This window comes from Serratia sp. SA088, assembly GCF_049065515.1.
GTDB classification, from domain to species: Bacteria; Pseudomonadota; Gammaproteobacteria; order Enterobacterales; family Enterobacteriaceae; genus Serratia; species Serratia nematodiphila.
The window spans coordinates 114,603-170,742 of record NZ_JBAKGW010000010.1 but is presented as its reverse complement, the minus strand read 5'-3'; the positions used below and the strand labels follow the sequence as shown (position 1 = coordinate 170,742).

Genomic DNA, 56,140 nt, shown 5'->3' with positions numbered 1-56,140 from the left:
GATGCTGGCGACCAAGCGGGTGGCGCGGCAGCTGGACCGCGCGTTCGACGACGTCGGCCGCTGCGGCATGGTGTTCGAGGGCTACGGCGTCGACCATGTGCACGCCAAACTGATCCCGCTGCACGGCACCGCGTCGCTGGAGCAGTGGCGGCCGATCGAATCGACCTCGCCGAAGTTTTTCACGCGTTACGAGGGCTATATCTCCTCCCACGACGCCGCGCGCGCCGACGACGAGCAGCTGGCGGCGCTGGCCGCCCGCATCCGCCAAAGCGCCATTTAAGGCACGAACGATCAACGCCGGGCATTGATTTTCCTGCTGTCTGGCTCCATGTTAGAGATTCATACGCATTTTAAGGCTCGCCCGTGCGGCGTGCCCAACGCTAATCAGGACTGCCCTATGACAAATCCGTTGCTGACCCCGTTTTCCCTGCCGCCTTTCTCGGCGATCCGCCCTGAAGATATCGTGCCAGCGGTGCAATCCGCGCTGGCGGACTGCCGCGCCGCGGTAGAGCGCGTGGTCGCGCAGCCGGGCCCGTTCACCTGGGACAATCTGTGTCAGCCGTTGGCGGAGTCGGACGATCGCCTGTCGCGCATCTGGTCGCCGATCGGGCACCTGAACTCGGTGAAAAACAGCCCGGAGCTGCGCGCCGCCTATGAGCAGGCGTTGCCGCTGCTGTCCGAGTACGGCACCTGGGTCGGCCAGCACGAAGGGCTGTACCAGGCCTACCGCAGCCTGAAAGAGGGCGCGGCGTTCGAGGCGCTGAGCGTGCCGCAGCGCAAGGCGGTGGATAATGCGCTGCGCGATTTCGAACTGTCGGGCATCGGCCTGTCGGCGGATAAACAGCAGCGCTACGGCGAGATCGTCGCGCGCCTGTCCGAACTGGGTTCCACCTACAGCAATAACGTGCTCGACGCCACCATGGGCTGGAGCAAACTGATTACCGACGAAGCGGAACTGAGCGGCCTGCCGGAAAGCGCTCTGGCACAGGCGCAGGCGATGGCGCAGGCCAAAGAGCAAGACGGCTGGTTGCTGACGCTGGACATGCCGAGCTACCTGCCGGTGCTGACCTACGCCGACAACCGCGCGCTGCGTGAAGAGATGTACCGCGCCTTCGCTACCCGCGCCTCCGATCAGGGGCCGAACGCCGGCAAATGGGACAACAGCGAAGTGATGGCGGAAACGCTGGCGCTGCGCCATGAGCTGGCTCAGCTGCTGGGCTTCGCCACCTACGCCGACAAGTCGCTGGCGACCAAGATGGCGGAAAGTCCGGAGCAGGTGATCGGCTTCCTGAGCGATCTGGCCAAGCGCGCCCGCCCGCAGGCCGAGCAGGAGCTGGCGCAGCTGCGCGCCTTCGCCAAACAGCACTATGGCGTGGACGAGCTCGAAGCCTGGGACATCACCTATTACGGCGAAAAACAGAAACAGCACCTGTTCTCCATCAGCGACGAGCAACTGCGCCCGTACTTCCCGGAACAGCGGGTGGTGGAAGGGCTGTTCGAAGTGGTGAAACGCATCTACGGCATCACCGCCAAAGAGCGTAAAGACGTCGAGACCTGGCATCCGGACGTGCGCTTCTTCGATCTGTTCGACGCTAACGGCGAGCTGCGCGGCAGTTTCTACCTCGATCTGTACGCCCGCGAAAACAAACGCGGCGGCGCCTGGATGGACGACTGCGTCGGCAGCCTGCGCAAGGCCGACGGCACGTTGCAAAAACCGGTCGCTTACCTGACCTGCAACTTCAACCGCCCGCTGGGCGACCAGCCGGCGCTGTTCACCCATAACGAAGTGACCACGCTGTTCCACGAGTTCGGCCACGGTCTGCACCACATGCTGACGCAGATCGATACCGCCGGCGTCTCCGGCATCAACGGGGTGCCGTGGGATGCGGTCGAGCTGCCGAGCCAGTTTATGGAAAACTGGTGCTGGGAGCCGGAAGCGCTGGCGTTTATCTCCGGCCACTACCAGAGCGGCGAGCCGCTGCCGAAGGAAATGCTCGACAAGCTGCTGGCGGCCAAGAATTACCAGGCGGCGCTGTTCATTCTGCGCCAGCTGGAGTTCGGTCTGTTCGATTTCCGCATGCACTTCGAATACAGTCCGGAGAAAGGGGCGCAGATCCTGCCGACGCTGGCGGAAGTGAAGAAAATGGTGGCGGTGGTGCCTTCGCCGAGCTGGGGCCGCTTCCCGCACGCCTTCAGCCACATCTTCGCCGGCGGCTACGCGGCGGGTTACTACAGCTACCTGTGGGCGGAAGTGCTGTCGGCCGACGCCTACTCGCGCTTCGAAGAAGAGGGGATTTTCAACGCCGAGACCGGCAAATCCTTCCTCGACAACATCCTGTCGCGCGGCGGTTCGGAAGAGCCGATGGCGCTGTTCAAACGCTTCCGTGGCCGCGAGCCGCAGCTGGATGCTATGCTGCGCCATTACGGCATTAAAGGATAACCCGACACGTGAGCGTGTGTTTATTGTGTGAAGCAGGCGCCGATCCCGGCGCCTTGTCTGTTTTGGCGCAGCGCTGGCGGCTGGCGTCCGACGACGACGCGCCGATGGCGCTGGTATTGACCCCAGAGCGGCTGGAGCTGCGCAAGCGCGACGAGCCGAAGCTTGGCGGGATCTACGTCGATTTCGTCTCCGGCGCCATGGCGCACCGGCGCCGCTTCGGCGGCGGCCGCGGCGAGGCGGTGGCCAAGGCGGTCGGCATCAAGGGCAGCTACCTGCCGGACGTGGTGGACGCCACCGCCGGGCTGGGGCGCGACGCCTTCGTGCTGGCGGCGTTGGGCTGCCGGGTGCGGATGCTGGAACGCAATCCGGTGGTGGCGGCATTGCTGGATGATGGCCTGCAGCGCGGCTATCAGGATGCGGAAATCGGCCCGTGGCTGCGCGAGCGCCTGACGCTGTTGCACGCCTCCAGCCTGACGGCGCTGGCGGATCTCAGCCCGCGCCCCGAGGTGGTGTATCTCGATCCGATGTTCCCGCACAAGCAGAAAAGCGCGCTGGTGAAGAAAGAGATGCGGGTGTTTCAATCGCTGGTGGGCAGCGACGATGACGCCGACGGCCTGCTGGAACCGGCGCGCCGTTTGGCCACCAAGCGCGTGGTGGTGAAACGCCCGGACTACGCGCCGCCGCTGGCCGACGTGCCGGCGCACGCCGCCACGCTGACCAAAAGCCACCGCTTCGATATCTACATGCCGCTGTAATGTCTGCCGGGCCCGCCGTATCGGGCCCTCAGTTTTCCTCTCGCAAACTTTTCCCCACGCCGCCGCCCGGATGCACCGCCAGCAAGGCGCTCTTGTCGTAACCGCTGCGCGCCATCAGGCAGGCGCAGGCGGCGTCGAAAATCGCCAACACCAACACAATTGAGGTGGTGGCCAGCATGTTCAGCGGATCTATCTCCTTCTGCACCCCGGTAGCGATCGTCAGCTGCGCCGCCTGCGCGATGGCGGAATGCGGGTTTTCCGTCACCGCGATCAGCGTCACCCCCTTGGCCTGCAGCGTCGGCAGCAGGCGGGTCAGCTCGTCGGAATTGCCGCCGCGCGAGATCAGGATCAGCAGATCGTCGGCGCGCAGGAAGCCCAGATCGCCGTGCGCCGCGCCGGTGGCGTCGAGATAGACCGCCGGCCGCTCCACGCAGGCCAGCATATGGGCTATCTTGCGCGCCGCAATCCCCGAGGTGCCGACGCCGGTGACGGCGATTTTACCGCGGCAGTCGGCCAGCAGCGCCAGCAGCCGCTGCCAGGTGTGCGCGTCGAGGCGTTCGCCCAGCTGCGCCAGCTCCTGGCTGTAGGTTTGCCAGCCCTGCACGGCCTGCCGCCACTCTTGCTGCATCACGCCTCCTCCTGCATCAACCGGCGGTATTTCATGTGGTCGTTGTACAGCTCGTGGAACACCCGGTATTTGCGATCGTAGTAGCTTTTTATCTGGTTGGTCTGCGGCGTCACCGTCTTGCCGATGCGGCTCATGGCGCTCATCGCCTCCGGCAAGGTGTCGAACACGCCGGCCGCCACGGTGCCCATCATCGCGCCGCCCAGCAGCATCGCTTCGCTCTCCTCCGGCAGCAGCATGGCGCAACCGGTGGCGTTGGCGTGCTCCTGCACGAAGATCGGGTTCTTGGTGCCGCCGCCGCTGGCCATGATGGTGTCGATGCTGTAGCCGCTGTGGTTCATGGTTTCGATGATGTGGCGGGTGCCGAGCGCGATGGCCTGAATGGTGGCCAGGTAGTGCAGCGCCATGTCTTCCGGCGTGCGCGACAGCTTCAGCCCGGTCAGGATGCCGGTCAGCGTCGGGTTGGCGCGCGGCGAGCGGTTGCCGTGGAAGTACGGCAGCATGTGAATGTCCTGCGTCAGGAAAGCGATGTTCTCCGGCTCGCCGGCCATGCGGCGCAGAATGGCGTTCAGCACCTCATAGATGGTCTGGCCCTGGGCTTTCGCCTGCGCCAGCAGCTCCTGATAGCACGGGTGCGACTGGATGACGTGGTCGATCAGCGCGCCGGTAGCGGACTGGCCGCCCTCGTTCAGCCAGTATTCCGGCAGGATCGCCGAGTAATACGGCCCCCAGACGCCGCCGATAAAGCGCGCGGTGCGCGACATCGCCATATGGCCGGTGGAGGTGCCGCCGATCAGCGCGACGCGGCGATTGAAGTCGGCCACCTCGCCGGAGACGCCGGTGGCGCCCAGCGTGCCGAGGGTGCCGGCGTGCGCGTCGATGATCGATACGCTCACTGCCGTGCCGGCGATCAGCCCCATCTCGCTGGCGGCACGCTGGGTCAGACCGTGACCCAGCGGCTCACCCATCATTTTAACGTCGCTGCCGATCTTGGCCGCGTCATGTTCCAGCACGTCTTCCAGCCCGATCTGCTGGAAGTAGCTCTTGTCCCAACGCTGCTCGTGGCCGAGATAGGTCCACTTGCACACCGTCGAGCACAGCGAGCGGGTGGCGTCCTGGGTGGCGCGCCAGGTGAGGAAGTCCGGCAGATCGAACAGGTAGCCGGCGTTGGCCCAGGTGGTGGGCATGTGCTGTTTCAGCCACAGCAGTTTCGGCGTCTGCATCTCCGGCGAAATGATGCCGCCGACGAAGTCCAGCACCCGGTGTTTGGTGGCGTTGATGCGCTCGGCCTGGGCGATCGCCCGGTGATCCATCCACACGATGATGTTCTGTTCGGTACGACCGGAGGGGCTGACGGTCAGCGGCTTGCCCTCTTTATCCAGCACCACCAGCGAACAGGTGGCGTCGAAGCCCAACCCCTTGACCTGGATCGGGTTGATGTCGGCCTGGTTGACCGCGTCGCGCACCGCATTGCACACCGCCTGCCAGATGTTATCCGACGACTGCTCGACGAAATCCGCTTTCGGCCGGTACAGATCGATGGCCCGGCTGGCCTGGCCGACCATGCGCCCATTGAGATCGAATACGCCTGCGCGCGCGCTTCCGGTGCCCACATCTACGCCAATAAAATAGCTCGCCATTATCTGTTTTCTCCTAAGCTTTTCGATTCTGTAACGCGATAAACAGGATCAGCACGCCGCCCCACAGGGCCATGGTCAGGTAGCTGCTGACCCCCAGCAAATTGAGGCCGCTTTCCAACATTTGCAGCACGATCAGCGCCAGCACCAGCCCCAGAATGCGGCCGAAACCGCCGTCCGGGTTGATGCCGCCCAGCACCGAGGCCAGAATGGTCACCAGCAGATAAGATTCGCCGTAGCCGGCCTTGGCCGAGTTGAACTTGGCCATCATCAGCAGCGCGGCGCCCCAGCCGAGCAGCGCCGACAGGATGTACACCGCGATCTGCACCCGCGCGGTGTTCACGCCGCTAAAGCGGGTGGCCTGCTCGTTGGAGCCGATCAGGTACAGGCTGCGCCCCAGCGTGGTGTGCTCCAGCAGCAGCCACAGACCGACCGCCACCAGCAGGAACAGGATCAGCGCCACCGGTACGCCGAGCACGGCGCCGTTGCCGAGAAATTGAATCGCCGCCGGGAAGCCGGAGATCACCGCGCCGTTGGACAGCAGGATGTTCAGGCCGGTGATCAGCGTCATGGTGCCGAGCGAGGCGAGGATCGGCGAAACGCCGATCCAGGCTACCAGCGCGCCGTTGAGCGCGCCGATCGCCACCGCCACCAACAGGCCGGCCAACAGCGCCAGCGCCAGGAACAGCGGCTGGTCGGGATGGCTGACGATGATCGCCGCCATCACCAGCGAACAGGCGTTGGCGCCGGCGATGATCGACAGGTTGATGCCGCCGGTCAGCATGGTGATGCCCATGCCGAGCGCCAGCAGGCCGAGGATCGGCAGCTGCGAGGCGATCGACTGGAAGTTGCCGAGGCTGAAGAAGCGCGATCCGAGCAGCCCGGCGAACAGCAGCGCCACCGCGATGATGATCGCGCCCTGCAGGCGAATGATCCGATCGTTTGGGATCAACCGAGTTAACTGCGTCATGTCAGATCTCCTTGAGCAGCTTGCGTTTTTCGTTCCAGGCGGTGGTGCTGATGCTGATCAAAATGATCGCGCCGCTGAATACCTGGTGCCAATAGGCCGAGACGCTGAGCAGCGTCAGCCCGTTTTGCAGGAAGGCCAGCAGCACCACGCCGAGCAGGGTGCCGGTCAACGATCCGCGGCCGCCGCTCATGCTGGTGCCGCCCAGCACCACCGCCGCCAATACCGTCAGCTCGAAGCCGAGCAGCGAGTTGGGCGCCACCGACTGGGTGATTTGCGCCTGCACCACCGCCGCGACGCCGGCCAGAATGCCCATATAGCCGTAGACGCAAAAATGCAGCCGCAGCAGATTCAACCCCAGGCGCGACGCCGCGTCGCGATTGCCGCCCATGGCGTAGATCTGGCGCCCCAGCCGGGTGCGGTTCATCAGCACGCCGGTGACGACGATGGTCGCCAGCAGGCACAGCAGCGGCAGCGTCAGGCCGTAGTCGTAGCCGTCGGCGCCCTGGAACGAGAACCAGTTGATGCCGTTCATGAACCAGTCAGGGAAGCCGTACAACCAGGTGCCGTTGGTGGCGTATACCAGCAGGCCGTAGAACAGGTTAAGGGTGGCGATGGTGATGATGATCGCCGGCACCTTGAGCCAATACACCAGGAAACCGTTCACCAACCCGAGCAGCAGGCCGACGCCAATCGCCAGGGCGAACGCCAGCGGGAAGCTGCCGCCGTGCTGGATCACCCAGCTGGCCATCACGTATTGGGCGATGGCGGTGATCGCCGGGAACGAAATGTCGATGCCGCCGGCGATCAGCACCACGAACAGCCCGCAGGCCAGGATGCCGAGAATGGCGTAGCTGGTGGCGACGTCGGTCAGGTTGCCGAGCGTCAGAAACTCGTCGGTGCCGGCGCTCAGGCCGATCGCCAGCAGCAGCACCAGCAGGCCGAGATAAAACTCGTGCCGCCCGGCCAGGCGGGCCAATAATGACTTATCCATTCACCACCTCGGCGATCTGTTGTTCGGTACTCTGGTGCGGCGCGAATTCGGCGATCAGCTCGCCCTTGCGCATCACCATCACCCGATGGCTGTTGTAATAGGCTTCCGGGATCTCGTCGCAGATCATCAGCACCGCCATGCCCAGCTGCGCCAGATCGCGGGCGATCTGGTAGATCCCCTCTTTGTTGGCGATGTCCACGCCGACGGTGGGCGAGTCGAGGATCAGGATCTTCGGCTGGGTCGCCACCCATTTAGCGATGGCGATACGCTGGGCGTTGCCGCCGGACAGGGTCTTCACCGGCAATGCGCTGTCGGACACCTTGATGTTCAAATCGCGGATCAGCCGGTTGACCAGCTCGGTCGCCTTGGCGTGATCCAGCAGCCCGAGCGAGGTATGCAGCCGATCGAAGACGGTGACGATGGTGTTGTCGTAGATCGATTGCTCCATGATCAATCCCTGCGTCAGACGATCCTCCGACACATAGCCGATGCCGTGGCGCACCGCTTCGCGGTTGTTGTGCAGCTGCACCGCTTGGCCCTCGATGCGGATCTCGCCGCTGTCCGGCCGCGTCATGCCGAACAGGCTGAGGCACAGTTCGGTGCGGCCGGCGCCGAGCAGGCCGACGATCGAGACGATCTCGCCGCCGCGCAGCGCCAGATTGACATTGCGGTATTTCTCGCCGCGGCTGAGGTTGCGCACCTCGAGCATCGGCGCCTGTTCGGCCGGCGGCAGCGGCGGCAGCGGGCTGTAGTGGAAGCGTTGGCCGGTCATCAGGAACGCCAGTTCATGGCTGTCCAGTTCGCTGGCCGGCCAGGTGCCCACCAGCTTGCCGTCGCGCATCACGCTGATGCGATCGGCGACTTCCATCACTTCGTCCAATCGGTGGCTGACGAACACCACGCAGATGCCGGCCGCCTTCAGCTCGTTGACCACCCGCAGCAGGCCGTCGACCTCCTGGCGGGTCAGCGAGGCGGTCGGTTCGTCCATGATAACCAACCGCGCCTCGGCGGCGATGGCGCGGCAAATCGCCACCAGCTGCCGATCGGCGATCGACAGTTTTTCCACCTTTTTATCGGGATCGATGCGCACGCCGACCCGCGCCATGGCGTCCAGCGCCGTCTGGCGCATCACCCGCTTGCGCACCCAGAAGCGGCCGCCGGGCAGGTAACGGTGGATGGCGATGTTTTCCGCCACCGTCAGGTTAGGGAACAGCGACAGGTCCTGGTAGATCACCTGTATGCCGTAATAACCGGACAGCTGCGGCGTCAGGGCGTGGAAGAGTTTGCCTTCCAGCGAAATGTTGGCGCCTTTTTCCGGCTGATAGACGCCGGAGATGATTTTAATAATGGTGCTTTTGCCGCAGCCGTTTTGCCCGGCCAGGCAGTGCACTTCGCCTTTATTCAGCGTCAGGTTGATCTGGTCTAATGCCAGCACGCCTGGGAATCGCTTGCTGATATTCTCCAGGGTGATAAATGCGGGGGAGGCTGTCATAACGTTAACCTGTGCTTGCGTAGCGGCCGAAGCCCTGGGCGCAGCAAAGCTGCGCCCCTACGAGGGTTTAACTACTTTCCCGGTGTAGCGAAATTACGCGAAAAATCAGAATCCAAGCGATTTGGCGTTGTCTTTGGTGACTTCCAGAATCTTATTAAACCGAATCACTTTGTGCTCCATATCGACGTCGGCCTTACCCAACCCCTCGATCGACAGGTCTTTGTTCACGTCCTTGCCCTGCAGCAGCTGATCGGCCACCGTCACCAGCGCATAACCGGCGTCTTTCGGATCCCACAGCAGCGCTTTCTTGATGTCGCCGCGCATCAGGTAAGGGGCGGCCTGCGCCGGCATGGCGATGCCCACCACCGCGATTTTGTCCTTGGCGCGCTTCTTGGCCACCGCCTGGCCGGCGCCGATCGGGCCGAGCGAACCAAAGCCGATGATGCCCTTCATCTGCGGATAGGTTTTCATCAGATCCAGCGTGGTGGCGTAGGATTTGTCGATGCTTTCCGCCACCGGCAAGCGCGAGGTGACTTCAAACATGTCCGGGTATTTTTCTTTCTGGTACTTGATGGCGGAATCGGCCCAGGCGTTGTGCAGCGGCACGGTCAGCGAGCCGACGTAGATCGCGTAGCCGCCTTTGCCGCCCATGTCTTTCGCCAGTTCATCGACGTTGGCCTGCGCGTATTTCTCGCTGTCGATGGTCTCGATGTCCCACTGGCCGATCTGTTGGTCCGGGGATTCATGGGTCAGCACCACGATGCCTTTGTCGCGCGCTTTTTTCAGCACCGGCTCCAGCACCTTGGCGTCGTTCGGCACCACGATGATGGCGTTGACGTTCTTGGCGATCAGATCCTCAATCACCTTGACCTGTGCGGCCGGATCCGGCGTAGAAGGGCCGGTCTGGTAGGCGTTGACGTCGAGTTTTTTCGCCGCTTCGTTGACGCCCACTTCCATGCGGTTGAACCACGGAATGCCGGTCACTTTGGCGACCACGGCAATCTCATATTTATCAGCGGCGAACACAGGTGTTGTCGATAACATGCACGCAGAAACCACACATGCATTTAATAATGCGAGGTTAAATTTCATTAGCTGTACCTTTTTTTATCTGTAGGGGTGGCGGTTTTTCCACCGCTGCAGATTACAAAGGAATGGAAGAGGGGGCGTAGCCGAAGTTAACGAAATGTGATCTGCGCACATTTAAGTAAAATATTGGCGTATTTAGTGTTAAATAAATGTTTAATTATTTGGCAGTGGTAAATTTACTACCAACTAAACGGCTGTAAATAACTTTTTATTAACTTTTAATTAACGTATGAGCATCATTTTGATGGCTTGGACGCGGAAAAAATGCCGGCGCAGAGGCCGGCATTGAAGCATTTAACCGATGTGTGAACAAGATCACCTTTGCGCCCGATTACAGCACGCCCTGAGCCAGCATCGCCTCTGCAACCTTGACGAAACCGGCGATATTCGCGCCGTGCACATAGTGGGTTTGCTTGCCCTCGCCGCCGTATTCCACGCAGGCATGGTGAATATCCGCCATGATATGTTGTAAACGTACATCCACTTTTTCCGCCCGCCAGCCGATGCGCGCGGCGTTTTGCGCCATCTCCAGCCCCGAGGTGGCCACGCCGCCGGCGTTGGCCGCCTTGCCGGGCGCGAACAGCACCCCGGCGTCAAGGAAGGCGTCGGTGGCCTGGATGGTGGTCGGCATGTTGGCGCCTTCCGCCACCGCTTTCACCCCGTTGCGGATCAGCGTCTGCGCCGCCTCGAGATCCAGCTCGTTCTGGGTGGCGCACGGCAGGGCGATATCCACCGGCACGTTCCACGGCTGCTGGCCCGCCAGATAGGTCAGACCGCGCTCACGGGCATAGTCCGCCACCCGGCCGTAACGCTGGTTCTTGATCTCCGCCAGGTGCGCCAGCTTCTCGGTGGTGAAACCGTCTTCGTCCACCAGGGTGCCGCCGGAATCCGATACGGTGATCACGCGCGCGTCCAGCTCCAGCGCTTTCTCGATGGTGTACTGCGCCACGTTGCCGGAACCGGATACCGCCACCCGCATGCCCTCAAAGCCCAGGCCGTGGCGCTGCAGCATGGCGTCGGTAAAGTACACCAGGCCGTAGCCGGTCGCCTCGGGGCGGATCAGACTGCCGCCGAAGGAGAGGCCCTTGCCGGTAAACACGCAGGCGGTGTTGTTGGACAGTTTTTTCATCATGCCGGCCATAAAGCCGACTTCACGGCCGCCGACGCCGATGTCGCCGGCCGGCACGTCGGTGTCCGGGCCCAAGTGGCGATACAGCTCGGTCATCAGCGCCTGGCAGAAGCGCATGATCTCGCCCTGGCTTTTGCCCTTCGGATCGAAATCGGAGCCGCCTTTGCCGCCGCCCATCGGCAGGGTGGTCAGCGCATTCTTGAAGGTCTGCTCAAAGCCGAGGAACTTCAGGATCGACAGGTTTACCGACGGGTGGAAGCGCATGCCGCCCTTGTAGGGGCCGATGGCCGAGTTGAACTGCACGCGGAAGGCGCGGTTGACCTGCACCTGGCCGCGATCGTCCACCCAGCTGACGCGGAACTGAATGACGCGCTCGGGCTCCACCAGGCGCTCCAGCAGCGCCTGTTCGCGATAGCGCGGGTTGCGCTCGATAAACGGCCACAGCGAGGTGAACACTTCGCGCACCGCCTGCAGATATTCCGGCTGGTGGGGGTTATGGCGTTGTAACGAGGACAGGAAAGACTCTACCGATACGGCATATTCCATGGATAACTCCTTTTCGCATTAAATTTCCCCCGCTATTTCTTATAGATTTGGGTATAGGCGATGCTCGGGGGAGGATGTTGTGTCTTTAGCGACTATATCATCGGAGGGCGGTTGATTATCAAGCGATTAATCGGCGTGGCGGCATGAAAAACGCCCGTAGGGCGCGGGCGTTGGTCAGTTAAGTTAGCAAGCGCTTACTTTATTCGTCTTCTTCATCGCGCAGCGGCACGATCAGCATATCGATGTGCACGGTATTGATCAGCTGGCGCGCGGAAGACATCAACTTGCTCCAGAAGTCCTGATGGTGGCCGCACAGCACCAGGTCCATATCGTATTTCTTGATGGCGTCCACCAGCACCTGCGCCAGATCGCCGCTGCCGCTCAGGGTCTCGGTGATCGGGTAGCCGGCGTTTTGCGACAGCTCGGTCAGCGCCTGATGGGTTTCTTCAGAGATGCGTTTTTGCATGTCGCCGAGATTGACGTCGATAAGGCCGGTATAGAGGTCGGAATAGTTGACATCGACGTGGATCAGAGAAACTTTGGCGTTATACGGCCGCGCCATAGAGACGGCTTTTTCTACCAGGATCTTGCTTTCCGGGGATAGGTCTACCGCGATCAATATGTGTTTGTAAGCCATAAGAATACTCCTTCCATAAACATGCCGATTAAAAAGGGTTAGCAGGCGTTCCGTGTACCCGCCTGGCGCTGTTGGTTCCATAGTATCATTCGGATAACGCAATGATATGTTGGGGCGATCACACTGCGCCGCATCGAAAATCTCTGCGCACGATACCTTTCGTTGTACACCCGCGCGGCGTAAAAGCCTATGGGTTATGCGGGTTTTAACGGTCTGACCGCTTGAATTATAAGCGTTATTAAACAAAGTATAGCGCTAAATGTGCAATCAGCGCTCCAGATGCGGCTGCAGCAGGCTTTCAAACCACTCATGAAACACCGCCAGGCGCCTTGAGCGCTGGCGGCGATGGGGGTAGATCAGGGCGATCGGCATGGAGGCGGCGCGGTAACCGGGTAGGACTTCCACCAGTTCACCGACGTCGAGCAGGTGTTGTACGTCGTAGCGCGGGATTTGCATCAGCCCCAGCCCGGCGCGGCAGCAGGCGATATAGCTTTCGGCGTTGTTGACCACCACCCGGCTGGGCAGTTCGAGCCGTTGCGTAGGGCCGTCGCCGGTCAGGTATTCCCAGGGGGATTCGCGGCCGGTCCTGGGCGAGGCGTAGCCGATGCTCCAGTGCCCCTCGGCAAGATCGCCGGGGTGGAGCGGATGACCGAATTCGCTCAGGTAGGCGGGGCTGGCGCAGTTGATCAGCGCGATATGGCCGAGCGGGCGCATCACCAGGCTGCTGTCGTGCAGATCGCCGACGCGCACCGCGCAGTCGACCCCCTCCTGCACCAGATCGATGGCGCGATCGGCGGAGCCGAGCACCAGCTGCAGGTGGGGATGCCGCCGCAGCAAGCCGGGCAGCGCCGGCGCGATCAGCCGGCGGGCGATGCGGCTCGGCACGTCGACGCTGAGCCGTCCGGAGGCCTGCCGTTGGCTGGCCTGAAATGACTGATCGATGTCTTCCACTTCGGCCAGCAGCGGGCGCAGCCGCTCGAGCAGCTGTTCGCCGTCGGCGGTCAGCCGCACCTGCCGCGTGGTGCGGTGCAGCAGGCGCACGCCCAGCTGCGTTTCCAATTGCTGCACGGCGGCGGAGACCGAGGCGCGCGGCACCTCCAGCGCATGGGCCGCCCGGATAAAGCTGCCCATTTCCGCCACCTGTACGAATACGCGGTATTGATTGAATCTGTCCATCTCGCTGATCTGCTGTTCCTTGGCGCCGTTTCTGACAGTAGAGTGTAGCCGCATGGCGCGGTTGCGCGCGAGCAGGTGCGGGGGCGATAGGTGCCCCCGCCGGGTTCATTTGGTGGTGTAGCCACCGTTGATCAGGATGGTTTGGCCGGTTACCCACCAGCCGTCGCTGACCAGATGGCGGATGAACGGCACCACGTCTTCGATATCGGTCAGGCCGGTTTTGCTGAACGGCGACAGCGCCGCCGCCGTCTTGTGGTAGGCCACGGCGTCCGCACCCTCTGCCGGGTAGAAGAACGGGGTGTCCATCGGGCCGGGGCCGACCGCCGTCACGGAGATGCCGCGCTCGCCGAACTCCTTGGCGGCGGCGCGGGTGAAGTGCTCCACCGGCGCTTTGGTGCCGGCATAAGCGGCGTAGAACGGCGTGAAGGCGCCGAGCAGCGAGGTGACCAGCGTGCAGATTTTACCGTTGTCGTTAAGGTGCTTGCCCGCCTCTTTCAGGAAGAAGAACGCGGTTTTGGCGTTGACCGCCGTCATCTCGTCGTACTCGGCTTCGCTGATGTCGATCATCGGCTTTTTCAACACCTTGCCGACGGTATTGATGGCGATATCCGGCTTGCCGACGGCGGCGACCGCATCGGCGAACAGCTTCTCGACCGCGCCTGCGGTGGTCAGATCGGCCTGCAGCGCGACACCTTGCGCCCCGGCGGCCTGAATGGCGGCGACGGTTTTCTCCGCTTCGGCTTTGGAAGCGGCGCTGTTGTAGTGGATCACCACCGCTTTGGCGCCTTGTTCAGCCAAATCGCGCGCGATCAGCCCGCCGAGGTTTTTGGCGCCGCCGGCGATGAGGACGGTTTTTCCCTTGATTGAATGGTTTGCCATAACAGTTTCCTTGGATGAGCGTAACGGAAACCTGAGTCTAGCCAGCGTGGGGGGAAAGATCAGCGGCGTGGCGCGGGATAGACTATCCAGAAAAGCGACATAATCGAAACGGACGGTTATCGCTTATAACGCCCCGGCAGGTGACTTTTCGCTACAGGGCGGTAAATTTTATCCACTGCTCAGGCCAGTTTGCGTTTCATTAACCTACAATGATGGATATGGGCCTCATCATTTCTCCTCTGAGTAGAACCATGCCGTGCAAATCTCATCGTGCGGTGCGGCAACGTCTTCGGAGGCGGTGGGTTATGGGCGTGGTCCGTGCAGGCAAAAAAGGGGATGAGAGCGGTAAGCTCCAGCAGAGTATCGGGTAATGAGGTAGGGCGGTTGGACCCGGCGGATGGCCGCGGATAACAACGCCTTGAGGGGGCAATCATGATCAGTACCGTCGCGCTGTTTTGGGCCTTGTGTGTGGTGTGTGTGGTAAACATGGTGCGGTATTACTCTTCTTTGCGCGCGCTGCTGGTGGTATTGCGCGGCTGTGACCCGTTGCTGTACCAATACGTCGACGGCGGCGGCTTCTTCACCGCCCACGGCCAACCCAGCAAGCAGCTGAGGCTGGTGCGCTATATCTTTGCGCAGCGCTATGTCGAACACCACGATCCGGAGTTTATTCGCCGCTGTGAGCGGGTGCGCGGGCAGTTTATGCTGACCTCGGCCCTGTGCGGCCTGGTGGTCATCTGCCTGATAGCGATGATGATTTGGTATTAATGCCTTTCTGTTTCCCTTGATGCAGGCAAAAAAAAGGCGGCCCTGCGGCCGCCTTCCTCATGATGCTTATCGCTTAGATCAGCTTCAACGCAATCCAATACAGCGCACCGGAAAGCAGAATCGAGATTGGCAGGGTCAGTACCCAGGCCAACAGGATGTTCTTCACGGTTTTGCTCTGCACGCCGCCGCCGTCCACGATCATCGTCCCGGCAACCGCCGAAGAGAGGACGTGGGTGGTGGAGACCGGCATGCCGGTATAGCTCGCCACGCCGATCGACAGCGCCGCGGTCATCTGGGCCGATACGCCCTGGGCGTAGGTCATGCCTTTCTTGCCGATCTTCTCGCCGATGGTGGTGGCCACGCGTTTCCAGCCCACCATGGTACCGAGCGACAGCGCCAGCGCGACGGCGACGATGATCCACATCGGCGCGTACTCGACGGTCTGCAGCAGATCCTGACGCAGGTTCTTCAGGAAGCGCTGGTCGGCGGATGAGGTTTCCGGCAGCTTGGCGACTTTATCCGCCGTGTCGGTCACGCACATCAGCAGGCGGCGCAGGTGGCTGCGCTGGTCAACCGTCAGCTGATCGTAGCTTTGCAGGTTGGTCAACATGCCCTGAGCCAGCTCGATCGCCGGCATGGCGCGCGAACTGTCACAGTGGAACTCGGCCGGTTTGCCAGACGCAGCTTCGTCATCCGGGCTTGGCACCAGCGGCGTCAGCGACACCGCATGCGACAGCGCGTCGCCGTGCTGCTGGTAATATTGCTGCAGGTGGGTCACGGCGTCACGCGTACGGGTGATGTCATAACCGGTTGCATTCATATTGACCACGAAGCCGGCCGGCGCAACGCCGATCAACACCAGCATGATAAGGCCGATGCCTTTCTGGCCGTCGTTGGCGCCGTGCGAGAAGCTGACGCCAATCGCCGACAGGATCAGCGCGATACGGGTCCAGAACGGCGGCTTGCGTTTGCCGTCGACCTTTTCACGTTCCGCAGGGGTCATGTGGATACGCTGGCGTTTCTTGGTGCCACTCCAATAGCGGCGCAAGGCGAACACCATCACTCCCGCCACCATCATGCCGACCAGCGGCGAGAACAGCAGAGAAAGGAAAATGCCAATCATTTTCGGGACGTTAAGCGCATCCACCACCGAAGTGTGGGTCATCAGGGCGTTGGTTAAACCGACACCGATGATTGCGCCTATCAGCGTATGGGAACTGGAGGCCGGCAGACCGAAATACCAGGTGCCGAGGTTCCAGATGATTGCCGCCAACAGCATGGAGAAGACCATGGCTAATCCGTGTGCTGAACTGACGTTCAACAACAGATCGGTAGGCAGCAAGTGGACGATGGCGTAAGCAACACTCAAACCGCCGAGCATTACGCCAAGAAAGTTGAACAAACCTGCCATCACGACCGCAAGTTGCGAGCGCATGGCGCGGGTATAAATAACTGTAGCGACCGCATTGGCCGTATCATGAAAACCGTTGATGGCTTCATAAAACAACACGAACAACAATGCGAGAATTAACATCAGGCCGGTATGGAAATCCAGGCCAGCGAACAAATGCAGCATAAGCGTTACGCCAGTTTGTGGACATGAACGCCGCGCATTATCAGTGACAACCGGGGCCGGGGAAAAGGAAAATATGACGTTTTTTTGATTTGGACATGACGAAACGATGACGCGCCTATAACAAAAATATTGAATATCAACGCGTTATTCTCCTCTGACCTCTGTAATATTTTCTTACTGTGGCGTTGGCGGCGCCGGGGCTTTACAATCTGCCGCCGTGAATTTGGCGGTGACCGGCGGCGAAACGGCGTAATATGGCGCTCTTTTGTCGCGATTGTGGTTTTGATAAGTGAGGCTCAGGTGGAACAGTTTGATGTCGTAGTGATTGGGGCGGGTGCCGCCGGCATGTTTTGCGCCGCGCAGGCGGGGCAACTCGGTTGCCGCGTGTTGCTGCTCGACAACGGCAAAAAACCGGGCCGCAAGATCCTGATGTCCGGCGGCGGGCGCTGCAACTTTACCAACATGTACGCCGAACCGGCGGCCTATCTGTCGAACAACCCGCACTTCTGCAAGTCGGCGCTGGCGCGCTACACCCAGTGGGACTTCATCGATCTGATCAACCGCTACGGCATCGCCTACCATGAAAAAACGCTGGGGCAGCTGTTCTGCGACGATTCGGCGCAGCAGGTGGTGGATCTGCTGGTCAAAGAGTGCGAGCTGGGCCAGGTGACGATGCGCCTGCGCAGCGAAGTGCTGGGCGTGGAGAAAACCGAGAACGGCTACCAGCTGGCGCTCAATGGCGAAAAAGTAAGTGCCCGCTCACTTGTGGTGGCCAGCGGCGGATTATCCATGCCGGGGTTGGGCGCCTCGCCGTTCGGTTACAAACTGGCGGAGCAGTTCGGCCTCAGGGTGCTGCCGACGCGCGCCGGGCTGGTGCCTTTTACCCTGCATAAGCCGCTGCTGGAGCATGTGCAGACGCTGTCCGGCGTGTCGGTGCCGGCGGTGATCACCGCCGAGAACGGCGTCAGCTTCCGTGAAAGCATCCTGTTTACCCATCGCGGTCTCTCCGGCCCGGCGGTATTGCAGCTGTCCAGCTACTGGCAACCGGGTGAGTATGTGAGCGTTAACTTACTTCCTGAGCTGGATCTGGCGGGCTTCCTGGATAACCAACGCCAAGAGCACCCGAACCAAAGCCTGAAAAACACCCTGGCGCTGCATTTGCCGAAGCGGCTGGTGGAGTGCTTGCAGACCCTGGGACAACTGCCGGAGGCGACGCTGAAGCAGCTGAATGCGCCGCAACAAGCGGCGCTGGTGGATCTGTTGCAGAACTGGCGCGTGCAGCCGAACGGCACCGAAGGCTACCGCACGGCGGAAGTGACGCTCGGCGGCGTCGACACCAACGAACTTTCTTCCAAGACGATGGAGGCCCACAAGGTGGCGGGGCTCTATTTCATCGGCGAAGTGGTGGACGTGACCGGGTGGTTGGGTGGCTACAACTTCCAGTGGGCCTGGAGTTCGGCCTGGGCCTGCGCCCAGGCGCTGGCGGCGCAGGGGCGTTAAAACCCGCTCAGCCTTGACACGTGCCGGGTCACATTGGCCCGGCCTTGAGCTGATTCATTAATTTCATTTTAGTGTTGCCGTCGAGAAAACTCGCCTCCAGCGCCTGTCGGTTGCTGCGGTTAAAATCGTCATCCTGCCAGCCGAAGGCGTCATGCAACAGCTGGTACTCCTTGTTCAGCGTGGTGTCGGCGACGGTGCGCGCATCGGTATTCACGTTCAGCCGCACTCCCATCCTTTTCAGCCGATCTATCGGATGATCGTCGATGCTGTCGAACAGATTGCAGACGAGATTGCAGCTGGGGCAGATCTCGAGCAGGACGCCGGTGGCTATCAGACGCTCGATAAGGGCAGCATCCTCGATGCTCCTGACGCCGTGGCCGATGCGCGACACCTGTAGCTGCTCCAGCGTTTCCCGTACGCTGTCGGCGCCCTTCGCCTCGCCGGCGTGGGCGATGACGTTGCCGCCGGCTTCGCGCACCGCCCGAAAGGCCGCTACGTGATTGGCCAGCGGGTAACGCGCTTCATCGGCGGCCAAATCCAGCGCCACCACGCCGCTTCCCTGATAATCGATAACCAGTTTCGCCGTTTGCAGGCTGGCGGCCGCGTCGAAATGTCGCAGCGTACACAGGATCAGCCCGGCGGCGATGCCGTAAGCCCGTGATGCGTGATGCATGGCCGCCAGCACCGTCTCGACCACCGCTTCGCCGGTTAATCCCAGCCGGGTATGCAGCAGCGGCGCGAAGCGCAGCTCGGCATAGATGACATTATCCGCCGCCAACTGCGCGAATAAGTCCTCGACGGCCAGCGTTATCGCCTGGCGTGTCTGTAATAGATCTATTTGCGGCGCTATCTTGCTTAAAAAGTTCCCCAGATCGGCGCATCGCTTCGGCGCGATAAATTGCCGATTAAATGCCGCTCTGGTTATTTGCGGGTCGACCTTTTTGACATAGTGGTAGCTTAAACAGGTATCCAAATGGACGTGTAATTCCACTTTCTTCAATTTTCTTGGATCGAATTTCATACGGGCCACTTATTTCATTAACGGCTGAGATAACAACGAGAACAGCTTTTCTTTAAACAGGCCGGGTTTGATGCGGGTGATCACGCGCGCATTGGCCGGTTCGCCGGTCAGGTGGGTGGAATCGATGACGTAATGGCCGTAAGAGCTTTCACTTTTATATTCAACCCAGGAATACGCCTCCAGACTGGTTTCGACGATGTCCGGGTAGAGCGCCACCGCCATGGTGGTCGGATCGGGCAAATCAAAGCCTTTACGTTCGGTGCGCATGGCGTTGAACGCCATCAGCGTGCGATTGCAGCGCACGGCAAAGCGCCCCAGTTCGCCGAGATTATTCAATCGCTCTATATCGCGTTCGTTGATAAATGCTTCCCCCATGCCGATCTCCCAGCCAACGAGGGTGAGCGGCAGCCCGGCAGTGAGCACCAGATGCGCGGCCTCGGCATCGGCGTAAAAATTAAATTCGGCCAGCGGGGTGATATTGCCGGGCATCAGCCCGGAACCGCCCATCACATAAACCCTCTTCACTTTTTCGGCCAGCGTGGGCGCTTTCAGCACCGCCATCGCGAGATTGGTCAACGGCCCGAGGGTGACGATTTCCAGCTCGCCATTGAGCCGTGCGGCGCAGTCGATGATGGCGTCCACGGCATGAACGGGTTCGGCGCTCTGGCGCGGATCGGGCAAGGCCATGTCGCCCATGCCGTCTTCGCCGTGAATATGGTGCGAATGATAACGCGTTCGCAAAAGCGGTTTCGCCATGCCGGCATAAACCGGGGGCGCATAGGTTCCCGCTTTTTCCACGCAGATAAGTGCATTTTTGACGCACTGTTCAAGCGGGCAGTTTCCCGCGACGGTGGTGATCGCTTCCACCTTCACGTCGGGTGCGCGCAACGCCATCAGCAGCGCGACGGCATCGTCGGAAGCAGTATCGGTATCTATCAAAATATGTCGCATGGCCATCTCCTCGGGTGGGCTATGCGGAGAAAGTACCCAGACGACCTAAGGCAAAAAAGGTCAGATGTCCTTTTTCGTTCTGAAGCGCGTCGGCTATGCTGAACGCAGTCGAAAGCGAGGATGTAAGACGGTTAAGGATGAGCCCTGGGAGTGAATCGCCTTGAAAACGGTCGGTGACAGCAAGCTAAAAGAAGCTTTTATCGACGCTCACGATCTGCGAACGGCGCTTTCGCCCACGCTGCTCGCCGCACTGCGCCTGGTCAGCGTCGAAGCCGGCGAATACCTGGTGACGCAAAGCGATCGTTTGACCCACCTGTTTTTTCTCGTGCAGGGAAAATTGCAGGTTGAGAATTTTGATGTGAATGGCGCGCACATTGTCTTTTCCTTCGAAACGGATTTCTCGGTGATTGGCGATCTGGAGCTGTTCTCCCAGGCGCAGCGCACGCTGTTCAGCACCGTGCAGGCGGTGACCGACGCGCTGCTCCTCGCGGCACCGATAGAGGCCATCAACAATCACGCCCTGAGCGACCCGGCGTTCCTCACCTTTATCTGCCGGCAATTGAGCAATAAGCTGCTGAATGCCTCTTTGCTGCATGCGAACGGCGTTTTTACGGCGGAGTATAAATTGCGAAAATTTTTATTATTCAAGATAAAGAACGAAGGGGAATTGATTGAGCTGGAAAACCGGGAGGCGCTGGCGGCGAGATTGGGCATCTCCGTCAGACAGCTGAGCCGCGCGCTGGCGCAGCTCGCGGCGGACGGCATCATTCAATTTAAAAACAAATCACTGCGGGTGACGGATCGCCAGCGGCTGTCCGACATCAACGGGAGCGCCAGGATCTAGCCGATCGCCGGCCCCTTCAATTCCACGCGATTGCCGTCCGGATCGCTGAAATAAATGGACGGGCCGTCGCCTTCAGCGCCATAGCGCGATTCGGCGGGATCAACGCCGATCCCTTGCGATCGCAGATAGGCCAACAGCTCGTCCTCGTTGAAAGGATCGATGCGCAGGCAGATGTGATCGACATTTTGCCGGTGAGGATCGGGCGCCGTGCCGCCTTTTTTCCCCAACACGCCGTTAATATCCACCAGATCGATCATGGCCGCTCCGGCGCGCAGGTGCATCAGCCCCAAATCCGGCCGCTGTTTGGCGATATCACAGCCGACGATCCGGGTATAAAAATGCAGGCTTTTCTGCATATCGCGCACGCGCAGCACCACATGGTCGATAGTCTTCAGGCTGAAAGGGCGCACGGCCATCTCCTCAAACGGAAGTCTCCTTTACAGCATAAACGGCGCTGGCGGATTTATCCTGCTCCAGAGCTAAAGCAAAAAAATGGCCGATGGTTTTCACCATCGGCCGTAAGCGTGAGGAGTGTTCACGCATTAACGCGGGAAGTTGCCGCTCAGCGCATGCAGGCCATCCTGGTAGATGCCATGGAACAGGGCGACGGCTTCGTCGTCGCTGATATTGACCGGCGTGAAGCTGCCCGACCATTCCACGCGCGCCACGTTGGCGTCGTCGGTGGCGTGTACCGACAGGGTGGACAGGTAATTCACCACCGGGAACGGCGCCTGCATGATGGAGTAGCTGTAGCTGCGTTGACGGTTGTCGAACGCTTCCAGCCGCTCGATAACGGTGCCGCCGTCAGAGGTCGTCAAAGTGCGCACGCGGCCGCCTTCAGAAACGACGCTTTTCGGAATGAACGGCAGCCAGTCAGGCAGGGCGTCGAAGCCGCCGATCAGTTGCCATACGGTGTCGGCGGATGCCGGGATGTTCATAGATACGGATGTAGTAGCCATTTTCTTTCTCTCTTGATATCGGTTTAGGGTACGGAATTACATTGCCAGGGTGTCGACGACGCCGCCGTCGACGCGCAGCGCCGCGCCGGTAGTGGCCGAAGACAGCGGAGACGCAAGGTAAACGGCCAGGTTGGCCACTTCATCGACGTCCGCCGCGCGTTGAATGATGGAGCTTGGGCGTTCGGTTTTAACGAACTCGTCGGCCTGATCGCGCGCGCTGCGCCCGGATTTGGCCGCCGCTTCCGCCAGCATCTCCTGCAGGCCTTCGGTAAAGGTTGGCCCTGGCAGGATGGCGTTGACCGTCACGCCGGTGCCGGCGAGGCGCTTCGCCAGGCCGTGAGATACCGCCAGGTTGGCGCTTTTGGTCACGCCGTAGTTGATCATATCCGCCGGGATGGCGACGCCGGATTCGGACGACACGAAAATAATGCGTCCCCAGCCCTGTTCGGTCATGCTCTGCGCGTAGTGGCGCGCCAGACGCACGCCCGAGAGGACGTTGACGTTATAGAAGTGCATCCACTCGCTGTCGGGCACGGTAAAGAAGTCTTTATCGTTGAAAATACCGAGGTTGTTGACCAGCACGTCGGCTTTAGGCTCCGCGGCGAACAGGGTTGCAGCCCCTTGTTCGGTGCCGAGATCGGCGACCACGCCGCGTACCTGCGCGCCGGGCACGTTGGCGCTGATGTCGGCGATGGCGTTATCGACCCCGGCTTTCTGACGGCCGACGATCACCACGGTGGCGCCCGTTTTGGCAAGCCCGCGCGCGATGCCGAGACCGATGCCGGAGGTGGAGCCGCTGACGACGGCGACTTTGCCTGAAAGATCCAGTTTCATCATGTATATCACTCTGTCATGTGGGTAATGGGGCCGGGGGCCGGCCCCATAAAACTTAACGAATCGGCAGCGGCGCGTTGTCGGCCACCAGTTTCTGACGGCGCATCTCCGCCCAGAACTCAGCCGGGATCACTGCATCCAGCGCAGCCAGATCTTCGGCCATGCGGCCAGGACGGCTCGAACCGGGGATCACGGCGGCGACGGCCGGGTTAGCCAGCGCGAATTGCAGCGCAGCGGCTTTGACGTCTACCTGGAAGCGAGCGGCGATCTCTTTGATTTTCGCGACTTGCTGGCGAATAGCCGGGGACGCTTTCTGATATTCGAAATGTTCGCCGCCGGCCAGCACGCCGGAGCTGTATGGGCCGCCGACGACGATATCGACATTCTGTTCCAGCGCTTCCGGCATCAGGCGTTGCAGGGCGCGTTCGTGATCCAGCAGGCTGTAGCGGCCGGCCAGCAGGAAGGCATCCGGTTTCGGCTCATCAAGCGCCAGCGTCAGTTCGCAAGGCTCGACGCGGTTGACCCCGAGGCCCCAGGCTTTGATCACGCCTTCGTCACGCAGGCGGGACAGTGCGCGGAAGGCGCCGGTACGGGCGATATTGAACTGTTCCAGCCAGCTGTCGCCGTAGAAATCCTGAGCGACGTCGTGGATCCAGACGATATCCAGACGATCGGTTTTAAGACGCTTCAGGCTGTGTTCAATGGAGCGAAGCGTGCCGTCTTCCGAGTAGTCGTTCAGGATCTTGTTTTTCAAACCGTGTTCGAACAGGCCGCCTTTCTCACCCAGATCGCGAGCGGCGGGATCTTCCATTTCGTCCAGCATGATGCGGCCCACTTTGGTGCTCAGCACGAACTCATCGCGTGGATACTGAGAGAGCGCTTCGCCCATGCGAATTTCCGACAGGCCGGAACCGTAAAGCGGTGCGGTGTCGAAGTAGCGGATGCCCAAGTCCCAGGCGCTGGTTACGGTAGCCAGCGCTTCTTCTTCTGGAATGGCGCGGAACATATTGCCGAGCGGCGCGCCGCCCAAACCGATCTTGCCGGGTAAAATATTTTTGATGCTCATGGTGAATCCTCAATTCGTTATCTTTTCAGGGAAACTAGTGGGGCTCATACAGCGTCTGCCCCGTCACGAGGCTAAAGATAACTTGGCAAGTTGTGACTTGATAGGACATAATTTGTCTAAGTTAAGTCCTTTGAGGTCTCACATGATCGATTTACGTCAGTTGAAATACTTTGTGGCGGTGGCGGAAGAAGAGCACGTCGGCCGCGCCGCCGAACGGCTGCACATTTCCCAGTCACCGCTGAGCCGGCAGATTTCCCAACTTGAGGAACGTCTGGGTTTGATGCTGTTCGAGCGCAATCAGCAGCGCATCCGCCTGACCGCCGACGGCCAGACGTTTCTGGCAGAAACCCGCGCGCTGTTGACGCACGCCACCCGGCTCGAGTCGCTTGGGCGCCGTCTGGGGCGCGGGGAAGACGGCGGGCTGTGCATTGGCTATATCGAAAATGCGATGCACTCCGGCGTCTTGTCGAACGCCTTGCGGTCGCTGCGGGTGTCCCGGCCGGATGTGCACATCGTGCTTTACAGCCAGCCTTCTTTCATACAGCTGGAAGGGCTGCGGCAGCGCAGCCTGGACGTGGCGCTGGTCAATACGGTGCCGGATCGCGCGGATCCGGATTTTGAATATACGCAGGTGCTGGACGATCGCATGCTGTTGGCCTTGCCGCAGGCCCATCCGCTGGCGGAGCGAGAGACGCTGCTGCCGGCGGATCTCACCGATCAGGCCTGGATTTCGGTGCTGCACAAGGAGGATGCCCATTCGCGCGACGACTTCGTGGCGGCCTGCGTGAAGGCCGGGTTCGATCCGGATATCCGGCTGGAGGCGGGCGAGCCGCTGACCGCGCTGGGGCTGGTCGCCGCCGGGTTGGGGATGACGTTGATCCAGCACAGCCTGCGGCATAACGCGCCGCAAGGCGTAGTGCTGCGCGAACTGCCCTGGATGCAATACACCACGCAGCTGTGGGCCGTGTGGCACAAGGCCAACCTGCGCCCGCTGGTCACCCATTTCCGCGAAGTGATGTCGGCCGGGCCGGCCTGCCACTGACTGCGCGGCGGTGTCCGGCCCGGATGGCGTCCGCTATGACACCGCGCGCAGGGCGGCGACGATCGCCGCCAGTGCGGCGCGTTGCTCGTCTGCCAGCGCGGGCTGCGCCTGCGCGGCATTTTCCGCCAGCAGGGTCTGCAGGCCGATCAGCCAGTCATAGATATAAAATGCGGTATTTTTGGTTGGCGTCGGTGCCAGCCGGGTGAGCCGCTGCTGGCCGCTCCAGTCCACCGCTGGCTGCGGCGGCGGGGTAAAGATCGGTTGGCCGGGATTGACGCGGCTCTCGGGGCGCGTTGCCGCATCGCGCCGCTGGAAGCCGAGCCAGGCGACGAAGTCGCCCAACAGCGCTAACGCCTGGCTGATCTGCCGATCTTCCCCCTGTTCCGGCAGGCCGCCGGCGCACAGCGCGCGCTCCAGCTCATCATCGAGCCGCTGGCGGCAGGCGGCGCCGATCAACGCATCAACCAGCAGTTCGAGATGCGGTTTGTCGACGCCGAGCAGATCCAGCAACCGGCGGCTGTCCGGCAGGCTGCGCAGATGGTTGATCCAATCCGCGAATATCCGCGTGGCAAAGGGTGACGTGGGGGGCTCGCCGGGCGCCGGGGTTTCCGGTGCGCCGAACAGATCGATGTCGAGCCCGAACGGCGCAGGCGTCGCCGGGGTCGGCGCGGCGTGCTGCTGTTGCTGGTAAAGTTGGCGCAGCGTATCGCGCTGGGGCAACAATCGTTCCAGCAGTTCGCCGTGGCGGCCGGCCTGCGCCTGCAGCGCGCGCAGCAGCTGTTGGGCGCGTTGCTGGGTCGCGTGCGGATCGGCGGCGGTGAGCCAGTTGCCGAGCAGGCTTTCCGTCAGCTCGCGCTGCAACTCTTCGCGCAGCTCGAGCAGGCGCGCTTGCTTGTGGGCCGGGCGCGCCTGTGCGGCCAGGTAGTTCACCATGCGGCGGCAATCCTGCTCATCCAGCGCCAGCAGTGTGGCCCAGCTGTCACCGGGTTCGCCGACCTGGCGCTGAACGGCGTCGTCAGGGCGCGGTTTGCCTTCCTGGCGTGGGTCGAACGGCGTGATCGCCCAGATTAAACCGGGTTTGCGGCGCTGGCGCAGCGCCGGGGTTTCCCCCTGGGTGTGGTCGACCCAACCGGCGAGCGCTTGGCCGATGCGCGCGGCGTCCTGCGGCGTGGCGGCGGCATCGGCCACCAGCAGCAGGTTGGCGTGCAGGCCGTCCGCGCAGCGGGCCAGCAAATGGGCGCGTTTCGCCTGTTGCAGCCGCTGCGTCGGTTCCGCCTGCGGGCGGGCGCAGCTGCCGGGCAGGTCGATCAGCGCCACGTCGGCGGGCAGGCCCGCCTGCGCCGTCTGCGGCAGAACGGTGGTGACTTCGGCGGTCAACCAGACCAGATCGCTCAGCGCGATCTCCCGTTCACCGTCGTGTTCGGCCATCACGACGATTGTCGTGTTTTCCGGTGCGGCGCTCGCGGTCAGCAGCGTCAAGGCGCGGCGCGGGGCATGAACCTGCCGGCTGTCACCGAGGGCATGCAGCGTGTGTGCCAGCTGGCGATAATGCGTCGTCAGCGTCGGTTCCTCTCCCCACAGCGGCGCAAACAGGCGCGCGCGATCGTCGATGCTAAGCTGCGGCGCCAGCGCCACGGCCTGCGGCCAGAAATGCCTGTCCAGCGTCTGTTGCCCCTTGTCGCCGTGGCGGCGTTGGCTATCCCACAGCGCCAGCACATCGCCGTCGCTGAGGCCGTCGGGGGCGATGGCTTGGCGGTGGCGCGCCAACGTTTGCAGATGGCCGGCGATCGCGCGGGCGTCCCAGTCCAGCCGGAAGCCGCCCATCGCGGCGGCATCGAGCGTGATGGCCAGCCACTGCGCTTCATTGAGCAGGGCGAGGGCGATCGGATACTCGGCGGGCCCCGCCTCGGCCGCCGTGCAGTAGCGCACCGCGAGCGAAAGGTCCGCGTTGAAGCGCTTTGCGCCAGGCGCCAGCGCCGCCAGCAGATGGGCCTTGGCGGCGGCGTTGTGGCCATACAAACCGATGGCGACCTGCGCAGGGCATGTGTTTTCCAACCGTGCGGCGCGGTTATGGCAACGGCGCAGGCGCAGCGTCAGGCGATCGGCCTCCCGCTCCAGGCGAGGGGATTGGCGGCGCGCGGCGTCCACCCAGTCGATCGCCTGCAATATGCCGGCGCTGAGCGCGTTATTCGGGGCCGCTGGGGCGAAGGTTTGCGTGTTCATCGTGGGTAAATGCTCCCGCTGTCTATCCAGTAGTGGGTCGCGCCGGAGGCGCTGGCAGCCAGGGTATTGAGTTTCAGTTGTAGGTGGTGCGCCGGGACGGGGCTGCCGTCGGCCAGCAGCGCCTGCGCGATCTTGACGCTCTCGGCGCCCTGCTCGGCGCTGGCGGTGATGGCCAGCCGCAGGCTGATCACCGCGTCGCCGGCCAGCTTGCGCGCCAGCTGGGCGTCATTGATGGTCAGCGTATAGAGCGGCGAGGCCGGCCAGCGTTCGTTGTCCAGCTGGCGGAATCCCAGGCGCAGCGGACCGCGCAGCTGGAAGCTGCCGGCGGGATCGAGCGCGAAATCGGCGCGATCCAGATCGATGTCGCGGTAATAGACGTTATCGTCCGCCAGCATGTTGTTACCGTCCAGCATGCCCAGATAACGAATGGTGGAGTAGGGCTGGAAATCCCCGACGTTGAAGTAAAAGCTCTCCAGCCGCAGGTCGATCGCCAGCAGGCACAGCATGGCGCCCACGGCGGCGGTGGATTTCGGGTTGTCGATGCGGCCGCGTTTGTTGAACGGGTACCAGCTGCGGGTGTGATACCCCTCGAGCGGCAGAATGCGGCTGGCGGGCAGCGGCTGCAGATGGCGCAGCAGCGCCTGCACGCCGGGGAAACGCGCCGGGCGGCCGGTCAGCAGCAGTACGTCGCAGGTATACAGCGCCACCACCTCGGCCAGCAGGCGCAGACAGCGGCCGATGCCGATGCGATCGGACAAGAAAGCGGCGTGCAGATCGGCCAGGCGGATCACCAGCGGGGTGTGCAGGATATCGAAGGCGTTGCTGTCGGCTTCGCGCTGCACTTCGCCGTTGATAAACGCCAGTACCTGCGGCGTCGGCGGCTGCGGCAGCAGATCGCCCAGGCTGGCGGCGATTTCCGCCCGGTTGTCCAGCGGGTCGTATTCTTCATAGGCGCCGAGCAGCGCGCGTCCGGCGGGCATGAAGATCTGCAGAGCGGCCTGCTGACGCAGGGTGGAAAGCCCGTCCATGCGCCCTTCGTTGCCGAACAGCCTGTCCATCAGCGCCGGGGCGGCGCTCACGCCGGCGGCTTCGAATGCCTGCTGCACGGCGGGCAGGATAAACTGCTGGATGGCGTCCAGCAGGATATCGTCGCCGGCGACTTTAAAACCCTCGCGGAACAGCAGGCGCGGGTTGATTTTGATGTTGTTGCCCACGCCGTCGTCGAGCGAATAGTGCGTGATCGCCAGATCCGTGGTGCCCCCGCCGATGTCGATGGAGGCGATGCGCAGCGTTTTTCCCGCCTGCTCACCTGGCGCCAACGGCCGGTCGAGCCGGGCCATGGCGGCGAAAAAGGCGTCGGTGCGGCCGGCGAAGTTCACCTGGGTTTCGTTGTACAGATAGACCATCTGACCGCAGGTGGCCTCGTCCCACTCCATCTGCACCTGCGGCGCCGGGAAGCGGGCGTGCGCGCCGTCGAACGGCGCATCCTGCGGGTGCCAGCCGAGGGCCTTCCACACCAGCCCGATCGCCTCCTGCATGCGGCGGCGGAAAATCTCGCGCTCCGGTTTCGGCATCGCCGAAGGCAGCGTCAGAATGATGGCGCGCAAACGGCGCGGCGCGGCGGCGTTCGGCATGCGGCTGCGCTGGGCGATGCTGTTGATCTGCATCAGCGCCTGCGCCAGCAGCTCGCTCAGCATCAGGCTCATCACTGCGCTGCGGCTGTAATGGGCGGCGAACACCGGCAGCCGTTGCGCCGTCGGCAGGGCGGACAGCGGCACGCCTTCGTCGTTGATCAGGGTGGTCAACGGCGCGGCGGCGGCCATCGGCTCGTGCCGCTCGTTGAAGCGCCAGCCGGGCGCATAGCGCTCCTCGTCCCACAGGTAGCGGCGCGGGCTGGAAATGCCGGTGGTGCCTTCATGGCCCGTTCGCCGCTGCGCCAGCTGTGCGGCTTCACGGCCGACGCGGGTGATGGACGGCCACTGAAAGGCGTCGTCGCGCCCGCTCTGGAACGACAGATGCGGCTTGCCGAAGCTGGCCTGAGAAAACTCCACCCGGCTCTCGAACAGTTCGTTGTAGACGCGGTGCGGTTCGGACAGCGAACGCAGCTGCAGCTCGTAGGTTTGCTTCAGGCCGTTGCTCTCTTCCGGGTGGTCTTCGACCAGCACGCCACAGGTGTGCGAGTTACCGACGTCCAGCACCAGATCGACGTCGATCGCCGGTTGCTGCAGCGTTGCAGCCGCCATTTTTATCTGCGGCACCGCCAACTGATGGCCGAGCATGTGCAGCAGGTTGAGGTAGTGCGCCTGATACTCGAAGGTTTTCAGCCCGGCGTTGATCTCCACTTCGGCGCGCTGTTCCCGCTCGGCGGCGCGCTGGCTGAACGCCTCGCGCAGCCAGCCGTCCACCCAGGTCAGATCGAGGAACTCGCCCAGCTCGTGGTTGCGGTGCGCCAGCGCGAAGCTCAGATCGGCGCCGAGATCGCTTTCGCCCGGCGCCAGCGCCTCCTGGCCGGGCGCGGCGGCGCGAGTGTCGAAGGCCAGCACCACGCGCAGCAGGTTGCCGTCCTGATCCGGTTCATCCAGCTGCACCACCTGCAGGCGCGCCCAGTTGTCCGGGCCCGACAAAAACAGGCCCGCCGGGGTGTGGCGCAAGAAGGGCAGCGGCAGCCAGAGCTTATCCAGCAGGCGCAGCGACTGCTGCAGCGGATAGCTGAACTCCGGCCGCACCACTTCGGCGGCCTGGTCGCCCACGGCCGGCAACTGGTATTTGCCGCTCTCGGCCTCCCATTGCAGGCGCAGCAGCGGGCCGCTGGCGGTCTTGCGCACGAATTTGCCGGGAAACTCGGCGTCCAGCAGCGGGGTCAGGGCAAAGTCCAGAAACTGAATGCCGCTGTCCTGGATCAGCGTAATGCCGTGTTTGTAGTCCGTAAGGGGTGCCAGCATCATTTACTCTCGCGCTTGAACGTCATGGGATAGGTGGTGTCCGCATCGTAGCGGCCGGTGCACTCTGCCGCGCCGGTTTCGCCCTGGCGGCAGACGATCTCCGGGATCTGGTAGCGGCTGCCGTCGCTGCAGCGCGCCTTGGTGCGGCTGTTGATCACCAGATTGCCGGACTGCATCAGCCCGGCTTCGACCGCCACCCGGCAGCTGACGCCGTCGCCGTAGGCGATGACAGCGCTGCCCTTGCCACCGTTCAGACGGTATTGCAGACCGGGGCGCTTGCCGGTAATCGGGTCTTTCAGCGCCACCGTGGCGCGCCATTTGCCGTTAAGGAAACGGGTGGAACCGGCCTTCACCGCCTCGGGCGGCAGCACCAGCGCATTTTTGTCCAGCGGTTGCGGGATGGCCGGCGCCGGGGGCGGCGGCATCAGCGTGGCGTGCGCCAGCGGCAAGCGCAGCTTGGGCAACGGCGCGGCGGTTTTTTTCGGCGGCGCCGGATGGCGCACCTCAGCCGGCATCGCCGGTTGCGGCGGCGGCGGTGAGCTGTGCAGCCAGGCGGCCAGCGCCGCGCTGCCTAGCAGCAGTACCGGCAACAGCCACAGCGCGTGGCGCCGATGTGGGCGAACAACGGCGGGGGATTCGACGGGCGCCGCCGGGGCGGGCGCCGGTTCGGGCTCGGCGGCCGGGGCCGGCTTTACCGGTTCGACAACGGCCGGTTTACGCGGAGCGGCGGCGATCGGCGCCGGTTTTTCCACTTCGACTTTCATCTCTGCTTCGATCGGGCGCAGGCAGGCCAACGGATCGTTCGGGCTCTGCGCCTGCGGCTTGATAAAGCCCCAGAAGGTCAGCACCGGTCGATCGTCCACCAGGTAAACGTGGTTGGGGTCGGGTATGTGTATCGCTTTGGCCAGCAGCGCGCCGAACAGGCGATGGCTGGGGTGATCGGTCGCCAGGGCCTGTTCCGTCAGGCTGCGGAAGGTCGTCAGGCAGTGTTCCAGGTGCCGTACCGCCTGCGCGCGCTGGGCATCGCTCGCCGCCAGCCAGGAGGTGACTTTGCCGGGGAAGGGCGCATACCAGTCGATGCGGGTGCCGCTTTCGTTCGGCTGGGGGATCGCCAGACAGTCGGCGGCCTGCTGCTGTCGGCGAAGGCGCAGGGTTTCCCGCAGCTGCTGCGCGCAGGCGTAGACCGGTTGCCCGTTCTCGCCTAAAGCCAGCACGTCATCCAAACTGCCACTGCGTAAGAAGGGTTTCACCACGGCGCCGCACCTTGTCCTGTTCTACAAAAACGCATAAAAGTCCATGATACCCCGCAGGCAGGGCCGCCAAACGGCCAAGGACAGCCCGAAAAACGCCCTTCTTTGGCGTTAGCGGCGCGCTTTGCTAACCGGCACAGTGAAAATTTCACTATCTGGACCTGTCTGTGAACCGCTTTATCTGAAAAATAGAACGCAGCCCCGGCAAACGACGCCGGGCAACGATGTTCTCTTTCACTATGACATCGCCTCGCGGGTTGCCGATTTCGGTATGCCTCAGGCGTGCGGAGCGTTCACATGACGGACAGTCAGTCTGCAAAAACTCTCGTTGTTACCCCTGCACATCCCGCCGCCGGGCATTCGGCCCAGGGCTGGATGAACGGTTTTCTTGGCATGATGATCTTCAGCGGCTCGTTGCCCGCGACCCGGGTGGCGGTGCTGGAGCTCGATCCGCTGTTTCTGACGGCGGTCAGGGCGGCGATCGCCGCTTTGCTGGCCCTGTGTGCGCTGCTGATCACCCGGCAGGCGCGGCCGACGCGGGCGGATTTGCCGCCGCTGCTGTTTGTGGCGCTTGGCGTAGTCATCGGTTTTCCGCTGCTGACGGCGCTGGCGCTGCAGCACACCACGTCGGCGCATTCGCTGGTGTATATCGGCCTGCTGCCGCTGGCGACCGCCGGTTTTGGCGTTTTGCGCGGCGGAGAGCGGCCCAAGCCCGCTTTTTGGGCTTTTTCAGGCGTCGGCGCCGTGTTGGTGGGCGCTTTCGCGTTGAGCCAGGGGAGCGGCGGCGCCTGGCAAGGGGATGCGCTGATGGTCGGGGCGGTGTTGCTGTGCGGCCTGGGTTATGCCGAAGGGGCGGTGCTGTCGCGCCGGATCGGCGGCTGGCAGGCGATCTCCTGGGCGCTGGTGGTCGCCTTGCCGTTGACGCTGGCGGCCACCTGGCTGGCGGCACCGGCCGCCTGGCCCGTGGTCAGCGGCGCTGCCTGGCTGTCGCTGGTTTACGTCTCGGTGTTCAGCATGTGGATTGGGTTTATTTTCTGGTATCGCGGCCTGGCGCAGGGCGGCATCGCCGCCGTCGGGCAGCTGCAGCTGCTGCAGCCGTTCTTCGGCCTGGCGCTGGCGGGCTGGCTGCTGCATGAGACCGTCCAGCCGATGATGATCGCCGTGATGGCCGGCGTGGTGGTTTGCGTGTTCGGCGCCAAACGTTTTTCCCGCTAGGCGCCGCTGCCGGCGCAGGCCAGGATCACCCGTCCGAGCCGTTCCACCGCCTGTTGCACCTGGCGGTCGGCGTAACCGCCCAACCCCAGCACCAGGCCCGGCTCACCGTGGCCGGGCGCATACATCGGCGACACCGCCCGCAGCGCCAACCCGGCTTCGTTGGCCTGCAGGGCGACCCGCACGTCGTCGAGATCTTTTCTCAACCACAGCACCATGTGCATGCCCTGATCGCAGGGCTGCACCACCGCCAGCTCGGCCGGGATGTACGCGTTGATCGCCTCGATCAGCACCCGACGCTTCTCGGCGTAGACGCCGCGCATTTTGCGGATATGCCGGTCGAGATACCCTTCGGCAATAAAGGCGGCCAGCACGTATTGATCCGCGCTGGGTGGATGGCGATCCATCAGGATCCTGGCGCCGCAAAAGGCGTCGACCAGCGGCGGCGGCACGATGGCGTAACCCAACCGCAGCGAAGGGAACAGCACCTTGCTGAAGGTGCCGAGATAGAGCGTCCGCTCGGGCGCCAGCCCCTGCAGCGAAGGGAACGGGTGGCCGGCGTAGCGCATCTCGCTGTCGTAATCGTCTTCCACGATCCAGGCCTGCCGCTCTCTGGCCCAGGCCAGCAGGGCGCTTCTTTTCGCCATGCTCATCGGCATGCCCAGCGGATACTGATGCGACGGCGTGACAAAGGCGGCGCGGGCATTGGCGGCCAGACGCACGCCGGCGGCGACGTCGATGCCGTCGTCGGCGACGGGCACCCTAATCATGCGCCGATCGCGGAACAGGCTATCGAAAATGGCGGTAATGCCGGCGTAGGCAGGATCTTCGACCCAGGCGCTGTCGCCGGCGTCCAACAGGATCTGCGCGGCCAGATACAGTCCCTGTTGGGTGCCGGAGGTAATGAGGATTTGCTGCGGCGTGCAGTTTACCGAACGGGAACGGCGCACATAGTCGCAGATGGCTTCGCGCAGCGGCAGTGCGCCCAGCGGATCGCCGTAGCCCGACGGCGCGCCGGGGCCGCGGGCGCGGATGCGGTTGCCGAGCCGCCGCCAGATATCGTCGGGCGCGGTATCGCCGATTGGCACTGACACAGTGAACGGCACCGGCGGCAGCGCCCGCGCCTGCGTGGCAAAGCGCGCCAGATGCTGCGCCTGTGAAGAAAGCGGAACCGCTACCGCCGAACTCGCCTGCGCCGTGGCGTGCGGCGTGCGGCGCGGCGCCTGATAGTGGGCGACCCGGGTGCCGGAGCCGGGCTGCGGTTCGAGAAAGCCTTCCGCCGTCAGCTGAGCAAAGGCTTCCAACACCGTGCCGCGCGCCAGATCCAGCGCCGCCGACAGCCGGCGCGTCGAGGGCAGCAGATCGCCCGCTTTCAGATCGCCCCGGTGAATGGCCCGGCGCAGGGCCTGCGCCAGCTGGTGGCTCAGCTGCCCCGCCTGGCGGTCAATCTCGCCGAGGGCGGGGACGTCAACGACTTGGGCTGTTCGGGGCATGGATTCCGGCTCGCTTTGCAGTGCGAAAATGAGTATTCAGAGTAAACCACTCTTTCGGCACTCGCGAGTCCGTTGTCAGTCAACTCAGCCCGCGCTGATTCAGCAGCACCTTATTCAGCTCGCTGTTTTTTCGCACGTTCAGCTTGCGCATCGCCGAGCGTTTATGGGCGCTGATGGTTTTCTGGCTGCGCTGCAGCAGGCCGGCGATGCTGCAGGCGGACATGCCGCTGCTCATCAACCCCAACACTTTTTTTTCGCAGTGGCTGAGCGCGGCGATGCGGCAGGCCTGGCATTTCCACATGCCGGCGGCGTGCAGCGCCATCCACGGATGCTGGATAAATTTCTCCAGCGCCATCTGCAGCTTGAGGCGGATGGCGTAGGCCGAATCGCGCCGATGGATGCTGAACAGCGGCGGCAGGTTTTTCACCTGTTGCTGAGTCGTGTCGTCGAGGATCAGCAGAGTCAGCTGCCGCTGGCGCGGGATGCCGTAGGGGCTCTGGTAACAGCAGGCGCAGCCCCAGCGCTCTTCCGGCGTGCGGAGCACGATTTCGATGTTATCCAACGCCTGCAGTGCCAGCGGCGAGAACTGCGGGTACCGGCGCTGGCATTCGTTCAGGGAGTGCAGATAATCCTGCAGCAGCAGACGCAGCCCCTGCTGGTAGAAGTTATCGCTGTCGAACAGCGTGAAGCGAATATCTGGCATGGGTGCCTCCTTAAAAGGCCGCGCCGGAGCGAACGGTGACGGCCCATTGCCGGCGATTGCGCGCCGGGCGTTTTCCTGATTTCCCTGGGGCGGTGCGGGGCTTATTGGTACGCCAGCACAAAATTGGCGACGGACGTGAATTCGCCTTCGGTAATGCTTTGGTTTTGAATCGCGCTCGGCCGCCCTTGTACGTAGGCGGTGAAGTTCAGGTTGTTGGGGCCGTTTTGCAGCGCGACGGCGCTGGTGGCCTTATTCAGAGAGATGTCCGCACCCTGATGATCGAACAGGGCGATGGCGGCGCCGTTCGCGCCGTTGTTGATCGCCAGCTTGCCCGGCAGCTCTCCGTCTTCGGCGCCGCTGAAGGTCACGCTGACGGATTTGAACACCGTGGTCTTGCAGTCGGTCAGCTTGATGCTGAACGGCACCGGCGTGGTATGTCCGTAGCGGTACAGGGTTTTGACGATCACCGTGCCCATCTCCACCAGCTGATCGGCGGACTGCGGTTCGATATTGCACGGGCGGCTCACCACGGTGCCGTGGAACTGCACCGGCGCGCCGATAAGCTCGGTGTTCGCCGCCGCCGGCATGGCGGCAAACCACCAGGGCGCGCAGCTCAGCAGCGCTAAAGCGCGTAGACGCATTTTCCGTTCCTCCCTCGGTTACTGGAATGCCGCCACGATGGTGGCCGATGCGTTGAATTCCCCTTCGCCGATCTCTGCGCCGCCGTTGGCGAACGGCGCCGCCACCAGGTTCCAGGAGCCGCCGTTGCCGATGTTCGGCACCGGGTAAAACTCATTCGGGATAACCAGCTGGCCGTTATGCGTCAGCCGGATGCCGAGATCGTTCTTGTCGGTTTTGAATACCTCGTTGCTGAAGGAGGCCGCCGTGCCCGACACCGCCAGCTTGATATTCAGCGTGCCGTCCTCGAAGCTGCCGCCCTCGCACTGGAAGCGCACCGGAATGCTTTGCGGGTAGTTCGAGCCGTTGAGATCGCTGCCGCCGATCTCGCCGAACTCCACGTTGATCAACTGGCCTTCGTTCACCACGCATTTATCGGGCACGTAGAGGATTGCGGACTGGATAAACACCTGCGCCATCGGGTTGGGGCCGAAACCGCCGTCGGTCGAGCCGAGGCGGCCGTACATCTCGATGATCTGCCGATCGTTAATCTCAACGCCGTTAATGATTTTTTTGCGCACCCGGAAGGTGATCTTGCCTTTGGAGCCGCTGCCGTAGTTGTTGACCTGCAAGTACGGCGGCTGGCAGCGGTGTTGGCTCAGCAAATTCGATTCGTTGTAAAAAGGCACGGTGACGTAGGCGTTCTTGTTGCCGGCAATCCACACCTCGGCTTTTAAATCCAAAAAGTCATTCAGCTTTAAATAGCCGTTGCCGTAGTCGGAGGGGGGCAACGCCGAATCCGACTTGTAAAAGTGCGGGCTGGTGGGGATAGGGGTATCGCAATACACCTTGCCGGTATAGGTGCCGCCCAGATCATAGGGAAACAGTTTGGTGAACCCCACCTGGTTGGTGATGTTGCTTTCATTCAGATCGATATAGAACTGTTTCGGCCCGCCGTCCGGCGTGACATAGCCGTTGGCCCAGGCGGCGGGGGCCGCCAGCGCAATCGCCAGCGGCAGGCAGAGTTTGGTCAGTTGAGTTTTCATTGCGTTCTCGAGCCTCACAGGTAAATCACCTGAATGTGCGCCACGGCGGCGAACCCGGCCGCCATCACCGCCCGCTGGGTGGATTCCACGCTGGCGCTGAACCACAGGGTGTTGCTGCCGGGCTGCAGAATGTAGGGGCGGCTGCGCTGATTCAGCTCCAGCGCCTGGCCCTGCTGGTCTTGCAGCCGCAGGCCGATGCCCTGTACGCCGCCGTTCAGCTTCAGCAGCGACGGGTTGTCGACGTCGCTTTCGCCGAGAAACACCAGCGTGGCGGCCTGCTCACCCTGCAGGTAGAGGCGGCCGGCATCGCCGTTGCGCGGGCCGGCCGGGTTATCCGCCAGCGCGCGCGCGCCCAGCAGGCAATTGCGGAACGAGAGACGAAAACGCACCGGCGCGCTGCGATCGCCGGCGTTGCGGAAGTCGCGTGCGCTGACGTCGCCCAGATCGACGGACTGATCCCGGCTGTCCGGCGTCAGGCTGCAGGGAGAGCTGAGCAGACCGCCGTGAAAGCTGACGGTGCCGGTGGTGCCTTCGATCACGCCCAGCGGCGTTGCCGCCAGCGCGCCGCCGCCGCACAGCAGTGCGCCGAGCAGCAGAGGGCGCAGTCGATCGGTGAATTCAGCCATGCTGGACCTCCTTATTTTTTCTCGGGCACGGCGGTGCAAACGCCGCCATTGCAGACGAAGCGAAGCTCCGGATGGCCGCCGTAGTCGTTGATGTAGGTGATGACGAAGCTGTTCATGCCGGTGTCGTGCAGCTTGAGGCTTTCGCTGGATTTCGGCTTCAGCATCAGCGGCTGAAAACCGCCGATCGCGCCGCCGCCCTGTTTTTGCGTCTGCCGCGTCATGCCGGTCAGGGTGATGTAAAACGGCGTCGGGTTGTCGACGGTGATGGCGCCGCCGCTTTTACGGAACACCAGCTTTTCCTGCCACACTTCACCCTTGGGCGCGACAATCGCCTTCGGCCGGTAAAACAGCTTGATCTGCGTCTGCAGCGCCAGCTGCATCACGTTGGTTTTGGTGCTTTTCGGCGGGATCTCGCGCAGGTTGAAGTAGAACACCGACTCGCGATCCTGCGGCAGGCGATCCGCTTCCGGCGTCTTGGTGATGCGCACCACGCTGCGCTCGCTCGGCTCCACGCGCTGCAACGGCGGCAGCACCACCAGCGGCGAGGTGATCTTCTGATGCTGCTCGTTCTCCAGCCAGGACTGCGCCAGGAAAGGCAGCTCTTTGTTTTCGTTGACGATATTCAGGCTGATCGATTTGGCGTCGCTCACATAAACGGCGCGCGTGCGATCCAGCGATATCGCCGCGTCGGCGGTGGGCAGTACGGCGCTCAGGGCCAGGCCGGCGGCGGTCAGTAGCGTTATCGGGTGTTTGTTCATGTCATTATTTCTCAGCGTTACGGATTACAGGGTGGCGCACGGCAGCAGCAGCTGGTCCAGCGGCTTGGCGGCGCCCGGGATCACGATGCGGCAGCGGCGTTGGCCTTCCCAGGCGACATCCAGTTTTTCCTCCGGCTGTACGCCGGTCAGATAGACCGAGCCGCCGTCGTTGACCACCGCGACCTCGCGGCCTTTCTCGCTCAGCACCGCGGCGCCGAACGGCGGTTCGCTGCCGTCCGCGAGGCGAATGGTGGCCAGCAGCTTGCTGCCTTTCACTACCTCGAAGTGGCGGTAGCCGATGGCGCCTTCGGTCAGCGTGCCTTGCACCACGGCGCGAGTGGCCTCGACGTCGTCCGCCAGCTTGTTGACGTCAATACGGGTGTCGGTGTTGTAGTAGCTGGTGATGTCGGAAATCACCGCCAGCCCGAAACGGTTGCTGTAGGCGCGGCCGTTATTGATCGGCACGCCGGCGATGCCGTCGGTGTCGAGCATCATGCGGCTGCCGCCGTTGCTCGAGTTCTGATGCGCCGCGATACCGTGCCGGGTCGCGGTGAGACCGCCGCGGAACGAGCCGCCGATCGACGAGTAGCTGTCCTGCTGGTAAGAGGCGCTGGCGTTCAGCGAGCCGAACGAGGCGTTGTGGGTGTAGTACCCGCGCGCCAGCGATTTGCCGGACTGGTTAAAGCCGCCGCTGACCTGCCAGGTATTGTCCGGATCGCTGTAGTCGTTGTACGACGCGGTCTGCGTGACGTCGCCGTTGTTGGTTTGCAGCGCATAGCCGACGCGCCGACGATCGCCGATCGGTACGGTGAAGTTGAGCATCACGCTGTCGTCGGTGCGGCCCTGGTAATAGGTGCGGTAAGCCGACAGCGAGGCGGTGATGTTGCTGATATCGCCGATGCTGAACAACTTGCTGGTCGACAGCCCGTAACGATCCTGGGTTCGCGCGTCCCAATAGGTCTGGTGCGAGTAAGTCAGATAGGTGGTGATCGCCCTGGCGCTGTCTTCCGCCATAAAGGTTTTACTGGCGGTGATGGTATACAGCTCTTTCTGACGGCCGTTGTAATTCTTGTCGTAATCGCCGTAGCGCTCCTGCAGATACTGCGACATGTTCATGAATTTGCGTTGCGAGAAGCGGTAGCCGGCGAAGGTGATCTGGCTGTTCAGCTCGTCGAAGCGTTTGGCGTAGTTGAGCTTGAACGACATGCCGCTGGCGGTCGGCTCGCCGGGCAGGCGAGCGATCGACTGGGTGACGTCCAGCGACATGGCGCCGAACACGTTCAGATCGCGGCCGAGGCCGAGCGCCCAGGCGTTATAGTCGCCGCCGAGCAGCGCGCCACCATACAGCGACCAGGCGTTGCTCAGCCCCCAGGAGAAGTCGCTGGCGGAAAACAGCGGCCCCTGGGTGCGGTGGTCGTAGGCCGAGGTTTTGCCGAGCGCCACGTTGTAGCGCACGTAGCCCGGGCGGGTCAGGTACGGAATGGTGGCGGTATCCACCTGGAAGGTCGAAACGGTGCCGTCCTGCTCTTCCACCTTGACGTCCAGCTTGCCGCGCACCGAGCTGTTGAGATCCTGGATGGCGAACGGCCCGGCGGGCACGGTGGTTTCGTACAGCGTGCGGCCTTCCTGCGAGACGGTGATCTTGGCGTTGCTCTTGGCGATGCCGCGCACTTCCGGCGCGTAGCCCTGCAGGTTAGGCGGCAGCATGCGCTCGTCGCTGGCCAGGTTGAGGCCGGTGAAGCGATAGGCGTCGAACACCCCGGAGTCGAGATAGATCTCGCCCAGCGTCAGCTTGGCGGCCTGCATCGGCAGCGCGCGGTAGGCGTAGATCTGGTTCCAGTCGAAGCCGGTGCTGCGATCGCCGGCCTGCTGATTGTAATTGGCCTGGTAGTCCGCGCGCAGGCGCCAGGGGCCCAGGTTGGCGCCCAGCGTGCCGTAGCTGCTCAGGTTCTGGGCGGTGTTGTTGTTGTGGCTCTGTTTGCCTAACTGGCCGCTCAGGTTGTAGTCCAGCAGCAGGCCGGGAATGCCGTCGTCCCACTGCTCGGGCGGCGTCCAGTCGGGATCGGAGTATTTCATCCACGCCTGCGGGATGGTGATCGCCAGCACGCCGCCGCCGATGCGATCGGATATGGTCGCGCCTTTGATGCCGCGAATGTCGGCGCACTGGTTGTCGTGCCACAGGGTGATTTTTTTGGCCGCTTCTTCTTTTAACGCCATTTTTTCCACCAGGTCAGGCGGCAGGCACACCTGGCTGCCGCTCTTGTTATCCGGCGACGGGAAATACTGAATGCTGCGCTGGGGCAGCGTTTTCTGGTTGATCTTGATGTCCAGCAAATAAGCGCCGGGCATGACGTAGTCGGCATCGGAGAAACGCGAAAGATCCACTTTGCTGCGCTCGCCGATATCCAGGACGTCGGTATTGAATTCCGTGGCGGAAAATGCCGGACGCACCCAGAGGAAAGACAGAATGACGAGGAGAGGTAGGTGTTTCCGTGTCAGTAATGACGTCATAGCATAATCACTCATGGCAAGTCCGCGCCCAATAGCAGGTCATCCGTACGACCTGAATACGTAATGCTGTGCAGCGCCCGCCGGCGCTAGAGATAAGACAGGGTGAATTTGGCCAGAGAGCTGAAGCCGCCCGCCCGCGCCTTGTCGGGATGCAGGCGCAACTGCGCGCCAAAGCGCAGCGTGTTGTCGCCGGCGACGATCTGGTAATCCGCCGTCGTGCTGCCGAGCGGGATCGGCGTGCCGGCATCGTTCAACAGCTCGATAGCCACGCCCTGCGCCTCGCCGTAAACGCCGAGCAGGGAAGGATCCCCGCTGTCGGCGGTGCCGTCGAACGTGACGTTGGCCGCGCGATAGATGAAGTCAGGCTTCACCTGGCTGGCCAGCTCGCAGTTCACCAGTTTGATCGTGAAATGGCGGCGGCTGCCGATCAGCACCGACTGCCCATCCTGCGAGGCGTCGGTCATGGAAATCAGACCAAAATCGACGGTTTGATCCAGGCTGTCGCTGGCGATGCCGCACGGCGTTTCAACGATGGTGCCGCCCAGGCTGACTTTGCCGTGGCCCTGATTTTTCGCTGCCGCCGCCGCGCTGCCGACGCTTAGCGCGATGAGCAACAGGCCGCAAAGGCGGATAGTCATGCTGGCGTCTCCCTGTCTTTCCCTGTTCCCTTGCCGGTATCCTCGGCATGCAATAAAGCGGGGGATGCCCTGAGACATCCCCTGTGGGGTATTACAGGTAAGCCAGGGTGAAGTTCGCCACGCTGGTGAAGTCGCCCGGCACCACGGCGCTTGAGGCGCTGCTGCCCTGCAGATAAGCGGCGAATTTCAGCGAGTTGTCGCCATCGTTCAGGCCCTGACCGTCGGTCGCGGTGCCCAGTTCCACCTCTTTGGAGTGCAGGTTGTCGTAGATCACGATGCCGGCGCCGGTTGCCGTGCCGCTCAGGGCCAGCAGTTTGTTGTTAACCGGATCAGGCGTGCCGGTAAAGGTCACTTTGACGTTTTTCATGGTGGAGATGGAGCAATCTTTCAGTTCGATGTTGAAAGGCTGCATGCTGGATTTACCCTGGTTGGCCAGGATGCGGCTGCTGATCTGGCCCATCGGCACGGTTTGGTCAACGGATTCCGGCGCGACGCTGCATGGCGCATCGATAATTTCGCCGGTAAAGGTGACTTTACCGCTGCCCTGATTAGATGCGGCATGAGCAACAGATGCGGAAGCGAAAGCAATCATGGTTGCCAGCATTAATTTATTCAGTTTCATTTCTCAGGTTCCTGTAGAGAGTTTTTAAATAAAAAGAACAGCACATCTAAATCCCCCGCGGCGGTGGCAACGCCATGTCGCCGCCCGTGCGGTTGGAGCCAGATCCTTTTGCTCTGGGCAATACGCCGATATCCGTTATTTATGAGAAATAACGAGATTTGGAAAATCGATAATGGATTTTCTGGTAAATAAAATACGTTTTTTACGTGTGGCGTGTTGCTGGGAATATTCTTGCAAATAATAGTATTGCTTGGAAATAGATTTTATTAAATTAAGTCAAATTCAGAATATAAAACCAAAAGGAAAAAGAAATATATTTGCTTTAAAATCAATAGATCGTATACAAATATTATCCAGTATAAATCACTATATAAATAACGATATGCGAGATATTAGATCGGGGGAAATAGGGTGACACCTACAATTCACAATATTGTTTTGCTAATATCGCTCTGAGGCAGCAGATGATGCATTTCCCTTTAGAAACAAAATATAAAACATAATTTATTGTTTTTATTGTTATTTCATGGTTGTTTGTTCATGAGGGAATGGGGTTTCTTATTCGCGTTTAGCCAGCGTTTAGACCTAATTGGTTAACAATTAAATAACAATTGCACCGGTAGTGAATTATTCTATCGCATTGCGTGATAGGGATTTTTTGCTACCTAACCCATTTTGATTAATCAAATTAAGGCATGTGCTGCTGCCGTTCGCCACATAATGATGACCTAAGTGACAATTAAAGGATTATAAACGGAATGATAACGATGATTAATGCTTGCGGCGGGCGCCGTTGGGTGGGGTTGACCCTATTTCTGCTGTCTCTTATGGCGCTTTCTGGCTGTGCGGGCGGGAGCAAGACAAAACTGAATTCCGTGAAAAAAATCTCACAGAATAATCCTAATGATAAATCCGATGAGCAACGCATCGCGCTTTGTCAGCAGCGGGTTAATTCATTAAAGAATATTAATCCGCAAAGTTACCAAAAACGCATCGCCTATTTTAATGGCCTGCTTTCCAACGCTTCGGGATATGCCGGGGTGCGCGGCAACGTGGATGAGAGTACCCGTAAAGCGATTGATGCTCTTTATCAATATAAAACCGAGAAATTCTGCGCTGACGTCGAGCATGAGCTGATGTCCGATCTGTCCAGCCGGGTTGAGAATCTGTAGCCATGAAGCGATGCGCGCAAGGATGGGCGATGGGGCTTTTGCTGTTGGCGGCGAGCGGGGCCGCTTGCGCCGCCGATGACGGCATTCCCGCGCTGTTGAAGTTTGCCGAACAGCGGCAGGCGCCACCGGCCGCGCCCAGGGAAGACACCGCGCGTAAATCGGCGTCAGCACCAGCCGCCAAACCAGCCGCAGACAGCGCTCGTTTAACGTCGTTGCAGCACTCTTTGCAACAGCAGGCGGAGAAAATCCGTCAGCTGGAGCGGCAGTTGGCGGCGGCTCAGGCCGCGGCGGCGCCGAAACGGGAACCGGCCGTCGTCGATATTCGGCCGCTGGCCGATGCCCTGAAGGGATTGCGGCAGGCCGTTGCGCCGGTGCCTGAAGTGAGCGTGCTGGCTGCTTCGTTAACGCGGGCCGAACAGCGCAGCACAAGTTTGGCGGCGCAGCTGGCGCAGCAGCAGCAGCGGGTGGAGACCTTGCTGGCCGAACGGCAGCAGGCGGCCGAGCCGCCTGCGCTGGCCAGCGAGGCGGACAAGCAGGCGTATGCCGCCGGCGTATCGCTCGGACGCGACATTCTGCATCTGCAGCAGGAGAACCGGCGCGCGGGGCTGGAAGCGGATACCCAGCTGTTGCTGGCGGGCATCGCCGATACCCTGGCCGGGCGGTTGCGGCTCGATGAAGCCGCCATCGACGGCGCGCTGCACACGGCGCAGCAGCGGTTGCAGCAGGCGCAACAGACGCAGGCGCCGCCTCGGGATGACAACGCCTACCTGGCCAATTTCGTTCGTCAGGAGGGGGTCAAGCAGGATGCGCTCGGTTTCTATTACCGGGTGGACTATGTCGGCAGCGGGGCGATCGGCGCCGACGATCGGGTGGATATCGTGGTGCGCGAAAGCCTGACCGACGGCCGGGTAGTCAAAGACATGGAGCTGGCGGGGACGGTGATCTCGCAGCCGTTGACGCGCTACCCGCCGCTGTTTCGCGCGGCTATCGAGAAGCTGCAGCAACACGGTGCGATCACGCTGGTGGTGCCGCCGGCGCTGGCGTACGGCAAACAGGGCAACCCGCCGGCGATCCCCCCGAATGCCACCATGATTTACACCCTGCGCATCGCTGACGTGCAGCCGTGAGCGGGGTGCTCAGCAGTAACCACTCAGGAGGAATGCTATGGCCAAGGCGCCGAAAACGTTTGAAAGCAGAAAATCGCTGATGCTGAATGTGTTGCAAGGATTGTGCAGGGAGCGTGTGGAAGGATCTGGGGGCCATCATCCCCCGCCGGAGCAGTGGCCGAAGACGCGCGAGCTGGCGGATAAATGCGGCGAAAATATTTATACCACCCGCACCCTGCTGCTGGCGCTGGAAAAGGAGGGTAAGGTTCACTGCACCCACCGCAGCATCAACAATTCTCTCCGCTGGTACAGCTGCGACGAACAGGCAGCGATAAAAAAAGAGTGATTCGACCCTGGCGGTCGCTTTTGACTATTCCTACAGCTAATCATTAATTAAATTTATCATTTGGCGGGGCGTTTCGCTCCGTCAATCCTTCCCCTTCGTTCGCTGCCATCCGCACAGCCATTGCTAAGATGTTTTTGGCGGCCATATACTTATCGCTCAGACGGGAACAGGTATAGGGAGCCGGCATCGTAATGAAGGAAAAGAAAGACATACTGAGATTGGATGATATTCATTATCAAATAGACAGCCAGGTGATCCTGGATTCCGTCTCTTTCACGCTGGGTGAAGGCGAGTTCAAACTGATCACCGGACCTTCCGGCTGCGGGAAAAGCACCCTGCTGAAAATCATCTCTTCCTTAATGGATCCGACCAGCGGAAAGCTCTATTTCGACGGCCAGGCGATCGACGAGATGTCGCCGGAGGCGTATCGCAAGCAGGTCTCTTACTGCTTCCAGACGCCGTCACTGTTCGGCAGTACGGTTTACGACAATCTGGCGCTGCCCTACCAGATCCGCCAGGAACCGCCGGCCGAGCGAAAAATGAAGGCCGATCTGGCGCGTTTCGGGCTGCCGGAGGCGATGCTGACCAAAAGCATCAATGAACTGTCCGGCGGGGAGAAGCAGCGGGTGTCCCTGATCCGCAACCTGCAGTTTATGCCTCGGGTGCTGTTGCTCGATGAGATCACCAGCGCGCTGGACGAGGAAAACAAACGCAACGTCAATGAGATAGTGCATCAGCTGGTGGCGGAACACCGGCTGGCGGTGCTGTGGGTGACGCACGATACCGAAGAGATAGCGCATGCGGACGAAGTGATCACCCTGCGCGCGCACGGCGCCGAGCAACAGGAGCAACAGCATGAATCAGCATAACATCACCAACGAATCCTTGGGCTTGTCGATGGTGCTGGTGGTGGTCGCCATCCTGATCAGCCACCGGGAAAAGCTGGCGCTGGAAAAGGACATTATCTGGAGCATCTGCCGCGCGGTGGTGCAGCTGATCATCGTCGGCTACGTGCTGAAGTATATTTTCGACCTGGATAACGCCGTTCTCACCGTGTTGATGGTGCTGTTCATCTGCTTTAACGCGGCTTACAACGCCAAGAAACGCAGCAAGTACGTCGAACACGCGTTCGTGACGTCGTTTATCGCCATCACCACCGGTGCGGTGCTGACGCTGGCGGTGCTGGTATTGACCGGCTCCATCGAATTTACGCCGATGCAGGTGATCCCCATCTCCGGGATGATCGCCGGCAACGCCATGGTGGCGGTGGGGTTGTGCTACACCAACCTCGGCCAGCGTTTCAAAAGCGAGCAGCAGAAGATTCAGGAGATGCTCAGCCTGGGGGCGACGCCCAAGTTCGCCTCGGCGGCGCTGATCCGCGACAGCATCCGCGCTTCGCTGATCCCGACCGTGGACTCGGCGAAAACCGTCGGGCTGGTCAGCCTGCCGGGCATGATGTCCGGGCTGATCTTTGCCGGCATCGACCCGGTGAAAGCGATCAAATACCAGATTATGGTGACCTTTATGCTGCTTTCCACCGCCAGCCTGTCGACCATCATCGCCTGCTATCTGGCTTACCGTAAGTTTTACAATGCGCGCCACCAGTTGGTGGTCGGCAACCTGAAGTAACGCCATGAAAAACGGCCTCCGTGGAGGCCGTTTTTTTTTACCCTTGCAGCAGGGCGATGCTCTGGCGGATTTCCCGTTCGATATCCGCCTCGCTCCAGCCGTCCAACTGCGAAGAGAAGGGCTCGAAGGCATAGACGCCGGTGTAGCCCAGGCGTTCCAGGTTCTGTACCTGGCGGCGGCTTTCCAGCCGATCGCCCGCGCTCAGCATGATGCGCTCTTCATCGCTCAGCGCGCCTTTATCCCGCCCATCCTCCACGCCGGACAGATGCACCAGGCCGATCTGCGCCACCTGGATCTGCGCGTCGAAGTCGGCTTGCGCCACACCGCTCAAATAGTGGTGGAAAGTATCGAGCACGATGCGGTATGGCGCGCCCGAATCGCGGATGATCGCCTGGGTCAGCAGCGACGATCGCAACGAGCTGATGCCGAAGCCCAGCGGCTCGACGTATCCCTGCACGCCGTAGCGGGCAAACAGCGGCGCCAGCAGACGCAACGCGGCGAGGGTATCGTCCCGTTTTTGCTGCTCGCTGCGCGTGTCGTCGGCGCTGCAGTGCGGGCACAGCACCAGCGCCCGGCTGTGGATGGCCTGCGCCTGCGCCAGCAACGCTTCGGCGCGCTGCTGCAGCGCCGCCGGGTCATCCACCCGATTGAACATGCCGAGGGCGTTGATCGTGACGATTTCAATGCCGTATTGCGCGGCGAGCGCGTTGAGCTGCGCGTCGCTCAGATCGTCGGTCACCTTGCCGCTGGGCATGTCGTTGCGCAGCTCAACTTTGCTGAGCCCGCAGCGTTTCACCAGGCGGAAAAAATTGTCCAGATCGAGATTCGGCGCGATCTTGCGGTTAATGCAGAAGCGGTCCAGCGCAATGTTCATGGGGCATGACTCCAGCGGTCAGGGTTGAGAGATCAGGATTTGCCGTTTTCCAGCGGCAGCGGCTTGCCGTCGGGCAGGGATTGGCGGAGGCGTTTGGCCAGCACCACCTGTTCCATTTTTTCCAGCGAGACGCCTTTGGTTTCAGGAATATAGCGGCCGATAAACCAGTAGCTGAACAGGCAGCAGGCGGCAAAGATCCACATCGGGAAGGCGCCGTGGAAATGCGAGAACAGGTAAGGGTGGTCGTTGATCATCGGGAACGACTGCGACACCGCAAAGTTGGCGACCCACATGCAGCCGACGGCGATGCTCATCCCCTGCGCGCGCATGCGGTTCGGGAAGATTTCCGACACCAGCACCCAGGCGCCGACGCCCCAGGACAGCGCATAAAACACCATGAAGAACAGCATGCCGAACAGCGCGAAATAGCCGGTGGCCTGCGTGTAGAGCGCGTACGAGGTGAGCAGCAGGCCGGCGATGGCGCCCAGCGTGCCGTAACGCATTAGCGGAATGCGGCCCATGCGATCCATCAGCATGGCGCCGATGACCGAACCGACCAACTGCAGCACGCCGATCCAGATGGTCTGGAACAGCGCTTCCTGCGCGTTTTCGGTGACGGTTTTCAGCACCACCGGCGCGTAGTACATCATCACGTTGACGCCGGTGACCTGTTGCAGCATGGCGATCATGCAGCCGACGAACAGGATGAACCGCACCCGCACATCGCCGTAGTTCAGCTTCCGGTGCTGCTGCTGTTGATCCTGCTGCAGCGAGTCTTTGATTTCTTTCAGCAGATTCTGCGCATGGGCGGCGTTGGAGACCTTGGTCAACATCGCCAGCGCCTGATCGTCGCGGCCCATCATCACGTTCCAGCGCGGCGATTCAGGAATGACGAACACCAGGATGCAGAACAGAATGCAGGGGATCACGCCCGAGGCGAACATCCAGCGCCAGCCCATTTCCACCAGCCAGGCTTCACTGGCGAGGCTGGCGATTTTGAAGTTGACGTAGAAAATCACGATCTGGCCGAAGACGATGGCGAATTGCTGCATGCTGAGCGCCCGCCCGCGCATGTCTTTCGGTGACACCTCCGACATGTACATCGGCGACACGGTGGCGGCAATGCCGACCGCCAGCCCGCCGATGATGCGGTAGATGACGAACCAGGTGAAGGTCGGAGCCAATGCGGCGCCGACGGCGGACACGGTGAACAGCAGCGCTGCCAGCATCAGCGCCTTTTTACGGCCCCAGCGCGCCGCCAGCGGCCCGGCGGCGAAGGCGCCGACCACGCAGCCGATCACCACGTTGGAGACGGCCCAGCCGGTTTCGGCCGGGCTGAGATCGAAATAGGCTTTCAACGCTTCGATCGCGCCGGAGATCACGGCGGTATCGTAGCCGAATAGAATGCCGCCCAGGGCGGCGATGCCGCAAATTCGCAATATGTAGCCGGTATTGTGCTTACGCTGATATGACATGTGTTGCTCCGATTTTTATCCTGGCTTCCGTCCGCACGGTTGGGTTGTCGGGAAGAGGGCGAGCGGAAGGGTGTGAACCGTGCCTGTCATCAAGGCGATGTCGTCGATAAATGCTGGAACAAACAAGAACATTTATTTCATAATTAGTGAATAATGGAATATTGATTTTTAGATCCAGTTCAAAAAAAACCGTCGCGAGCGATTCGGGCACCTTGGGCGCTCGAGGGCGTGCGGTAATGGCGGCAGGGCAGGCGCAGTGCGGGTTTTCTGTAGCAAAGTCAGTGTGTATTACCCCAACTTTCTCCGCCGCAGTTGCGCTTTCCCTGGCACGGCAATGCAAGCGCCAACCCGATCGACACCGCAAAATTGCGACCTCACGCACTAAAAACAAATTTTTCAAAACAATTTATTTGAAACTTTTTTTTCAATGAAATAGAGTTTGCTGCATCCGGTCAGGATTTAGCCGGCTTGCCGACGGGGTTTGGCGAGCGGGACGATTAACGCCGCGCCGCCTGGGTGTGGCCAGGCGACAGCGGACTTGAAAAGAGGGCGTGACATGAAAACCGTGGGTAACTTTATTGACGGGCAGGTGTGCCTGAGCAGCAGCAATCAAACCGTCGACGTGCACAACCCGGCCAGCGGGCAGGTTGAGCGGCGCGTCACGCAGAGCACCGCCGCCGAAGTCAAGCAGGCCATCGACGTGGCCCACCGGGCGTTTGCCGACTGGTCGCGCACCACGCCGCTGCGCCGCGCGCGCATCATGTTCAATTTCAAGGCGCTGCTGGAACAGCACCGCGACGAGCTGGCCGAGCTTATCGTCAGCGAACACGGCAAAGTGTATTCGGATGCGCTGGGCGAACTGACGCGCGGCATGGAAGTGGTCGAATTTGCCTGCGGCATCCCGCATCTGATCAAGGGCGAATACTCGCCGGACGTCGGCGGCGGCGTCGACAGCTTCTCGCTGATGCAGCCGCTGGGCGTGGTGGCGGGCATTACCCCGTTCAACTTCCCGGCGATGGTGCCGATGTGGATGTTCCCTATCGCGTTGGCCTGCGGCAATACCTTTATCCTCAAGCCGCCGGCGCTGGTGCCTTCGGCCTCGGTGCGCCTGGCGGAGCTGCTGAAAGAAGCCGGCCTGCCGGACGGCGTGTTCAACGTGGTGCACTGCGCCAATGAAGATGCGGCGCAGCTGTGCACCGATCCGCGCATTCAGGCGGTGAGCTTCGTCGGTTCCTCCACCGTGGCGGAACATATCTATACCACCGCCAGCGCGCACGGCAAGCGGGTACAGGCCTTCGGCGCGGCGAAAAACCAGGCGATCGTCATGCCGGACGCCGATCTGGACGCCACGGTCAATGCGCTGATGGGCGGCGCGTTCGGCTCTGCCGGCGAGCGCTGCATGGCGCTGCCGATCGCCGTGGTGGTCGGTGACGACACCGCCGACAAACTGATCGCCAAACTGAAGCCGCTGATCGCGCAGCTGCGCGTCGGGCCGGGCTTGCAGCAGGGCGGCGAAGAGAATGAAATGGGGCCGCTGGTATCGTCCGCTCACCAGAAAAAGGTGCTGGGCTACATCGATCTGGGCGTGGAAGAAGGCGCCACCCTGGTGGCCGACGGCCGCAATTATCAGGTGCCGGGCTACCCTGAAGGCTACTACGTCGGCGGCACGCTGTTCGACCATGTGAAGCCGAACATGCGCATCTACCGCGAAGAGATCTTCGGGCCGGTGCTGGGCATCGTGCGGGTGCCGGACTATCGCACCGCCATCGACACGGTTAACGGCCACGAGTTTGGCAACGGCAGCGCCATCTTTACCGGCAGCGGCCACTACGCGCGCCAGTTCGTACAGGAAGTGCAGGCCGGGATGGTCGGCGTCAACGTGCCGGTGCCGGTGCCGATGGCGTTCCACAGCTTCGGCGGCTGGAAGCGCTCGGTGTTCGGCGCGCTGAACGTGCACGGCACCGACGGCGTGCGTTTCTACACGCGCATGAAGACCGCCACCGCGCGCTGGCCGGCCGGGCAGCAGACGGTGTCTGAATTCAGCATGCCGACGCTGGGTTAAGCGATCGCAGAGTATGAGCGGGCCGTTGCTCCATGGGGGCAGCGGCCTTTGCACGGGGAGTTAACAGGAGAATCGAAATGTCTTCACTGCTTGCCAAATGTCAGGCGCCGAACGCCGAGGGGCGTATCCAGCACGTGACGCCGGAAAATGCCGGTTGGGGCTATGTCGGCTTTGACGTTTACCGCCTGGCCGCCGGGCAGTCGCTGCAGCTGGAGTGCGGTGACAAGGAACTGTGTCTGGTACTGGTGGCCGGTATCGCCTCCGTCGCCACGCTGCGCGCCGAATACCCGCATATCGGCAAACGCATGAGCCCGTTCGAGCGCACGCCGCCTTACGCGGTGTACGTGCCGCACCACGATCGCATCGACGTGCGGGCAGAAACCGATCTGGAGTTGGCGGTGTGCAGCGCGCCCGGCAGCGGCCATCTGCCTTCACGCCTGATCACGCCGGCGGAAATCGGCGTGGAGCGGCGCGGCAAGGGGCGCAACCAGCGGTTGGTGCATAACATTCTGCCGGACAGCGAGCCGGCCGACAGTCTGCTGGTGGTGGAGGTTTACACCGACGAGGGCAACACCAGCTCCTACCCGAGCCACAAGCACGATCAAGAAGATTCGCCGGACGAGACCTATCTCGAAGAGACGTACTATCACCGCATTCAGCCGGAGCAAGGGTTCTGCATGCAGCGCGTCTATACCGACGATCGCACGCTCGACGAATGCATGCCGGTCTACAATCGCGACGTGGTGAAAGTGCCGCGCGGTTATCATCCGGTGGCGACCCTGGCGGGCTACGACAACTATTATCTCAACGTGATGGCCGGGCCGGTGCGGCAGTGGAAATTCACCTGGGAAAAAGACCACGCCTGGATTAACGGCGAAGGTTACCCCGCCGCGCAATAGGCGCTTGAGGCCCGGCTTGCCGGGCTTTCTCTTTATCAGGGTATAAATTTGACCTAAATTTGCCCTCTATCTTGCTCAAATGATAACCTGTCCGCACGCGATTGCTCCCTGGCTGAGTGAATCTAACGAACCGCTGTTATGCAGTGAGAATGCCGGTACACAGGAGGAAAAACTATGACAACCACCATGTCTCAAAAAGCGGCGCGCGAAGGATTAGGTTCGCCCGATCTGTTTGAAGGCGGGGTTTACGTCACAAAAAATGGTGTTGCCGAGCTGTTTGTGCAAACGGCGGCTGAGAGAGAGGCCGAAATACGGGAACGCAATCTCGAGCGCCAGTCCAACGCGTTGTTGAAACTGACTATGATGGCGAAGCAAGAGATTAAAAATCAGCGCGGTCTGTCGCCCGAAGAAACCTTGCAGCGGCTGCGTGACGCGCGGAAATAGACCCGAGGTGCAGGATGCCCCAGGAAATACGTTTTACCGTCGCGCCGGCGGCGGAATGGAGCCTGAAAGACATCGAGTCTTATAAGAGCGGAACGATAGGGGCCGTCGCAGCCGGGATGTTCGTGGACAATCTGTTGTTATCGTCCCTCGCGGCAATCGCCGACGATCCCGTCCGCTATCGCTTCAACGCCGTGCTGGCGGGCATGGGAGTGCGGTTGCACGAACGATTGGATCCCGACAGCGAATACCGCGTCATCTATGACTACGACGGCCAAACGGTGGAGATTCTGCTTTTCATCAGCATGATGCAGGATCTGGAAAGCGCGCTCTACCGCTATTTGTTGCTGCAATAATCCCGCCGCGCCCGAGCCTGTCGGGCGCGTTCACACCAGCCTTACTCGTCCCGGGCGTTATTCAGCGCCAGCGAGACCGCCAGCGTCTGCGCCAGGCACATCGAGGCCACCTGCGAACGGAACCCGTCCACCTGCGCTTCACGCACCACGAAACAGACGTCGCTGAACGCGGCCAGCGGGCTGACCTGGCTGTCGGTGATGGCGATCTGCTGCGCGCCGCGCTTGGCGCCCAATTCCACCAGTTCCACCGCCTCGCGGGCGTACGGCGAATAGCTTATGGCGATCACCACGTCTTTCGGTTTCACCATGCTCAGCTGTTCGGTGAACATGCCGCCCAGGCCGTCGATCAGAAATGCGCGGCGCTCCAGATGGCGCAGCGCATAGGTGAGGTAGGAGGCGACGCTGAACGAGCGGCGCAGGCCGATCACGTAGATGTTTTCGGCGTTGTTGAGCAGTTCGACGGCGCGATCCAACTGCTCGGGGGCAATCTGCATCGCCAGCTGCTGCAGCGCCTGCGCATTGACCATGGTGAATACGTTGAGAATCTCCGCCGGCTTCTCCGGCGCGACGTTGTCGTCGGTAGAGGTTTGGCGGAACAGGCGCGCGCGCTCGGTATAGTTCACCGTTTCTTCCATCAGATGCTGACGGAACACCTGCTTCATTTCGTTGAAGCCGCTGAAGCCGAAGGCGTTGGCGAAACGGATCAGGGTGGAAGGCGGCACGCTGGCCTGTGCGGCGATGGAGGCAACGGTATCGAAAGCGATGCTGTTACTGTTATCCAAAATATAGCGCGCCACCTGCTTCAAACGCTTGCTCAGCGTTTCATAACGGTGGCGGATCTCGTCCTGTAACAGCGAAAGTTGAGTTGGGTTGTTCATCCATTCGGCTCGCAGTGGGGTGAAGGCGCATTGGCCTGATGCCTGAAATATTGACAGGGTATTTTAACAGACGGAGCGGAAATTTCATTTCCTCAAAAAGCGATTTATTCGATCGCACATTGCGCGACTTCACAGAAAAGGGGCAAAAAAATCCCCTTAAAGCGGCGAAATGGCCTTAAGGGGACGTGAACCTGCTGTTGCCGTCAGTGCGTGCTGCCCGCCTGCGGACGATACTGGCGCCAGAAACCGATCAGCGTCAGGTATTTTTGTTTCACCTGCTCGATCAGGGCCGCGTCGTCGATTTCCCCCTGCAGCCAGCGGCGCGAAGGTTGGCCGAAAATGGTGCGGCCGACGGCGAAACCTTTCACCCAGCGCGCATCCGCGGCGGCGGCGAAGCCCGCCTTCAGCACCGCCTCCGGGGAGTCGAGCCCCAGGATCAGCACGCCGCGGCAGAAGGGATCGTAGGTGTCGATCAGGGCACCGACCTGCCGCCAGTTTTCTGCGCTCAGCGGTGGCAGTTTCCACCAGTCGGGCTGAATGCCCAACTGGTAGAAATGCTCAATCATCTCCAGGTAATAACGTTCGTCTTTGTCGGCGTTGCTGTCCGGCAGGATCACCTCCAGCAGCAACTCGTGGCCGGATTTACAGCAGCCGCGGTAGACGTCGGCGATCAGCTCATCCTGTTCGCGGCGCAGTTCCTCCGCATCGTGCGGGTGATAAAACACCAGGCACTTCACCACGTGCTCCTGCGGCCAGTCGATCAATTGCGAACCGATATTGCCGTGCTCCAGGCGCAGCGGGCGCGAGCTGGGCAGCTCCACCGGCCGGCCGATCCACCATCCCTGGCCAGTGATCTCGTTCAGCGCCGCCTGCCCATAGGTGGTGTCGGCCAGAATGCCGCTGTTGCCGTTGAGGCCGGCCTGCGCGGCAGCCTGTTGCGCCGCGGTGAGCAGCAGGGTCTTCAGGCGCGGAATGCGTTCCTCGCCGACGCCGGCTTCGCGCGCCATGTCCGCCAGCTGCTTGCGGTGATCGAAGGCGAACACGCACAGTTCCGGCCACTGTTGCTTGCGGGTGGTGACCCGGTGCAGGTGGTTCAGGCGTGCGTCGCGGTCCGGGCGCGTGACCTGCTGTTCACGCTGCAGGTAGTCGTCCAGTTCCCGTTTGGTCGGCATCGCCGGCGCGCAGCCGTGGCGCGAAACCACCAATGCGCCGCAGGCGTTGGCGTAGCGGCAGGCCTGCTCCCAGCCCTCATCGTTCAGGTAGCCGCGCAGCAGCCCGGACATAAAGGCGTCGCCGGCCCCCAGCACGTTCAGCACTTCAACCCGCACACCGGCGTGCAGCTTCACCTGCGCCCAGTCGTCGGCGATTTCACCTTCGAACACCGAGCAGCCCTGCGCGCCGCGCTTGCACACCAGCGTGGCCGCGGTAGTCCGGCGCACGTTTTTCAGCGCCGTCAGCGTGTCGGTGCTGCCGCCGGCGATATGAAATTCCTCTTCGGTGCCGACGATCAGATCGAAATGGTGCAGCACCTCCTGCAGTTCGCGGGTCACCTGGTCTGATTCCACAAAGCGGGTTTCGCCGTCGCCCAGCGACGTCAGCCCCCACAGTACCGGGCGGTAATCGATGTCGAGCGCGGTGCGCAGGCCGTGGCGGCGCGCATACTCCAGCGCCTTCAGCACCGCGGCGCGGGTGTTCGGGTGCGACAGGTGCGTGCCGGTGATGGCCAGCGCGCGGGAGGAGGCGATGTAGGCCTCGTCGATGTCGTCCGGCGTCAGCGCCATGTCCGCGCAGTTTTCGCGGTAGAAGATCAGCGGGAAGGTTTCCTGATCCTTGATGCCGAGGATCACCAGGCCGGTTAATCGTTGCTTGTCGGTGATCAGACAGCGGGTATCGGCTCCGACGCGCTGCAGCTCTTCACGCAGAAAGCGGCCCATGTGTTCATCGCCGACGCGGGCCAGCATGCCGGATTTCAACCCCTGAATGGCGGTGCCGTAGGCCACGTTGCCGGAAGAGCCGCCGAGGTATTTGGCGAATGTGCCGGCGTCTTCCAGACGCGCGCCGATCTGCTGAGCATAGAAATCGACGGCGATGCGCCCGAGACAAATGACATCAAGCTGTTTTTGTTGTGTAGCCATACCCGTTTCCTTCTGTTAAGCAAAACTCCGGCGGCGGCCCGAGCGTGGCGCCCTGCAGGAAGCATGGGGACAGTATGGGGAATGAAAATTTCAATTTCAATATGAAATGAAATTTACACCCCAAAAATGTGATGCGTTTAAAACATCGACAGGGGCGTGGGAAAAGGCGATGAATCGGCTGCGCAAGGGCCGCCGGGGCGGAACATAAAAGGGAGGTAAGGGCAGAGGAAAAGGCTGTCAGCCCATGTGCCAACGACTTTTATCGGCCGGTGCGCGGCACGAAGCCCATGAAGGCTGAACCACGAGATGAAACGGGCTTTTCATGCAATATGCGATCTTTATCGCAAAATGAAATGTTTCTTCTGTAATGTGATTTTATGAAAAATATATTTGTTTATAATCGCTTCACGTTTCAGGTTGTCGACTTCGTGAGCAGCGCGGGCATCGCCTGCTCAAGATAATAGCTGCCGCCGCGTAACACAAACACGGGATTGTCGGCTCGGCATGAGCGCTTTCCGGGGCGGCCCTTAATCTAAAGGGTGGGTAAATGGGCAAGATCAGGTTAACCATGGCGCAGGCGCTCGTCAGATTTCTCGATAACCAGTATCTGCTGGCCGACGGCGTGGAAACCAAATTCGTCGCGGGCATTTTCGCGATTTTCGGCCACGGCAATGTGCTGGGGCTGGGGCAGGCGCTGGAACAGGATAGCGGCGATCTGCGGGTGCACCAGGGCCGCAACGAGCAGGGGATGGCCCATGCGGCGATCGGCTTCGCCAAACAGAAGCTGCGCCGGCAAATTTACGCCTGCACCTCATCGGTCGGCCCCGGCGCCGCCAATATGATCACCGCCGCGGCCACCGCCACCGCTAACCGCATTCCTTTATTGCTGCTGCCGGGCGACGTTTACGCTTCCCGCCAGCCGGACCCGGTGTTGCAGCAAATCGAACAGTCTTACGATCTCAGCATCAGCACCAACGACGCGTTCCGTGCGGTGAGCAAATACTGGGATCGCATCGTGCGCCCGGAACAGCTGATGAGCGCCTGCATCAATGCGATGCGCGTGTTGACCGATCCGGCGGAAACCGGCGCGGTGACGCTGTGTCTGCCGCAGGACGTGCAGGGTGAAGCCTACGACTACCCCGACTATTTCTTCCAAAAGCGCGTGCATCGGCTCGATCGCCGCCCGGCGACCGACGGC

General features: G+C 61.7%; 51 protein-coding genes (2 of these 51 only partly in view). 18 read left to right on the top strand and 33 right to left on the bottom strand.

Translation table 11 applies throughout. From position 1 onward, the window contains the following. The 3 genes from ACOWVD_RS22075 to rsmJ all read left to right on the top strand — a co-directional run. Positions 1-280, top strand: partial view of an HIT family protein gene (locus ACOWVD_RS22075; protein WP_049240461.1) — the 3' portion only. Its footprint begins 182 nt before the window's first position; the window shows 280 of its 462 coding nt (coding positions 183-462); its start codon lies beyond the left edge, outside the window; the stop codon is at positions 278-280. A 117-nt stretch (positions 281-397) separates the two neighbouring features. Further along, positions 398-2,440: an oligopeptidase A gene (gene prlC, locus ACOWVD_RS22070; protein ID WP_049240463.1), complete on the top strand. Its 2,043-nt coding sequence runs from the start codon at positions 398-400 to the stop codon at positions 2,438-2,440. 8 nt (positions 2,441-2,448) lie between these two features. Continuing rightward, the gene (gene rsmJ / locus ACOWVD_RS22065; RefSeq protein ID WP_049240464.1) at positions 2,449-3,195 is read left to right on the top strand and encodes a 16S rRNA (guanine(1516)-N(2))-methyltransferase RsmJ; all 747 of its coding nucleotides are present in this window, start codon (positions 2,449-2,451) and stop codon (positions 3,193-3,195) included. Between the two features lie 28 nt (positions 3,196-3,223). Here the strand turns inward: rsmJ and ACOWVD_RS22060 are convergent, their stop codons facing one another. From ACOWVD_RS22060 to ACOWVD_RS22015, 10 genes are all read right to left on the bottom strand, one after another. After that, on the bottom strand, positions 3,224-3,823 hold the full coding sequence (locus ACOWVD_RS22060; protein WP_004931004.1) for a KpsF/GutQ family sugar-phosphate isomerase: 600 nt from the start codon (positions 3,821-3,823) through the stop codon (positions 3,224-3,226). Further along, on the bottom strand, positions 3,823-5,460 hold the full coding sequence (locus ACOWVD_RS22055) for an FGGY-family carbohydrate kinase (RefSeq protein ID WP_049240465.1): 1,638 nt from the start codon (positions 5,458-5,460) through the stop codon (positions 3,823-3,825). The genes ACOWVD_RS22060 and ACOWVD_RS22055 overlap by 1 nt, the downstream gene beginning before the upstream one ends. Before the next feature lie 13 nt (positions 5,461-5,473). Continuing rightward, positions 5,474-6,427, bottom strand: coding sequence for an ABC transporter permease (locus ACOWVD_RS22050; protein WP_016930441.1), 954 nt, complete (start codon positions 6,425-6,427; stop codon positions 5,474-5,476). Between the two features lies 1 nt (position 6,428). Beyond that, complete coding sequence (locus ACOWVD_RS22045) at positions 6,429-7,418, bottom strand: ABC transporter permease (protein ID WP_004930997.1); 990 nt, start codon at positions 7,416-7,418, stop codon at positions 6,429-6,431. Then, positions 7,411-8,910 (bottom strand): sugar ABC transporter ATP-binding protein, encoded by a 1,500-nt coding sequence (locus ACOWVD_RS22040; RefSeq protein WP_421105779.1) that lies wholly within the window; start codon positions 8,908-8,910, stop codon positions 7,411-7,413. Before ACOWVD_RS22040 ends, ACOWVD_RS22045 begins: the two co-directional genes overlap by 8 nt. Before the next feature lie 105 nt (positions 8,911-9,015). Then, a complete protein-coding gene (locus ACOWVD_RS22035) occupies positions 9,016-10,002 on the bottom strand; it encodes an autoinducer 2 ABC transporter substrate-binding protein (RefSeq protein ID WP_028128102.1) in 987 nt (328 codons plus the stop codon). Between the two features lie 328 nt (positions 10,003-10,330). Further along, entirely contained in the window at positions 10,331-11,674 is a 1,344-nt protein-coding gene (gene gdhA, locus ACOWVD_RS22030; RefSeq protein WP_015379364.1) for an NADP-specific glutamate dehydrogenase, read from the bottom strand. Between the two features lie 199 nt (positions 11,675-11,873). Beyond that, complete coding sequence (uspA, locus tag ACOWVD_RS22025) at positions 11,874-12,311, bottom strand: universal stress protein UspA (protein WP_004930988.1); 438 nt, start codon at positions 12,309-12,311, stop codon at positions 11,874-11,876. A 267-nt stretch (positions 12,312-12,578) separates the two neighbouring features. Continuing rightward, complete coding sequence (locus ACOWVD_RS22020) at positions 12,579-13,487, bottom strand: LysR family transcriptional regulator (RefSeq protein WP_197799279.1); 909 nt, start codon at positions 13,485-13,487, stop codon at positions 12,579-12,581. A 105-nt stretch (positions 13,488-13,592) separates the two neighbouring features. After that, positions 13,593-14,366: an SDR family oxidoreductase gene (locus tag ACOWVD_RS22015; protein WP_049240471.1), complete on the bottom strand. Its 774-nt coding sequence runs from the start codon at positions 14,364-14,366 to the stop codon at positions 13,593-13,595. Between the two features lie 432 nt (positions 14,367-14,798). Between ACOWVD_RS22015 and uspB the strand changes: the two genes are divergently transcribed. Beyond that, the gene (gene uspB, locus ACOWVD_RS22010) at positions 14,799-15,134 is read left to right on the top strand and encodes a universal stress protein UspB (RefSeq protein ID WP_004930978.1); all 336 of its coding nucleotides are present in this window, start codon (positions 14,799-14,801) and stop codon (positions 15,132-15,134) included. A 73-nt stretch (positions 15,135-15,207) separates the two neighbouring features. On the opposite strand, the gene pitA is transcribed toward uspB, so the two are convergent. Next, complete coding sequence (gene pitA, locus ACOWVD_RS22005) at positions 15,208-16,710, bottom strand: inorganic phosphate transporter PitA (RefSeq protein WP_015379362.1); 1,503 nt, start codon at positions 16,708-16,710, stop codon at positions 15,208-15,210. Positions 16,711-17,010: 300 nt separating this feature from the next. On the opposite strand from pitA, the gene ACOWVD_RS22000 reads away from it, so the two are divergent. Continuing rightward, on the top strand, positions 17,011-18,210 hold the full coding sequence (locus tag ACOWVD_RS22000) for an NAD(P)/FAD-dependent oxidoreductase (RefSeq protein WP_049240473.1): 1,200 nt from the start codon (positions 17,011-17,013) through the stop codon (positions 18,208-18,210). 28 nt (positions 18,211-18,238) lie between these two features. Here ACOWVD_RS22000 and add read toward each other — a convergent pair whose 3' ends face one another. Next, complete coding sequence (add, locus tag ACOWVD_RS21995; RefSeq protein WP_049240476.1) at positions 18,239-19,231, bottom strand: adenosine deaminase; 993 nt, start codon at positions 19,229-19,231, stop codon at positions 18,239-18,241. Positions 19,232-19,240: 9 nt separating this feature from the next. Next, positions 19,241-20,182, bottom strand: coding sequence for a nucleoside hydrolase (locus ACOWVD_RS21990; RefSeq protein ID WP_049240478.1), 942 nt, complete (start codon positions 20,180-20,182; stop codon positions 19,241-19,243). Positions 20,183-20,342: 160 nt separating this feature from the next. Here ACOWVD_RS21990 and ACOWVD_RS21985 point away from each other — a divergent pair, with 160 nt between their 5' ends. Continuing rightward, complete coding sequence (locus tag ACOWVD_RS21985) at positions 20,343-21,026, top strand: Crp/Fnr family transcriptional regulator (protein WP_021505201.1); 684 nt, start codon at positions 20,343-20,345, stop codon at positions 21,024-21,026. Here ACOWVD_RS21985 and ACOWVD_RS21980 read toward each other — a convergent pair. The 4 genes from ACOWVD_RS21980 to ACOWVD_RS21965 all read right to left on the bottom strand — a co-directional run bounded on the left by ACOWVD_RS21980 (position 21,023) and on the right by ACOWVD_RS21965 (position 23,885). Further along, positions 21,023-21,442 carry a VOC family protein gene (locus ACOWVD_RS21980; RefSeq protein WP_004930960.1) on the bottom strand — a complete coding sequence of 140 codons (420 nt, stop codon included), beginning with the start codon at positions 21,440-21,442 and terminating at the stop codon, positions 21,023-21,025. The two genes, ACOWVD_RS21985 and ACOWVD_RS21980, sit on opposite strands and share 4 nt — an antisense overlap. Before the next feature lie 126 nt (positions 21,443-21,568). Then, complete coding sequence (locus ACOWVD_RS21975) at positions 21,569-21,985, bottom strand: SRPBCC family protein (protein ID WP_049240480.1); 417 nt, start codon at positions 21,983-21,985, stop codon at positions 21,569-21,571. Positions 21,986-22,021: 36 nt separating this feature from the next. Further along, positions 22,022-22,819 (bottom strand): SDR family NAD(P)-dependent oxidoreductase, encoded by a 798-nt coding sequence (locus tag ACOWVD_RS21970; protein WP_004930955.1) that lies wholly within the window; start codon positions 22,817-22,819, stop codon positions 22,022-22,024. A gap of 55 nt (positions 22,820-22,874) precedes the next feature. Beyond that, positions 22,875-23,885: an aldo/keto reductase gene (locus ACOWVD_RS21965; RefSeq protein ID WP_015379355.1), complete on the bottom strand. Its 1,011-nt coding sequence runs from the start codon at positions 23,883-23,885 to the stop codon at positions 22,875-22,877. Between the two features lie 142 nt (positions 23,886-24,027). Between ACOWVD_RS21965 and ACOWVD_RS21960 the strand changes: the two genes are divergently transcribed. Continuing rightward, a complete protein-coding gene (locus ACOWVD_RS21960) occupies positions 24,028-24,927 on the top strand; it encodes a LysR substrate-binding domain-containing protein (RefSeq protein WP_004930950.1) in 900 nt (299 codons plus the stop codon). Between the two features lie 33 nt (positions 24,928-24,960). On the opposite strand, the gene ACOWVD_RS21955 is transcribed toward ACOWVD_RS21960, so the two are convergent. The 3 genes from ACOWVD_RS21955 to ACOWVD_RS21945 are packed head-to-tail and all read right to left on the bottom strand — an operon-like array spanning position 24,961 to position 31,345. After that, on the bottom strand, positions 24,961-27,150 hold the full coding sequence (locus ACOWVD_RS21955) for a virulence factor SrfC family protein (RefSeq protein ID WP_049240481.1): 2,190 nt from the start codon (positions 27,148-27,150) through the stop codon (positions 24,961-24,963). Further along, a complete protein-coding gene (locus tag ACOWVD_RS21950; RefSeq protein ID WP_306377771.1) occupies positions 27,147-30,092 on the bottom strand; it encodes a virulence factor SrfB in 2,946 nt (981 codons plus the stop codon). Before ACOWVD_RS21950 ends, ACOWVD_RS21955 begins: the two co-directional genes overlap by 4 nt. Next, positions 30,092-31,345, bottom strand: coding sequence for an SrfA family protein (locus tag ACOWVD_RS21945; protein ID WP_306377725.1), 1,254 nt, complete (start codon positions 31,343-31,345; stop codon positions 30,092-30,094). Before ACOWVD_RS21945 ends, ACOWVD_RS21950 begins: the two co-directional genes overlap by 1 nt. Positions 31,346-31,639: 294 nt before the next feature. Here ACOWVD_RS21945 and ACOWVD_RS21940 point away from each other — a divergent pair, with 294 nt between their 5' ends. Continuing rightward, positions 31,640-32,557: a DMT family transporter gene (locus ACOWVD_RS21940; protein ID WP_015379350.1), complete on the top strand. Its 918-nt coding sequence runs from the start codon at positions 31,640-31,642 to the stop codon at positions 32,555-32,557. On the opposite strand, the gene ACOWVD_RS21935 is transcribed toward ACOWVD_RS21940, so the two are convergent. From ACOWVD_RS21935 to ACOWVD_RS21895, 9 genes are all read right to left on the bottom strand, one after another. Next, positions 32,554-34,047, bottom strand: coding sequence for a PLP-dependent aminotransferase family protein (locus tag ACOWVD_RS21935; protein WP_049240483.1), 1,494 nt, complete (start codon positions 34,045-34,047; stop codon positions 32,554-32,556). The genes ACOWVD_RS21940 and ACOWVD_RS21935 overlap by 4 nt on opposite strands. 79 nt (positions 34,048-34,126) lie before the next feature. After that, positions 34,127-34,750, bottom strand: a complete 624-nt coding sequence (locus ACOWVD_RS21930; RefSeq protein ID WP_015379348.1) for a helix-turn-helix transcriptional regulator — start codon at positions 34,748-34,750, stop codon at positions 34,127-34,129. Between the two features lie 101 nt (positions 34,751-34,851). After that, positions 34,852-35,391 (bottom strand): fimbrial protein, encoded by a 540-nt coding sequence (locus ACOWVD_RS21925; RefSeq protein WP_015379347.1) that lies wholly within the window; start codon positions 35,389-35,391, stop codon positions 34,852-34,854. An 18-nt stretch (positions 35,392-35,409) separates the two neighbouring features. Next, entirely contained in the window at positions 35,410-36,414 is a 1,005-nt protein-coding gene (locus ACOWVD_RS21920) for a fimbrial protein (RefSeq protein WP_004930911.1), read from the bottom strand. A 14-nt stretch (positions 36,415-36,428) separates the two neighbouring features. Then, entirely contained in the window at positions 36,429-37,040 is a 612-nt protein-coding gene (locus ACOWVD_RS21915; RefSeq protein WP_004930909.1) for a fimbrial protein, read from the bottom strand. Positions 37,041-37,051: 11 nt separating this feature from the next. Further along, the gene (locus ACOWVD_RS21910) at positions 37,052-37,798 is read right to left on the bottom strand and encodes a fimbrial biogenesis chaperone (RefSeq protein WP_021505171.1); all 747 of its coding nucleotides are present in this window, start codon (positions 37,796-37,798) and stop codon (positions 37,052-37,054) included. A 24-nt stretch (positions 37,799-37,822) separates the two neighbouring features. Beyond that, the gene (locus tag ACOWVD_RS21905; RefSeq protein ID WP_049186521.1) at positions 37,823-40,309 is read right to left on the bottom strand and encodes a fimbria/pilus outer membrane usher protein; all 2,487 of its coding nucleotides are present in this window, start codon (positions 40,307-40,309) and stop codon (positions 37,823-37,825) included. Between the two features lie 86 nt (positions 40,310-40,395). Next, positions 40,396-40,947 carry a fimbrial protein gene (locus ACOWVD_RS21900; protein ID WP_015379343.1) on the bottom strand — a complete coding sequence of 184 codons (552 nt, stop codon included), beginning with the start codon at positions 40,945-40,947 and terminating at the stop codon, positions 40,396-40,398. 91 nt (positions 40,948-41,038) lie between these two features. Continuing rightward, positions 41,039-41,569 (bottom strand): fimbrial protein, encoded by a 531-nt coding sequence (locus tag ACOWVD_RS21895; RefSeq protein WP_004930897.1) that lies wholly within the window; start codon positions 41,567-41,569, stop codon positions 41,039-41,041. 758 nt (positions 41,570-42,327) lie between these two features. On the opposite strand from ACOWVD_RS21895, the gene ACOWVD_RS21890 reads away from it, so the two are divergent. The 5 genes from ACOWVD_RS21890 to fetB all read left to right on the top strand — a co-directional run bounded on the left by ACOWVD_RS21890 (position 42,328) and on the right by fetB (position 45,822). Then, entirely contained in the window at positions 42,328-42,741 is a 414-nt protein-coding gene (locus ACOWVD_RS21890) for a hypothetical protein (RefSeq protein WP_015379341.1), read from the top strand. 29 nt (positions 42,742-42,770) lie between these two features. Beyond that, entirely contained in the window at positions 42,771-43,868 is a 1,098-nt protein-coding gene (locus tag ACOWVD_RS21885) for an FKBP-type peptidyl-prolyl cis-trans isomerase N-terminal domain-containing protein (protein WP_274865321.1), read from the top strand. A gap of 37 nt (positions 43,869-43,905) precedes the next feature. After that, positions 43,906-44,193 (top strand): FaeA/PapI family transcriptional regulator, encoded by a 288-nt coding sequence (locus ACOWVD_RS21880; protein ID WP_004930885.1) that lies wholly within the window; start codon positions 43,906-43,908, stop codon positions 44,191-44,193. Between the two features lie 191 nt (positions 44,194-44,384). Then, the gene (gene fetA / locus ACOWVD_RS21875; RefSeq protein WP_049240487.1) at positions 44,385-45,062 is read left to right on the top strand and encodes an iron efflux ABC transporter ATP-binding subunit FetA; all 678 of its coding nucleotides are present in this window, start codon (positions 44,385-44,387) and stop codon (positions 45,060-45,062) included. Beyond that, the gene (gene fetB / locus ACOWVD_RS21870; RefSeq protein ID WP_004930878.1) at positions 45,049-45,822 is read left to right on the top strand and encodes an iron efflux ABC transporter permease subunit FetB; all 774 of its coding nucleotides are present in this window, start codon (positions 45,049-45,051) and stop codon (positions 45,820-45,822) included. Before fetA ends, fetB begins: the two co-directional genes overlap by 14 nt. Before the next feature lie 37 nt (positions 45,823-45,859). On the opposite strand, the gene ACOWVD_RS21865 is transcribed toward fetB, so the two are convergent. Both ACOWVD_RS21865 and ACOWVD_RS21860 read right to left on the bottom strand, forming a co-directional pair. Beyond that, complete coding sequence (locus ACOWVD_RS21865; RefSeq protein ID WP_004930876.1) at positions 45,860-46,696, bottom strand: TIM barrel protein; 837 nt, start codon at positions 46,694-46,696, stop codon at positions 45,860-45,862. Positions 46,697-46,728: 32 nt separating this feature from the next. Then, a complete protein-coding gene (locus tag ACOWVD_RS21860; RefSeq protein WP_049240490.1) occupies positions 46,729-48,171 on the bottom strand; it encodes a sugar porter family MFS transporter in 1,443 nt (480 codons plus the stop codon). 556 nt (positions 48,172-48,727) lie between these two features. Between ACOWVD_RS21860 and ACOWVD_RS21855 the strand changes: the two genes are divergently transcribed. From ACOWVD_RS21855 to ACOWVD_RS21840, 4 genes are all read left to right on the top strand, one after another. Beyond that, positions 48,728-50,233: a CoA-acylating methylmalonate-semialdehyde dehydrogenase gene (locus ACOWVD_RS21855; protein WP_021505174.1), complete on the top strand. Its 1,506-nt coding sequence runs from the start codon at positions 48,728-48,730 to the stop codon at positions 50,231-50,233. A 77-nt stretch (positions 50,234-50,310) separates the two neighbouring features. Continuing rightward, positions 50,311-51,132: a 5-deoxy-glucuronate isomerase gene (gene iolB / locus ACOWVD_RS21850; protein ID WP_044030037.1), complete on the top strand. Its 822-nt coding sequence runs from the start codon at positions 50,311-50,313 to the stop codon at positions 51,130-51,132. A 174-nt stretch (positions 51,133-51,306) separates the two neighbouring features. After that, entirely contained in the window at positions 51,307-51,576 is a 270-nt protein-coding gene (locus ACOWVD_RS21845; RefSeq protein ID WP_004930864.1) for a hypothetical protein, read from the top strand. Between the two features lie 14 nt (positions 51,577-51,590). Further along, positions 51,591-51,929, top strand: a complete 339-nt coding sequence (locus tag ACOWVD_RS21840; protein ID WP_049240493.1) for a hypothetical protein — start codon at positions 51,591-51,593, stop codon at positions 51,927-51,929. Between the two features lie 41 nt (positions 51,930-51,970). Here the strand turns inward: ACOWVD_RS21840 and ACOWVD_RS21835 are convergent, their stop codons facing one another. Then, the gene (locus ACOWVD_RS21835) at positions 51,971-52,807 is read right to left on the bottom strand and encodes a MurR/RpiR family transcriptional regulator (protein WP_004930856.1); all 837 of its coding nucleotides are present in this window, start codon (positions 52,805-52,807) and stop codon (positions 51,971-51,973) included. A 203-nt stretch (positions 52,808-53,010) separates the two neighbouring features. Beyond that, on the bottom strand, positions 53,011-54,942 hold the full coding sequence (locus ACOWVD_RS21830; protein ID WP_197763990.1) for a bifunctional 5-dehydro-2-deoxygluconokinase/5-dehydro-2-deoxyphosphogluconate aldolase: 1,932 nt from the start codon (positions 54,940-54,942) through the stop codon (positions 53,011-53,013). A gap of 547 nt (positions 54,943-55,489) precedes the next feature. Between ACOWVD_RS21830 and iolD the strand changes: the two genes are divergently transcribed. After that, a protein-coding gene (iolD, locus tag ACOWVD_RS21825; protein ID WP_015379331.1) for a 3D-(3,5/4)-trihydroxycyclohexane-1,2-dione acylhydrolase (decyclizing) crosses the window boundary here: on the top strand, positions 55,490-56,140 show its start. 1,290 nt of this gene lie beyond the right edge of the window; 651 of the gene's 1,941 nt are visible here — the first part of the coding sequence; it begins with the start codon at positions 55,490-55,492; its stop codon lies off the right edge, out of view.

Coding starts and splice junctions, on each gene's coding strand:
- gdhA (WP_015379364.1), bottom strand. CDS start 11,674: ATGGAATATGCCGTATCGGTAGAGTCTTTCCTGTCCTCGTTACAACGC.
- ACOWVD_RS21970 (WP_004930955.1), bottom strand. CDS start 22,819: ATGAAACTGGATCTTTCAGGCAAAGTCGCCGTCGTCAGCGGCTCCACC.
- ACOWVD_RS21910 (WP_021505171.1), bottom strand. CDS start 37,798: ATGAACAAACACCCGATAACGCTACTGACCGCCGCCGGCCTGGCCCTG.
- ACOWVD_RS21950 (WP_306377771.1), bottom strand. CDS start 30,092: ATGCTGGCACCCCTTACGGACTACAAACACGGCATTACGCTGATCCAG.
- ACOWVD_RS22020 (WP_197799279.1), bottom strand. CDS start 13,487: ATGGACAGATTCAATCAATACCGCGTATTCGTACAGGTGGCGGAAATG.
- ACOWVD_RS21935 (WP_049240483.1), bottom strand. CDS start 34,047: ATGCCCCGAACAGCCCAAGTCGTTGACGTCCCCGCCCTCGGCGAGATT.
- ACOWVD_RS22045 (WP_004930997.1), bottom strand. CDS start 7,418: ATGGATAAGTCATTATTGGCCCGCCTGGCCGGGCGGCACGAGTTTTAT.
- ACOWVD_RS22035 (WP_028128102.1), bottom strand. CDS start 10,002: ATGAAATTTAACCTCGCATTATTAAATGCATGTGTGGTTTCTGCGTGC.
- add (WP_049240476.1), bottom strand. CDS start 19,231: ATGAAATTCGATCCAAGAAAATTGAAGAAAGTGGAATTACACGTCCAT.
- ACOWVD_RS21900 (WP_015379343.1), bottom strand. CDS start 40,947: ATGACTATCCGCCTTTGCGGCCTGTTGCTCATCGCGCTAAGCGTCGGC.
- ACOWVD_RS21980 (WP_004930960.1), bottom strand. CDS start 21,442: ATGGCCGTGCGCCCTTTCAGCCTGAAGACTATCGACCATGTGGTGCTG.
- ACOWVD_RS21915 (WP_004930909.1), bottom strand. CDS start 37,040: ATGGCTGAATTCACCGATCGACTGCGCCCTCTGCTGCTCGGCGCACTG.
- iolB (WP_044030037.1), top strand. CDS start 50,311: ATGTCTTCACTGCTTGCCAAATGTCAGGCGCCGAACGCCGAGGGGCGT.
- ACOWVD_RS21855 (WP_021505174.1), top strand. CDS start 48,728: ATGAAAACCGTGGGTAACTTTATTGACGGGCAGGTGTGCCTGAGCAGC.
- uspA (WP_004930988.1), bottom strand. CDS start 12,311: ATGGCTTACAAACACATATTGATCGCGGTAGACCTATCCCCGGAAAGC.
- uspB (WP_004930978.1), top strand. CDS start 14,799: ATGATCAGTACCGTCGCGCTGTTTTGGGCCTTGTGTGTGGTGTGTGTG.
- ACOWVD_RS21890 (WP_015379341.1), top strand. CDS start 42,328: ATGATAACGATGATTAATGCTTGCGGCGGGCGCCGTTGGGTGGGGTTG.
- fetB (WP_004930878.1), top strand. CDS start 45,049: ATGAATCAGCATAACATCACCAACGAATCCTTGGGCTTGTCGATGGTG.
- ACOWVD_RS21895 (WP_004930897.1), bottom strand. CDS start 41,569: ATGAAACTGAATAAATTAATGCTGGCAACCATGATTGCTTTCGCTTCC.
- ACOWVD_RS21940 (WP_015379350.1), top strand. CDS start 31,640: ATGACGGACAGTCAGTCTGCAAAAACTCTCGTTGTTACCCCTGCACAT.
- ACOWVD_RS21990 (WP_049240478.1), bottom strand. CDS start 20,182: ATGCGACATATTTTGATAGATACCGATACTGCTTCCGACGATGCCGTC.
- ACOWVD_RS22060 (WP_004931004.1), bottom strand. CDS start 3,823: ATGCAGCAAGAGTGGCGGCAGGCCGTGCAGGGCTGGCAAACCTACAGC.
- ACOWVD_RS21925 (WP_015379347.1), bottom strand. CDS start 35,391: ATGCGTCTACGCGCTTTAGCGCTGCTGAGCTGCGCGCCCTGGTGGTTT.
- ACOWVD_RS22050 (WP_016930441.1), bottom strand. CDS start 6,427: ATGACGCAGTTAACTCGGTTGATCCCAAACGATCGGATCATTCGCCTG.
- fetA (WP_049240487.1), top strand. CDS start 44,385: ATGAAGGAAAAGAAAGACATACTGAGATTGGATGATATTCATTATCAA.
- ACOWVD_RS21965 (WP_015379355.1), bottom strand. CDS start 23,885: ATGAGCATCAAAAATATTTTACCCGGCAAGATCGGTTTGGGCGGCGCG.
- ACOWVD_RS22055 (WP_049240465.1), bottom strand. CDS start 5,460: ATGGCGAGCTATTTTATTGGCGTAGATGTGGGCACCGGAAGCGCGCGC.
- ACOWVD_RS21845 (WP_004930864.1), top strand. CDS start 51,307: ATGACAACCACCATGTCTCAAAAAGCGGCGCGCGAAGGATTAGGTTCG.
- ACOWVD_RS21930 (WP_015379348.1), bottom strand. CDS start 34,750: ATGCCAGATATTCGCTTCACGCTGTTCGACAGCGATAACTTCTACCAG.
- pitA (WP_015379362.1), bottom strand. CDS start 16,710: ATGCTGCATTTGTTCGCTGGCCTGGATTTCCATACCGGCCTGATGTTA.
- ACOWVD_RS21905 (WP_049186521.1), bottom strand. CDS start 40,309: ATGACGTCATTACTGACACGGAAACACCTACCTCTCCTCGTCATTCTG.
- ACOWVD_RS21840 (WP_049240493.1), top strand. CDS start 51,591: ATGCCCCAGGAAATACGTTTTACCGTCGCGCCGGCGGCGGAATGGAGC.
- ACOWVD_RS21885 (WP_274865321.1), top strand. CDS start 42,771: ATGGGGCTTTTGCTGTTGGCGGCGAGCGGGGCCGCTTGCGCCGCCGAT.
- ACOWVD_RS21955 (WP_049240481.1), bottom strand. CDS start 27,150: ATGAACACGCAAACCTTCGCCCCAGCGGCCCCGAATAACGCGCTCAGC.
- ACOWVD_RS21835 (WP_004930856.1), bottom strand. CDS start 52,807: ATGAACAACCCAACTCAACTTTCGCTGTTACAGGACGAGATCCGCCAC.
- ACOWVD_RS21960 (WP_004930950.1), top strand. CDS start 24,028: ATGATCGATTTACGTCAGTTGAAATACTTTGTGGCGGTGGCGGAAGAA.
- ACOWVD_RS22015 (WP_049240471.1), bottom strand. CDS start 14,366: ATGGCAAACCATTCAATCAAGGGAAAAACCGTCCTCATCGCCGGCGGC.
- ACOWVD_RS21860 (WP_049240490.1), bottom strand. CDS start 48,171: ATGTCATATCAGCGTAAGCACAATACCGGCTACATATTGCGAATTTGC.
- ACOWVD_RS21920 (WP_004930911.1), bottom strand. CDS start 36,414: ATGAAAACTCAACTGACCAAACTCTGCCTGCCGCTGGCGATTGCGCTG.
- ACOWVD_RS21865 (WP_004930876.1), bottom strand. CDS start 46,696: ATGAACATTGCGCTGGACCGCTTCTGCATTAACCGCAAGATCGCGCCG.
- prlC (WP_049240463.1), top strand. CDS start 398: ATGACAAATCCGTTGCTGACCCCGTTTTCCCTGCCGCCTTTCTCGGCG.
- ACOWVD_RS21880 (WP_004930885.1), top strand. CDS start 43,906: ATGGCCAAGGCGCCGAAAACGTTTGAAAGCAGAAAATCGCTGATGCTG.
- ACOWVD_RS21830 (WP_197763990.1), bottom strand. CDS start 54,942: ATGGCTACACAACAAAAACAGCTTGATGTCATTTGTCTCGGGCGCATC.
- ACOWVD_RS22040 (WP_421105779.1), bottom strand. CDS start 8,910: ATGACAGCCTCCCCCGCATTTATCACCCTGGAGAATATCAGCAAGCGA.
- ACOWVD_RS21975 (WP_049240480.1), bottom strand. CDS start 21,985: ATGGCTACTACATCCGTATCTATGAACATCCCGGCATCCGCCGACACC.